This is a genomic window from Streptosporangium jomthongense, from assembly GCF_042650425.1.
Classification (GTDB): domain Bacteria; phylum Actinomycetota; class Actinomycetes; order Streptosporangiales; family Streptosporangiaceae; genus Streptosporangium.
Map to the genome: position 1 here is coordinate 1 of NZ_JBHSBC010000031.1, position 54907 is coordinate 54907.

57 protein-coding genes and 2 pseudogenes (1 of these 59 cut by a window edge) are annotated in these 54907 nt (G+C 70.9%); 34 read left to right on the plus strand and 25 right to left on the minus strand.

Annotation, left to right across the window (positions count from 1 at the left end):
• Positions 1 to 205: 205 nt before the first annotated feature.
• Positions 206 to 367, minus strand: a complete 162-nt coding sequence (locus ACFOYY_RS25205; RefSeq protein WP_386192633.1) for a hypothetical protein — start codon at positions 365 to 367, stop codon at positions 206 to 208.
• A gap of 90 nt (positions 368 to 457) precedes the next feature.
• Here ACFOYY_RS25205 and ACFOYY_RS25210 point away from each other — a divergent pair, with 90 nt between their 5' ends.
• From ACFOYY_RS25210 to ACFOYY_RS25260, 11 genes and pseudogenes are all read left to right on the plus strand, one after another.
• Positions 458 to 1018, plus strand: a complete 561-nt coding sequence (locus tag ACFOYY_RS25210; protein WP_386192636.1) for an RICIN domain-containing protein — start codon at positions 458 to 460, stop codon at positions 1016 to 1018.
• Between the two features lie 197 nt (positions 1019 to 1215).
• Positions 1216 to 2004, plus strand: a complete 789-nt coding sequence (locus ACFOYY_RS25215; protein ID WP_386192639.1) for a lipase family alpha/beta hydrolase — start codon at positions 1216 to 1218, stop codon at positions 2002 to 2004.
• A 55-nt stretch (positions 2005 to 2059) separates the two neighbouring features.
• A pseudogene (locus ACFOYY_RS25220) lies at positions 2060 to 2362 on the plus strand (IS5/IS1182 family transposase); the annotation flags it as partial.
• A gap of 160 nt (positions 2363 to 2522) precedes the next feature.
• Entirely contained in the window at positions 2523 to 2720 is a 198-nt protein-coding gene (locus tag ACFOYY_RS25225) for a hypothetical protein (protein WP_352012395.1), read from the plus strand.
• Positions 2721 to 2786: 66 nt separating this feature from the next.
• Entirely contained in the window at positions 2787 to 5732 is a 2946-nt protein-coding gene (locus ACFOYY_RS25230; protein ID WP_386192642.1) for a BTAD domain-containing putative transcriptional regulator, read from the plus strand.
• Positions 5621 to 6025: a hypothetical protein gene (locus ACFOYY_RS25235; RefSeq protein WP_386192645.1), complete on the plus strand. Its 405-nt coding sequence runs from the start codon at positions 5621 to 5623 to the stop codon at positions 6023 to 6025. Before ACFOYY_RS25230 ends, ACFOYY_RS25235 begins: the two co-directional genes overlap by 112 nt.
• 87 nt (positions 6026 to 6112) lie before the next feature.
• Positions 6113 to 6307: a hypothetical protein gene (locus ACFOYY_RS25240; RefSeq protein ID WP_352012393.1), complete on the plus strand. Its 195-nt coding sequence runs from the start codon at positions 6113 to 6115 to the stop codon at positions 6305 to 6307.
• A gap of 151 nt (positions 6308 to 6458) precedes the next feature.
• Positions 6459 to 7460 (plus strand): MvdC/MvdD family ATP grasp protein, encoded by a 1002-nt coding sequence (locus tag ACFOYY_RS25245; protein ID WP_386192648.1) that lies wholly within the window; start codon positions 6459 to 6461, stop codon positions 7458 to 7460.
• Positions 7450 to 8472, plus strand: a complete 1023-nt coding sequence (locus ACFOYY_RS25250) for a TIGR04500 family putative peptide maturation system protein (protein ID WP_352012391.1) — start codon at positions 7450 to 7452, stop codon at positions 8470 to 8472. The genes ACFOYY_RS25245 and ACFOYY_RS25250 overlap by 11 nt, the downstream gene beginning before the upstream one ends.
• Entirely contained in the window at positions 8469 to 10622 is a 2154-nt protein-coding gene (locus ACFOYY_RS25255; RefSeq protein ID WP_386192651.1) for a peptidase domain-containing ABC transporter, read from the plus strand. The genes ACFOYY_RS25250 and ACFOYY_RS25255 overlap by 4 nt, the downstream gene beginning before the upstream one ends.
• Positions 10623 to 10690: 68 nt before the next feature.
• Positions 10691 to 12805, plus strand: a complete 2115-nt coding sequence (locus tag ACFOYY_RS25260) for a BTAD domain-containing putative transcriptional regulator (protein ID WP_386192654.1) — start codon at positions 10691 to 10693, stop codon at positions 12803 to 12805.
• Here the strand turns inward: ACFOYY_RS25260 and ACFOYY_RS25265 are convergent.
• The gene (locus ACFOYY_RS25265; protein WP_386192658.1) at positions 12777 to 13310 is read right to left on the minus strand and encodes a tyrosine-type recombinase/integrase; all 534 of its coding nucleotides are present in this window, start codon (positions 13308 to 13310) and stop codon (positions 12777 to 12779) included. The genes ACFOYY_RS25260 and ACFOYY_RS25265 overlap by 29 nt on opposite strands.
• Positions 13311 to 13495: 185 nt before the next feature.
• Between ACFOYY_RS25265 and ACFOYY_RS25270 the strand changes: the two are divergent.
• Positions 13496 to 13871: pseudogene (locus ACFOYY_RS25270) on the plus strand (transposase); the annotation flags it as partial.
• Here the strand turns inward: ACFOYY_RS25270 and ACFOYY_RS25275 are convergent.
• Positions 13843 to 14178 (minus strand): aldehyde dehydrogenase family protein, encoded by a 336-nt coding sequence (locus tag ACFOYY_RS25275; protein ID WP_386192661.1) that lies wholly within the window; start codon positions 14176 to 14178, stop codon positions 13843 to 13845. The pseudogene ACFOYY_RS25270 and the gene ACFOYY_RS25275 sit on opposite strands and share 29 nt — an antisense overlap.
• 231 nt (positions 14179 to 14409) lie before the next feature.
• Between ACFOYY_RS25275 and ACFOYY_RS25280 the strand changes: the two genes are divergently transcribed.
• A complete protein-coding gene (locus ACFOYY_RS25280; protein ID WP_386192664.1) occupies positions 14410 to 14778 on the plus strand; it encodes a hypothetical protein in 369 nt (122 codons plus the stop codon).
• Positions 14779 to 15243: 465 nt separating this feature from the next.
• Positions 15244 to 15459, plus strand: coding sequence for a hypothetical protein (locus ACFOYY_RS25285; RefSeq protein ID WP_386192667.1), 216 nt, complete (start codon positions 15244 to 15246; stop codon positions 15457 to 15459).
• An 82-nt stretch (positions 15460 to 15541) separates the two neighbouring features.
• Here ACFOYY_RS25285 and ACFOYY_RS25290 read toward each other — a convergent pair whose 3' ends face one another.
• Entirely contained in the window at positions 15542 to 16321 is a 780-nt protein-coding gene (locus tag ACFOYY_RS25290) for an NAD(P)H-dependent oxidoreductase (RefSeq protein ID WP_352012427.1), read from the minus strand.
• Between the two features lie 144 nt (positions 16322 to 16465).
• Here ACFOYY_RS25290 and ACFOYY_RS25295 point away from each other — a divergent pair, with 144 nt between their 5' ends.
• Together ACFOYY_RS25295 and ACFOYY_RS25300 are read left to right on the plus strand one after the other, a co-directional pair.
• The gene (locus ACFOYY_RS25295; protein ID WP_386192671.1) at positions 16466 to 17314 is read left to right on the plus strand and encodes a helix-turn-helix transcriptional regulator; all 849 of its coding nucleotides are present in this window, start codon (positions 16466 to 16468) and stop codon (positions 17312 to 17314) included.
• A gap of 524 nt (positions 17315 to 17838) precedes the next feature.
• A complete protein-coding gene (locus tag ACFOYY_RS25300) occupies positions 17839 to 18027 on the plus strand; it encodes a hypothetical protein (RefSeq protein WP_386192673.1) in 189 nt (62 codons plus the stop codon).
• Between the two features lie 104 nt (positions 18028 to 18131).
• Here ACFOYY_RS25300 and ACFOYY_RS25305 read toward each other — a convergent pair whose 3' ends face one another.
• The gene (locus ACFOYY_RS25305; RefSeq protein ID WP_386192676.1) at positions 18132 to 19274 is read right to left on the minus strand and encodes a tyrosine-type recombinase/integrase; all 1143 of its coding nucleotides are present in this window, start codon (positions 19272 to 19274) and stop codon (positions 18132 to 18134) included.
• Positions 19275 to 19812: 538 nt separating this feature from the next.
• Positions 19813 to 20517 carry a hypothetical protein gene (locus ACFOYY_RS25310; RefSeq protein ID WP_386192679.1) on the minus strand — a complete coding sequence of 235 codons (705 nt, stop codon included), beginning with the start codon at positions 20515 to 20517 and terminating at the stop codon, positions 19813 to 19815.
• 538 nt (positions 20518 to 21055) lie between these two features.
• Here ACFOYY_RS25310 and ACFOYY_RS25315 point away from each other — a divergent pair.
• Both ACFOYY_RS25315 and ACFOYY_RS25320 read left to right on the plus strand, forming a co-directional pair.
• Positions 21056 to 21736 carry a hypothetical protein gene (locus ACFOYY_RS25315; RefSeq protein WP_386192682.1) on the plus strand — a complete coding sequence of 227 codons (681 nt, stop codon included), beginning with the start codon at positions 21056 to 21058 and terminating at the stop codon, positions 21734 to 21736.
• Positions 21733 to 22044, plus strand: a complete 312-nt coding sequence (locus ACFOYY_RS25320) for a transcriptional regulator (RefSeq protein WP_352012380.1) — start codon at positions 21733 to 21735, stop codon at positions 22042 to 22044. Before ACFOYY_RS25315 ends, ACFOYY_RS25320 begins: the two co-directional genes overlap by 4 nt.
• Positions 22045 to 22565: 521 nt before the next feature.
• Here the strand turns inward: ACFOYY_RS25320 and ACFOYY_RS25325 are convergent.
• Complete coding sequence (locus ACFOYY_RS25325) at positions 22566 to 22832, minus strand: alpha/beta fold hydrolase (protein WP_386192685.1); 267 nt, start codon at positions 22830 to 22832, stop codon at positions 22566 to 22568.
• Positions 22833 to 22988: 156 nt separating this feature from the next.
• Between ACFOYY_RS25325 and ACFOYY_RS25330 the strand changes: the two genes are divergently transcribed.
• The 4 genes from ACFOYY_RS25330 to ACFOYY_RS25345 all read left to right on the plus strand — a co-directional run bounded on the left by ACFOYY_RS25330 (position 22989) and on the right by ACFOYY_RS25345 (position 26461).
• Positions 22989 to 23882, plus strand: coding sequence for an AraC family transcriptional regulator (locus ACFOYY_RS25330; protein ID WP_386192688.1), 894 nt, complete (start codon positions 22989 to 22991; stop codon positions 23880 to 23882).
• Between the two features lie 346 nt (positions 23883 to 24228).
• Positions 24229 to 24849 carry a dihydrofolate reductase family protein gene (locus ACFOYY_RS25335; RefSeq protein WP_386192691.1) on the plus strand — a complete coding sequence of 207 codons (621 nt, stop codon included), beginning with the start codon at positions 24229 to 24231 and terminating at the stop codon, positions 24847 to 24849.
• Between the two features lie 53 nt (positions 24850 to 24902).
• Complete coding sequence (locus tag ACFOYY_RS25340; protein WP_352012376.1) at positions 24903 to 25226, plus strand: YciI family protein; 324 nt, start codon at positions 24903 to 24905, stop codon at positions 25224 to 25226.
• Positions 25223 to 26461, plus strand: a complete 1239-nt coding sequence (locus tag ACFOYY_RS25345) for an RNA polymerase sigma factor (protein WP_386192694.1) — start codon at positions 25223 to 25225, stop codon at positions 26459 to 26461. The genes ACFOYY_RS25340 and ACFOYY_RS25345 overlap by 4 nt, the downstream gene beginning before the upstream one ends.
• A 21-nt stretch (positions 26462 to 26482) precedes the next feature.
• Here the strand turns inward: ACFOYY_RS25345 and ACFOYY_RS25350 are convergent, their stop codons facing one another.
• Positions 26483 to 26896 carry a VOC family protein gene (locus tag ACFOYY_RS25350; RefSeq protein WP_386192697.1) on the minus strand — a complete coding sequence of 138 codons (414 nt, stop codon included), beginning with the start codon at positions 26894 to 26896 and terminating at the stop codon, positions 26483 to 26485.
• A gap of 91 nt (positions 26897 to 26987) precedes the next feature.
• Here ACFOYY_RS25350 and ACFOYY_RS25355 point away from each other — a divergent pair, with 91 nt between their 5' ends.
• Positions 26988 to 27920, plus strand: coding sequence for a helix-turn-helix transcriptional regulator (locus ACFOYY_RS25355; RefSeq protein ID WP_386192700.1), 933 nt, complete (start codon positions 26988 to 26990; stop codon positions 27918 to 27920).
• Between the two features lie 147 nt (positions 27921 to 28067).
• Here ACFOYY_RS25355 and ACFOYY_RS25360 read toward each other — a convergent pair whose 3' ends face one another.
• A complete protein-coding gene (locus ACFOYY_RS25360; RefSeq protein ID WP_386192703.1) occupies positions 28068 to 28520 on the minus strand; it encodes a hypothetical protein in 453 nt (150 codons plus the stop codon).
• A 102-nt stretch (positions 28521 to 28622) separates the two neighbouring features.
• Between ACFOYY_RS25360 and ACFOYY_RS25365 the strand changes: the two genes are divergently transcribed.
• The 3 genes from ACFOYY_RS25365 to ACFOYY_RS25375 all read left to right on the plus strand — a co-directional run bounded on the left by ACFOYY_RS25365 (position 28623) and on the right by ACFOYY_RS25375 (position 31065).
• A complete protein-coding gene (locus ACFOYY_RS25365; protein WP_352012366.1) occupies positions 28623 to 29309 on the plus strand; it encodes a response regulator transcription factor in 687 nt (228 codons plus the stop codon).
• The gene (locus ACFOYY_RS25370; protein ID WP_386192706.1) at positions 29306 to 30583 is read left to right on the plus strand and encodes a sensor histidine kinase; all 1278 of its coding nucleotides are present in this window, start codon (positions 29306 to 29308) and stop codon (positions 30581 to 30583) included. The genes ACFOYY_RS25365 and ACFOYY_RS25370 overlap by 4 nt, the downstream gene beginning before the upstream one ends.
• Before the next feature lie 92 nt (positions 30584 to 30675).
• A complete protein-coding gene (locus tag ACFOYY_RS25375) occupies positions 30676 to 31065 on the plus strand; it encodes a PepSY domain-containing protein (protein ID WP_386192709.1) in 390 nt (129 codons plus the stop codon).
• A gap of 127 nt (positions 31066 to 31192) precedes the next feature.
• Here the strand turns inward: ACFOYY_RS25375 and ACFOYY_RS25380 are convergent, their stop codons facing one another.
• Genes ACFOYY_RS25380 through ACFOYY_RS25410 form a run of 7 tightly spaced genes read right to left on the minus strand, consistent with a single transcriptional unit; the run spans position 31193 to position 38143 of the window.
• Positions 31193 to 32560: a pyridoxal phosphate-dependent decarboxylase family protein gene (locus ACFOYY_RS25380; RefSeq protein ID WP_386192712.1), complete on the minus strand. Its 1368-nt coding sequence runs from the start codon at positions 32558 to 32560 to the stop codon at positions 31193 to 31195.
• A 34-nt stretch (positions 32561 to 32594) separates the two neighbouring features.
• Entirely contained in the window at positions 32595 to 33143 is a 549-nt protein-coding gene (locus ACFOYY_RS25385) for a YciI family protein (protein WP_386192715.1), read from the minus strand.
• Between the two features lie 32 nt (positions 33144 to 33175).
• Positions 33176 to 34747: an ABC transporter permease gene (locus ACFOYY_RS25390; protein WP_386192718.1), complete on the minus strand. Its 1572-nt coding sequence runs from the start codon at positions 34745 to 34747 to the stop codon at positions 33176 to 33178.
• Positions 34744 to 35634 carry an ABC transporter ATP-binding protein gene (locus ACFOYY_RS25395; protein ID WP_352012360.1) on the minus strand — a complete coding sequence of 297 codons (891 nt, stop codon included), beginning with the start codon at positions 35632 to 35634 and terminating at the stop codon, positions 34744 to 34746. The genes ACFOYY_RS25390 and ACFOYY_RS25395 overlap by 4 nt, the downstream gene beginning before the upstream one ends.
• Positions 35631 to 36257 (minus strand): TetR/AcrR family transcriptional regulator, encoded by a 627-nt coding sequence (locus tag ACFOYY_RS25400; protein WP_352012359.1) that lies wholly within the window; start codon positions 36255 to 36257, stop codon positions 35631 to 35633. Before ACFOYY_RS25400 ends, ACFOYY_RS25395 begins: the two co-directional genes overlap by 4 nt.
• A 42-nt stretch (positions 36258 to 36299) precedes the next feature.
• On the minus strand, positions 36300 to 37586 hold the full coding sequence (locus tag ACFOYY_RS25405; RefSeq protein WP_386192722.1) for an MFS transporter: 1287 nt from the start codon (positions 37584 to 37586) through the stop codon (positions 36300 to 36302).
• The gene (locus ACFOYY_RS25410; RefSeq protein ID WP_386192725.1) at positions 37583 to 38143 is read right to left on the minus strand and encodes a MarR family winged helix-turn-helix transcriptional regulator; all 561 of its coding nucleotides are present in this window, start codon (positions 38141 to 38143) and stop codon (positions 37583 to 37585) included. The genes ACFOYY_RS25405 and ACFOYY_RS25410 overlap by 4 nt, the downstream gene beginning before the upstream one ends.
• Before the next feature lie 62 nt (positions 38144 to 38205).
• Here ACFOYY_RS25410 and ACFOYY_RS25415 point away from each other — a divergent pair, with 62 nt between their 5' ends.
• The 3 genes from ACFOYY_RS25415 to ACFOYY_RS25425 all read left to right on the plus strand — a co-directional run bounded on the left by ACFOYY_RS25415 (position 38206) and on the right by ACFOYY_RS25425 (position 40416).
• Positions 38206 to 38778 carry a Chromate resistance protein ChrB gene (locus tag ACFOYY_RS25415; RefSeq protein ID WP_362913168.1) on the plus strand — a complete coding sequence of 191 codons (573 nt, stop codon included), beginning with the start codon at positions 38206 to 38208 and terminating at the stop codon, positions 38776 to 38778.
• Positions 38775 to 39962, plus strand: a complete 1188-nt coding sequence (locus ACFOYY_RS25420) for an MFS transporter (protein ID WP_386192729.1) — start codon at positions 38775 to 38777, stop codon at positions 39960 to 39962. Before ACFOYY_RS25415 ends, ACFOYY_RS25420 begins: the two co-directional genes overlap by 4 nt.
• Before the next feature lie 145 nt (positions 39963 to 40107).
• Complete coding sequence (locus ACFOYY_RS25425) at positions 40108 to 40416, plus strand: hypothetical protein (RefSeq protein ID WP_352012354.1); 309 nt, start codon at positions 40108 to 40110, stop codon at positions 40414 to 40416.
• A gap of 68 nt (positions 40417 to 40484) precedes the next feature.
• Here ACFOYY_RS25425 and ACFOYY_RS25430 read toward each other — a convergent pair whose 3' ends face one another.
• Entirely contained in the window at positions 40485 to 41456 is a 972-nt protein-coding gene (locus ACFOYY_RS25430; RefSeq protein WP_386192733.1) for an arsenic resistance protein, read from the minus strand.
• A 306-nt stretch (positions 41457 to 41762) separates the two neighbouring features.
• Here ACFOYY_RS25430 and ACFOYY_RS25435 point away from each other — a divergent pair, with 306 nt between their 5' ends.
• Complete coding sequence (locus tag ACFOYY_RS25435) at positions 41763 to 42731, plus strand: pirin family protein (RefSeq protein ID WP_386192736.1); 969 nt, start codon at positions 41763 to 41765, stop codon at positions 42729 to 42731.
• Positions 42732 to 42798: 67 nt separating this feature from the next.
• Here ACFOYY_RS25435 and ACFOYY_RS25440 read toward each other — a convergent pair whose 3' ends face one another.
• Positions 42799 to 43050 (minus strand): hypothetical protein, encoded by a 252-nt coding sequence (locus tag ACFOYY_RS25440; protein WP_386192739.1) that lies wholly within the window; start codon positions 43048 to 43050, stop codon positions 42799 to 42801.
• A 57-nt stretch (positions 43051 to 43107) separates the two neighbouring features.
• Between ACFOYY_RS25440 and ACFOYY_RS25445 the strand changes: the two genes are divergently transcribed.
• Both ACFOYY_RS25445 and ACFOYY_RS25450 read left to right on the plus strand, forming a co-directional pair.
• Positions 43108 to 44436: an SWIM zinc finger family protein gene (locus tag ACFOYY_RS25445; protein ID WP_362782610.1), complete on the plus strand. Its 1329-nt coding sequence runs from the start codon at positions 43108 to 43110 to the stop codon at positions 44434 to 44436.
• Entirely contained in the window at positions 44433 to 47657 is a 3225-nt protein-coding gene (locus ACFOYY_RS25450; RefSeq protein WP_386192742.1) for a DUF7824 domain-containing protein, read from the plus strand. Before ACFOYY_RS25445 ends, ACFOYY_RS25450 begins: the two co-directional genes overlap by 4 nt.
• Before the next feature lie 230 nt (positions 47658 to 47887).
• On the opposite strand, the gene ACFOYY_RS25455 is transcribed toward ACFOYY_RS25450, so the two are convergent.
• The gene (locus ACFOYY_RS25455; protein ID WP_352012348.1) at positions 47888 to 48142 is read right to left on the minus strand and encodes a hypothetical protein; all 255 of its coding nucleotides are present in this window, start codon (positions 48140 to 48142) and stop codon (positions 47888 to 47890) included.
• Between the two features lie 418 nt (positions 48143 to 48560).
• On the opposite strand from ACFOYY_RS25455, the gene ACFOYY_RS25460 reads away from it, so the two are divergent.
• Positions 48561 to 49733: an AraC-like ligand-binding domain-containing protein gene (locus tag ACFOYY_RS25460; RefSeq protein ID WP_386192745.1), complete on the plus strand. Its 1173-nt coding sequence runs from the start codon at positions 48561 to 48563 to the stop codon at positions 49731 to 49733.
• 284 nt (positions 49734 to 50017) lie between these two features.
• Here ACFOYY_RS25460 and ACFOYY_RS25465 read toward each other — a convergent pair whose 3' ends face one another.
• Positions 50018 to 50869, minus strand: a complete 852-nt coding sequence (locus tag ACFOYY_RS25465) for an alpha/beta fold hydrolase (protein ID WP_362913154.1) — start codon at positions 50867 to 50869, stop codon at positions 50018 to 50020.
• 98 nt (positions 50870 to 50967) lie between these two features.
• On the opposite strand from ACFOYY_RS25465, the gene ACFOYY_RS25470 reads away from it, so the two are divergent.
• Positions 50968 to 51564 (plus strand): TetR/AcrR family transcriptional regulator, encoded by a 597-nt coding sequence (locus tag ACFOYY_RS25470; protein WP_386192749.1) that lies wholly within the window; start codon positions 50968 to 50970, stop codon positions 51562 to 51564.
• Positions 51565 to 51649: 85 nt separating this feature from the next.
• Here the strand turns inward: ACFOYY_RS25470 and ACFOYY_RS25475 are convergent, their stop codons facing one another.
• The 5 genes from ACFOYY_RS25475 to ACFOYY_RS25495 all read right to left on the minus strand — a co-directional run.
• Positions 51650 to 52336: a flavin reductase family protein gene (locus tag ACFOYY_RS25475; RefSeq protein ID WP_352012344.1), complete on the minus strand. Its 687-nt coding sequence runs from the start codon at positions 52334 to 52336 to the stop codon at positions 51650 to 51652.
• Positions 52337 to 52543: 207 nt separating this feature from the next.
• A complete protein-coding gene (locus ACFOYY_RS25480) occupies positions 52544 to 52924 on the minus strand; it encodes a hypothetical protein (RefSeq protein WP_386192752.1) in 381 nt (126 codons plus the stop codon).
• Entirely contained in the window at positions 52921 to 53478 is a 558-nt protein-coding gene (locus ACFOYY_RS25485) for a MarR family winged helix-turn-helix transcriptional regulator (RefSeq protein WP_362782629.1), read from the minus strand. Before ACFOYY_RS25485 ends, ACFOYY_RS25480 begins: the two co-directional genes overlap by 4 nt.
• A gap of 49 nt (positions 53479 to 53527) precedes the next feature.
• The gene (locus ACFOYY_RS25490; RefSeq protein WP_362782632.1) at positions 53528 to 54235 is read right to left on the minus strand and encodes a DUF998 domain-containing protein; all 708 of its coding nucleotides are present in this window, start codon (positions 54233 to 54235) and stop codon (positions 53528 to 53530) included.
• Positions 54236 to 54542: 307 nt separating this feature from the next.
• Positions 54543 to 54907: the 3' portion of an aminotransferase class I/II-fold pyridoxal phosphate-dependent enzyme gene (locus ACFOYY_RS25495; protein ID WP_386192757.1), read on the minus strand. 1006 nt of this gene lie beyond the right edge of the window; only the last 365 of its 1371 coding nucleotides appear in the window; the start codon falls outside the window, past its right edge — the gene reads right to left on this strand; it ends in the stop codon at positions 54543 to 54545.

The window sequence follows — 54907 nt, forward strand, 5'->3', positions numbered from 1 at the left end:
CGTCGGCGAACCACTTCGTCATGGCGACCTCGTGCACGATGCCCGAGGACCGGACCCGGAGGTTGGAGCCGTCGGCGTAGGCAGCTCGCGCCGCCGCGGCGATCGTCGCCAGCGCGGCGTACACCTCCGAAATGCTCTCCATCCCTCCCACCAGGTCGCCGGTCACTGATCACTGTCTTCCCGACGCCCCGGCGGGGACGAGCGCTTACGGCTCGAAGGTCTGGTAGGCGACGGCGGCCTGCTCGGCCGCCCCGGCGCGGGCGCTGGCCTCGGCTGTCCGGTGCGGGCGGTCAGGGTGACCTCGGCAGTCTCCAGCCGGGCGCTCCTCGACGCGCTCCTGACCAGCGAAGAAAGGCAGACGTACCACCCACACACATAGGTTACACAGTGCTTTCGTGTTACTACTTTAAGTAACGACACTGTGATGGGTCCCCCTCAGCAAAGAGAAAGGACACCCATGAACCACCCCACCCACAGGCTCTCGGCACGACGGCTGGCGGCGGCGACCGTACTCGCAGCCGCCCTCACCGGCACTGCGATGGTCGCTCCCCAAGCCGCGGTAGCCCTCGACGCCCACACCCAGGCCGCCATGAGCGACGTACAGAGCCACACGATCAGGACGTTCTCGGACAAGTGCTTCACCGTCGCTAACACCGACCCCGGCAACAGCGTCCCCATCCGGACCTACACCTGCCGCAGTAACGACCCCTCTCAACAGTTCACCCTCATCCCCGTTGGAAACAACGAGTACGAGATCAGGACGTTCTCGGACAAGTGCTTCACCATCGCCAACAGCGACCCCGGCAACAGCGTCCCCATCCGGACCTACACCTGCCGCGGTGACTTCTCCCAGCGGTTCCGTCTCGTTCCCGCCGGAAACAACGAGTACGAGATCAAGGCGTTCTCGGACAAGTGCTTCACCATCGCCAACGGCGACCCCGGCAACAGCGCCCCCATCCGGACCTACACCTGCAGCGGCGACTTCTCCCAGCGGTTCCGCTTCGACCCGGGCCTCTAAGAGGTAGTTGAACGGCCACCGGCGGCCCAGGAAAACGCCTGCGCCGCTGGAGTGCCCGCCAATGGCACGCGCACGGGATCGACCCAAGGGGGGACCCCTGCGCGCCCGGCCGGGGCCCAGACCGTGATCCCGGCCGTTCCTGTTGCGCTCCGCCGCACCTACCCGAGCGGCGATGAGCTGCTCGATGGAGGTTCCCCATGGTGTTTCGGATGCGGGCGGCCGCCGTGGCCGCCGCGGTCGGTGTCGGTGTGGCGGTCAGCGGGGCGGCCTCAGTCGTCGCCGACGAGACCCGGGCAGGGGATACCCGCCCGGTGGTGTTCGTGCACGGGCTCCATGCGGGCCCGGGCGTCTGGTCGTCGATGAAGGAGAGGTTCGAGAAGGGCACCGCGGGCGACTTCCCGCCGGGAAGACTGCATGCCTTCGACTACAGCGAAACCACCGAGGACCACATCGCCGACAACGCGAAACGGCTCTCCGACTGGCTCTCCTCCGAGCAGCTGGGCGAGGTCGACGTGGTCTCTCACTCCATGGGAGGGCTGGTGGCCAGGAAAGCCCAGGAGGACGGCGCCACGATCCGCCGGATCATCACCCTGGCGACCCCCAACCACGGAACCGGATGCTGCTGGTCTCCTACCCGCCACCCCTGGCAGGCGTGCCAGGACATGTGGCGCGACACCCTGTTCGGCACGGAGAGCGACTTCCTGAAGGACCTGAACGCCCATGCGCACATCACCCCCGACACCGTCATGACGTATGCGACCGGGACCGATGACGGGCAGGTGGCCGCCGACAGCGTGCACCTGGACGGGGCCGTCAACCTGACGATCGAACCGGAGACCTCGGGCGGCAGCTGCATCGACCCCTCGGTGCACAACTCGATCCTGGACCGGGAAAAGGTGGCCACCGACTCCATGAACTTCCTACGGTACGGGGCCGCCGGAGTCTCACAGCAGTCCGTCCTGTCCAGGCAGAGCAGCGAACCCTGAGCCGCCGCCTCACCCAGTACCGTACGGCAGCCGCGGCCCGTGGCCTCGATCACTCCTGTCCGACAACGCCATCGGCAAGACCCTGCTCACCCAAGCCAGCCGCACCTATCCCACGATCACCAAGGCCTGGGTGGACACCGGCTTCAAGAACGCCGCCGTCGAACACGGTGCCCGCCTGGGCATCGACGTCGAGGTTGTCGCACGGCGCTCCAACCAGCCCGGCTTCCACGTCGCCAAACGCCGCTGGCTCATGCTCCACCGTCGGCTGGCCCGCGACTACGAGACACGACCAGACCACGCCGCAGCCATGATCCGCCTAGCCTCCATCGACAACCTCACCCGACGCATAACCGGCTAAACCACCCACTGGCGATACGCGTAACTGGCAATCAACCACAAACTTCGCTCTTCAGACGCCCTCTTAGAGCGGCGGGGCCGCCACAGCGGACTTCGATACAGGCCCTAGTCCCAGGAACACCAGCGGCCACGAACCGGCCGCGTGATCAAGGAGACCCAGCATGACAATCCAGCGGATGGACAACGTCCTCATCGTTGTCGACGACCTTGACGCCGCCATCGCGTTCTTCGGGGTCCCTGACAGCGCCGACGACCCCGAACGGGTGACGCCCCGCCCCGACACCGATCACCGGAGCGACCCGCTCCGGATCGTGCTGCCGCCCGTCTCCTGGAACGTGATCAGGTTGTCGAGGGCCTGACCGGCGTTCGCCCTACACTCGTTGGCTGTCGTTCGGCACGGTCTACGGCCAGAGGTGGGAGCAGAGGTGGAGTTCCGGGTTCTCGGCCCCATCGAGGTGCGCGGCGACGACGGACACGCCGTCGACGTGGGCGGGCAGCGCCCCCGCGCGGTCCTGGCCCGGCTCCTGGCCGCGCGAGGGGCCGTCGTCCCCACCGAGACGCTGATCGACGACCTGTACGGCGACACGCCTCCCCCGGGGGCGCGTGCCACGCTGCACGCCTACATCTCCAACCTCCGCCGTGTCATCGAGCCGGAGCGAGGGCCGCGCACTCCCGCCCGGCTTCTCCTGTCCAGGCCGCCCGGTTACCTCCTCGACACGAGGGACGTCGACGCGATCCGCTTCGCCGAACTGGTGCGGGCTTCGGAGTCGGGCCCGCCCGGGGAGGTGCTGGTCCGCCTCGACAAGGCGCTCGCGCTGTGGCGTGGCTCGCCGTACGCGGAGACGGCCGACGAGCCCTGGGCGGTCGGCGAGGCGAACCGGCTGGGAGAACTGCGCCTCATCGCGGTCGAACGGCGCGCCCGGGCGCTGCTGGATCTCGGCCGTCCGCACACGGCGATCGACGCGCTCACGACGGAGACCGCGCGGCATCCGCTGAGGGAGAGCCTGTGGTGTCTGCTCGCGGCCGCGCTCTCGCGCGTCGGCCGTCACGCCGACGCCCTGTCCGCGGCGGCCCAGGCGAAGGAGGCACTGGAGCAACTCGGCCTGGACCCGGGACCCGAGTTGCGGGCGCTGGAGCACGACATCCTCCGGCAGGCCGGTCCGTCCCGGCCGGCGGCCCCCGCCCCCACCGGCAGGCAGCGGGAACTGGCCGAGCTGAAGACGCTGCTGGGCCGGGCGGACCACCGAGGGGTGGCCATCGCCGCGGTTACCGGTGAACCGGGGATCGGGAAGACCTTCCTGCTCGACGCACTGCGCCGGCACTGTGACGATCTCGGATACCTCATCCTCAGCGGGGGCTGCCACGAGGCCCAGGGGGCGCCGCCGCTGTGGCCGTGGCTCCAGGTGCTGAACGCGCTGGCCCTCGTCTGCCCCCCGCCCGACCTGCCGGCGCTGGCCGGGCTCCTGGACGAGGAGGTGCCCGCCGGTTCCACCGACGCCGCCCGGCTGCGGCGCAACAAGGCCATCGCCGAATGGCTCGCGTCGGCCGCCCGCGCCCGGCCGACGCTGATCGTCCTGGACGACCTGCACTGGGCCGACCCCGCGTCGCTCGAACTGCTCAGGGACGTGGTCATGTGCACCGAGGGCGCGGCCGAACCGGCGCCCGTCACCCTGGTGACGGCCTTCCGCGACGCGGCGTTCGCCGGCGCGCCCTCCACAAGCACGAACGGCCTCACGGTGGACGAACTGCTCGGGCGCATCACCCGATACGAGCTGCTGCGGATCCGGCTCACCGGCCTGGAGGCCGACGCCGTACGGGCGATCGCGGCGGAGATGGGCACGGACCTCGACGAGCCGACGGTCGGCCGGCTGACCGAGCGCACCGGAGGCAACCCGTTCTTCGTCCGCGAGAGCGTGCGGCTGCTCGCCCAGGGCCGGGAACTGGACACGCTCCCCGACGGGGTGGCGGACGTGGTCCGTCGGCGGATCGCCGTACTGCCGCCGGAGACCGGCGAGGCATTGAAGATCGCCGCAGTGATCGGGCGGGCCTTCGACCCCGCGGTGGTCGCGGAGGTGGGCCGCCCGGAGGTGTACGACCTGCTGGATCGCGCGGCACAGGCCGGTCTGGTCGTCGAGCGGGGCAAACGGATGGCCTTCGTCCACGACCTGGTTCAGGAGACCCTCCTCACGGACATCCCGCCGCTGCGGAAGGCGGCGCTTCACCGCGACGTGATGGCCGCGCTGGCCGCCCGCCCCGGCAGCGACGTGGCCGCGATCGCGCATCACGCGGTCGAGGCCGGGCCGGCGGCCTACCGCGACGCGGTCCGCTGGGCCCGGGCCGCGGCCGAGCAGGCGGGCCTGCGCATGGCCTTCGAGGAGGCGGCCCAGTGGTTGGGCCGCGCGATCGACGCGCACGGCGCCTGCTCCGGAAATCCGCTCGACCACGTCGAGCTGCTGCTCCGTCAGGTCCGGGCTCTTCTGGACGCCGGAGACCTGGTCGGGGCCCGGAGGGCGAGAGCCGAGGCCGTGCGCGCCGCCGACCGGGCCGGGGCGGGGCCGGAGCTGACCGCCCGGGCGCTGACCGCGCTCGACGCGCCCGCGAAATGGACGCTTCGCGACCCCTACGAGGCGGTGGAGCTGCGCCTCGTCCACCGGTTCGAAACCTGCCTGCGGATGCTGCCGCCCACGGACAGCCCCGAACGCGCCCGGCTGCTCGGCGGCCTCGCCCAGGAACTGTACGACGGGACCGGAAACCCGCTCTGCGACTCCCTGTCCGCCGAGGCCGTACGGATGGCGCGCCGCCTGGGCGACCCGCTCCTGCTGATGGGGATGCTCAACGCGCGCCACCTGGCCCTGCCCCAGCCGCTGCATGTCTCCGAGCTGCGGGACATCACCGATGAGCTGCACGCGCTGGCGCTGCGCGCGGAGTCGCCCGGGTTCGAGCTGCTCGCGCAACTGCTGTACACGAATGTCAGGCTGGAGACCTTCGACGTCGGCGGCGCGGATGCCGCCGCCGCCCGGTGCGACGCCGTCCTGGAGCGGCTGCCGCTGCCGTGGCCCCGTTTCCAGCACACCATGTGGCGAGCCGTACGGCTCACGCTGGACGGCCGGTTCGGCGACGCGGACGCCAGGCGGACCGGATCGGCATGTGGCACGCCGACGGCCTCGTCGCCATGGGGCGCGTCATGCTGCACTACCACCGGGATGCCATCGCGGACGCGGGGCCGTACATCGACCGCACGGCCGTCTTCCACCCCTCCATGGGCAGGGCCGCCCGGATCCTTCAGCTGTGCGCGCAGGGCCGGGCCGCGGAGGCGGGTGACCTCGCCCGGGACGGCTGGCGCACGCCGCCCGAGGACTGGTCGTGGCTGAACGCGAGCTGCCTCCAGGCGGCGGCGCAGGCGGCCCTCGGTCACGTCTCCGCCTGCCGGCTGACCTACTCGGCGCTGCTGCCCTACAGCGGGCGCGTCTCCGCCTGGTCGGGAGTGATGTGCACAGGCCCGGTCGACTGGTATCTGGCCCTGCTCGCCGGCGCCATGGGCGACGCGGACGCCGCACGGCGGCACCTCGCACTGGTGGCCCGGCTGTCGGACGAGAACGGGCTGACCTGGTGGCGGGACCGGGCGGTCGTGAAGAGGGACCAAGAGGGACCAAGCCAGGCCTAGAGTGGCCAAGAGAACCCCAAACGCCGGCCCCCAGGATGGGTGCCGGGCCGCAGAGCGCGGCCCGGCACAACCAGATGGGGGATTGTCATGCGCGACATTCTCAAGATCGAAGACTTGCCTGCGGGCGTCTCCGAGCTCGCGGGCGCGGACCTGGACGCCGTCGCCGGTATCGACATCGTGCTCGACGACGGCACCGTGATCTCGGCGAGCATGAGCCCCGGGACGGCCTACGTCTCCACCGCGAATTACGGCCGGCCCACCGACACCATCAAGTACAACTGACCGGCGGCATGAGCCGACCGTGACGACCGCGGCCTGCTCCTGGCGCTGACCGCCTGACCAGGTGCGGCCGGTCTCACGCCTCACACCGGGGAGCCGACGTCCGTGGACGGCGGCTCCCCCCCCCACGTATGACGGCGAAGGAATCCCGACCGTGTTATTGATCATCAGTAGCGCCCGCGACGACTCGGTGCACGCCGTGCTGCCTAAGCTGAAGGAGCGCGGCGTGCCGCTGCTGTGGTGGGACGAGGCCGACTATCCCGGGTCCTCCACCCTCACCACCAGCTTCATCAGCGGTCGCTGGCGCCAGCGGCTGACCTATCGAGGAGAGACGCACGACCTGTCGGCGGTGACCGCGGTCTGGTATCGCCGCCCCGACAAGCCGTCCGCTCCGGACGTGCGGGAGCCGTCACAGCGAGAGTTCGCCGAGCACGGGGCCAAGCACGCGCTCGCCGGCGCGTACGACCTCATGGTGGGGGCGAGGTGGATGCCGGCGCAGCCGCAGCGGGCCCGGGCGATCGACAACAAGCTGCTGCACCTGCATCGCGCCACCGAACTCGGATTCACCGTGGCCGACACCGTCGTGACGAACGACCCTGACGAACTCGCCCCGGCATGGAACCGGGCCGAGGGCCGTCTCGTCACCAAGATGCTCGACTACAGCCCGTTCAAACTGGGCGGTGAGGAGGGCCACCTCTACACGGCGGTCGTGCCGCGGCGCCGGCTGTCGGGCCGGCACCGGCTCCGGTACGGCCCCGCGATGCTACAGCCCCAGGTGCCGAAGGCGTACGAGCTGCGAGTGACCGTCGTGGGCGAGCGGGTGTTCGCGGCCCGCATCGATTCCCAGGCGTCACGGCTGACCGCCGTCGACTGGCGGCACTACGACGATCCCAACGTGGGCTACTCCGCCTACGATCTGCCGCGGGACGTCGCCGACCGGTGCGTCCGGCTCGTGGCGGAACTCGGCCTGACCTTCGGCGCCCTGGACTTCATCGTGACGCCGGACAGCCGGTACGTCTTCCTGGAGCTCAACGTCAACGGGCAGTGGGCCTTCGTCGAGCTGCTCAGCGGCCTGCCCATCAGCGACGCGATCGCCGGCTGGCTCGCTGACGCGACCGCCCGTCCCCCTGTCAAGGAGCCCGCCGATGCCCATTGACCAGAACACCTTCGCCACGGACCTCGCCGACGCGGTCGCGCTCCTGCGCCGCCTGCCGCCCGCCCGGGACGCAGTGCGCGACGCGCACCGGCGTGTGCGGGACTGGGCCGCAGAGCGGCCGTGGCTGCGCGCCGACCTCGTGGTCGACGAGCCGCCGGGAACGACCAGGGTCGGGTACGACCTGCTCCTCGAGCACCCCGAGGGCGGCACGGTCGCGCTGTCGGCCGAGGTGGACGACGGTGTTCCGTGGCTGGTCGACCACTCCACCCACTGGGCGGCGGGGCAGGTCGTCAACGTCGACGGGCACGGGCTGTCGATCTTCACGGCGCTTTCCACCATCCGGGCGCTCGGCGCACGCGATCGGCAACTGCACGAACGGCTCGTGGACCACTGCATCCTCCTCGGCGAGGTGGAGGACGACACATTGACCGTCGCGGAAACCCAGCAGGCCGCCGACGAGTTCCGCCGGCGGCGCGGGCTCACCACGCGCGCCCGGACGCTGGAGTGGCTCGCCGACAGCGGCCTGTCCGAGGACGCCTTCCGGGAGCACGTCAAGACGCAGGCGCGCATCGCCCGGGTCCGCGAGCGCTTCGCCGGTGACCCGGCCCGGCGCTACCTCGCCGGGCATCCGGAGCGGTTCACCGTACGGCGGGCGGCGTGGGTGACCGGGCCGCGCCCCGAGCCGCTGCGGGCCCTGCTCGACGGGCCGGTGACCGAGTTCGCGAACCGGGTCACGGCCACTCTGCTGGCACCTGGCGAAGCCGCCGGGCTACGGCTGGAGGCCGCCGCGACGCTCACCCCTCGTCTGCCCGAACCCCTGCGCGACGTCCCGGCGGGAACGGCGGCCGGGCCGGTCCCGTACGACGGCGGCCATCTGGCCGGGGTGGTGTACGAGGTCGTCCCGCCGGACCCCGAGTCGCCCGAGGTGCTCGACGCGGCCCGGGACGCGGCGTTCCAGGCATGGCTCGACGAGCGGCGGTGCGCATCCGAGATCAAATGGTTCTGGCTATGAGACGGCGGGTGCCGCTGCGGATGCAACTCACCCGCAGCGAGTGCGGCGCCGCCTGCCTGGCCATGGTGCTCGGCGCGCTGGGGCGCCGCACCGGCCTCGCGGAGGTGCGCGAGCACCTCGCCGAGGGCGTCGACGGGGTGAGCCTGCGCGAGATGATCCGCGCCGGGGCCCGCTTCGGGCTGCGGCTGCGCGCCTGCCGCGCCCCGCTGGACACCATCGCGGAGCTGGCCGCGCCGTTCATCGCCCTGTGGGAGAACAACCACTTCGTGGTGGTCGAGCGGGTGACGTCGCGCGGCGTCGCCGTCCTCGACCCGGCCCGAGGGCGCAGGCGGCTGTCGCAGCGCCAGTTCAGGGCCGGCTACTCCGGCACGGTGCTGCTCGCCGACGCCCCCGCCGGGCTCACGCCCGCCGTCAGATCCCGGCCGTGGCGAGTGCTGCGTCCGCTGGTCGCCCCCGCGCTGGCGAACCGCAGGCTGGTGGCCGCCGTGCTGCTGGCCTCGCTCGCCACGCAGGTCCTCGGCCTGGCCGTACCGCTGTTCACCAAGATCGTGGTGGACCGGCCGGTGCAGATCGACGTGACGGCGCTCGCGGCGGCCGCCTGCTGCGTCGTCGTCGTGCACGCGCTGATCGCGTGGACCCGCGCCTGGACGCTGATCAGGCTGCAGACCTCGGTCGCGGCCGAGGTCATGCGCACGCTCGTCGGCCACACGCTGGCCCTGCCGTACCGCTTCTTCCAGCAGCGGTCGAGAGGCGATCTGCTGAGCAGGCTCAGCGGGGTCGCGATGCTCCGCGACCTTCTCACCGAGCAGTCGCTGACCTTCCTGTTCGACCTGTTCACCGCGGTGACGTACCTGACGCTGCTCTTCGTGGCCTCCCCCGGGCTCGCGTCGCTGACGCTCGCGGTCGCCGCCGCCCAAGGCGTCGTCGTGCTGGCCACGGCCCGTAGCGGACGCCATCTGGCCCTCGCCGCGGTGCACAGCAACGCGGCCACCCAGTCCGCCCTGGTGGACAGCCTCGGCGGAATCGAGGCGATCAAAGCCACCGGCGGCGAGGCGGCCGCCGTCGCCCGCTGGCGCGGGCACCACGACGAAGAACTGACCACCGGGGCGGCGCGCAACCGGCACGTGGCCGGAGTGCAGGCAGCCAGCAACGCCCTCGGCATGGCGCTCGACCTGGGACTGCTCGTCGCCGTGTTCGCCACCGCCGACGGGCGGACACTGGGTGACCAGCTCGCCCTGGTGTCGCTGGCGGCCGCGGCGACGGCGCCGCTCGCGTCGCTGCTCGGCATCGTCTACCAGCTGCAACTCGCCGCCGCGCACATCGGCCGGATCGCCGACCTGATCAGCGCGGAGCAGGAACGCGCCGGAGGCGTCCGGCTGGACGGAGGGCTGCGCGGCGGCATCACCCTGACCGGCATCAGCACCGGATACGACGCTCGCACACCGGTGCTGCGGGACGTCTCCCTGCGCGTCCCGCCCGGCGCGCGGGTGGCGATCGTCGGCGCCTCCGGGTCCGGCAAGACCACCCTCGGCCGGGTGCTGGTCGGGCTGGTGGAGCCGGCCGCGGGGCAGGTGCGTTTCGACGGGATCCCGCTGGAGGAGCTCGACCTGCGGTGGCTGCGCGGGCAGGTGGGGGTGGTCACCCAGCAGCCGCACCTGTTCGCGGGCACGATCAGGGACAACATCGCCGGCTTCGCCCCCGTGAGCCGGCAGATGGTCGAGTACGCCGCCCGGCTGGCCGAGATCCACGACGAGATCGTGCGGCTTCCCCAGGGGTACGACACCAACATCGGGGAGGGCGGGGGACGCCTGTCCGGCGGGCAGCGGCAGCGGGTCGCGCTGGCCCGCGCGCTCGCCCGCCGCCCCCGGGTCCTGCTGCTCGACGAGCCGACCGCCAGCCTGGACGCGGTCATGGAGGAACGCATCCGCCGCAACCTGCTGCGGCTCGGGCAGACGCAGATCATCATCGCCCACCGGCTGTCGACCATCCGGGACGCCGACCTGATCGTCGTACTCGATCGGGGCCGGCTGGTCGAGGCCGGCACCCACGACGAGTTGATGGCGTACGGCGGTCACTACGCCGACCTGGTCCGCTACCAGCACCAGGCGCCCGGCTTCGCCGGAGCCGCTCCCAGCAGCCGCCAAGTGTGATCCCAGTGGTCAGCAAGTCCGTCCTTGTTGGGTGAGATCGATAGCCGGATCTCACCTGGAGGACGTACATGTCCAACGGCCTGGCCGCCGCGGGAGCGGTGCGGTTCCGCGTTCTCGGACCGGTGGAGGTCCGCGACAGCGACGGCACGCCGATCGGCCTCGGCGGGCGTCGCCAGCGGACGTTGCTAGCCAGGCTGCTCGCGGCGTACGGCGCGCCCGTGCCGGTAGGGGAACTGATCGACGACGTGTTCGGCGGCGCGCCTCCGCCGCGTGCGCGGGCGACCCTACAGGCGTATGTGTCGAACGTGCGCCGCGCCGTCGAGCCTGGTCGTGCTCCGCGAACGCCGCCGCGGCTGCTGGTGAGGCGACCCATGGGATACGCGCTGGCCGCGACGGACGTGGACGCCGTGCGCTTCGGCGAGCTGCTGGACCGCGCGGACAGCCGCCCGCCCCATGAGGCGCTGCCCCTGCTCGACGAGGCGGTGGGACTCTGGCGGGGTTTCCCATACGGCGAGTTCTGCGACGAGCCGTGGGCTGCCGCCGAGGTACAGCGGCTGTGGGACAGGCGTGCGGTGGCGGTGGAGCGGCGTGCCCAGGCGTTGCTGGAGGTGGGCCGGCCGCAGGCGGTCATCCTCGATCTGGAGGGGGAGACGGAGGCGCACCCGCTTCGGGAACGGCTGTGGTGCCTGCTGACGCTCGCCCTGTATCGCACCGGCCGGCAGGCCGAGGCGCTGGCCGTGCTGCGCCGTGCCCGAAGGTTCGTGGACGGCCGGCACGGGACGCGTCACGGTGCGGAGTTGCGCGCGCTGGAGGCCGACATCCTCCGGCAGGCCGACTCGCTCGGGCACGTCCCCGCCGCCGCGGTCCCCCTGGCCCTGGACCCTTCCGCCACGGGCTCCCCGCGGCGGCGGCAGGCGCTGCACGGACGAGAGACGCAGCTGGCGGAGCTGATGAGGCTGACGGCGAGTGACGGCCCGGCCGCCGGAGTGGTCAGCGGGGAGCCGGGCATCGGGAAGACGTCCCTGCTGACGGCCTTCCGCGACCGCTGCGCCCGGCACGGCCGTCTGGTGCTGTGGGGTGCCTTCGACGGCGGCGGTACGACGTGGCCGTCGCAGCCCTGGACTCAGGTGCTGGAGGAACTGCGGCGGCTCTGCCCGACGCCCGACCCCTCCGCGTTGGAGGGCCCCTTGGACGATCAGGCGTATTCGGGTGCCGTGCACCCGTTGCCGCCGCGCCGAGCCCGGGAGGTCGCCCGGTGGCTGGTCACCGCCGCGCGTGAGCAACCCCTCGTGATCGTGCTGGACGACCTGCACCGCGCCGACCCGGAATCGATGAGGACGCTCAGAGAGGTCTTCGTACACGCCCGTGCCGTGCCCGGCAGCCCCCCGCCCATCACCGTCGTCACCGCGTTGCGCGGCTGTTCTCCGCACCGCGACGCCGTGCACGACCTCCTGGGCGGCCTGGCCGCGTACGACCTGGTCCGCATCCGTCTCGGCGGTCTGGGAACCGAGGCGGTGCGGGCGCTCGCGGCCGATCTGGGGACGCCGGTGGACGAGCGGGCCGCGCGCCTGCTGATCGAGCGCACCGGGGGGAACCCTCTCTTCCTGCGCGAGGTCCTGAGCCGGCCGGACATGGTGCCCGACGTGGTCTCGAAGCTGGTCCATCAGTGGCTCGCCGCGCTGGGTCCGCAGGTCAGGGATGTGCTGCGTATCGCCGCCCTGATCGGACGGGACTTCGACCCCGCGCTGGTCGCCGAGATCGCGGGGGAACCGGGCTGCGACGCGCTGGACCGGGCGGCCCGGGCCGGGCTGGTCGTCTTCCGGGCCGGTCGCATGACCTTCGCCTGCGGCCTGGCCAGGGAGACGATCATCGGTGACATCCCGCCCTCGCGTGCGGCCGAGATCCACCACGCTGTAATGATCTCCCTGTCCTCCTATCCCGGCGCCGACGTGGCGGTCATCGCCCGGCACGCGGTCAAGGCGGGACGCCGCGCTCATCGCGAGGCCGTGCGCTGGGCGCGGGCGGCAGCCGAGCAGGCGAGCCTGCGCCTCGATCACGCGGAGGCCGCCGTCTGGCGGGGCCGGGCCGCCGCCGCCCACGCCGCCTTCGGAGGCTATGAGTCGCGCCGTTGGATGGCCGAGCACCAGGAGTTCCTCACCAAGAACTGGCCACTCCCGCATTGAGGAACAGGCACTTACGGCTTGAAGTCTGGTCGACGACGGCGGCCTGCTCGGCCGCCCCGACGCGGAAGTAGCGGGCGCTGGTCTCGATGGAGGAGTGCCCGAGCAGGGCCTGGATCTGGGCAGGGTCGGCGCCGCTCTCGCGCAGCCGGGTGGCGTAGGTGTGACGGATCCGGTGCGGGCGCAGGCCTGGGAGTCCGGCGTCGTCGCCGATGGCCGGGACGACCTGGGTGATGCCGGAGGCGCTGAGCGGTCCGCGCTGGCCCGGCCACAGCGGACCGGCCTGCAGGCCGCGCTCGGTCAGCCAGGCGGCCAGTTGCTCGCGGGCGGCCGACGGCAGTGGGACGGTGCGGACCTCGTCGCCCTTGCCGTGCAGGCGTATGTGCCCGGTGCGGGCGGTCAGGGTGACGTCGATCGTCTCCAGCCGGGCGCATTCCTCGACGCGTGCGCCGTCATACAGCGCTCTGGCGCCGGACAGTCCACGGAACCGAATCGGCGAGGGAGCCACCATAGAAGCGTTGACCTGCGATGACGCCGGTTGCGTCCACGGACGTGGTGTATGAGTTTCCCCAGCTAGATGGCATGGCGCCGTGAATGAGGACGGCCATTTCGTGGTCCTTCGTGACTGCGACATCAAGATCGAAGGAGAAGAAAGCGATGGCTGTGAACAACAGTGTGGACCCCGCCACGTGACTGGCGGAGCAGATCCAGCAGGGCCCGGATCTGTTGCGATCCATGGCGGGAGACCATGGCCGAGACGTTGATGCCGGCCGAGGCCGACACCCTGTGCGGCGCCGAGTACGGCACCCGCAGCGACGAGCGCACCAACCGACGCAACGGCTACCGCGCCCGCGAGTGGGACACCCGCGCCGGCACCGTCGAACTCGCCGTTTCGAAGCTCCGCTCGGGCTCCTACTTGCCCGAGTGGCTGCTGGAGCGTCGGCGGCGGGCCGAGCAGGCGCTGATCAGCGTGGTGGCCACCAGCTACCTGCTCGGGGTCTCCACCCGCAGGGTCGACAAGCTGGTGGAACAGCTCGGCATCAAAACCATCTCCAAAAGCTCTGCCACACGCCGGCGGGCAGACCGGCTTCGGTCATCAGATCGAGCGCCCACAGCGCGGTGAGCGCCGTCTGGGTGTCGGGCTTCTGGACGACGGTGTTGCCGGCCATGAGGGCTGGGACGGCGTCACCGGCGGCCATGCTCAGCGGGTAGTTCCACGGCGAGATGATCGTGACGACGCCCTTGGGGCGGCACAGTTCGGTGGTGTGGGTGAGCACGGGGATCGCACCACGGCGGCGGGGCGCGAGGAGTTTGGCGGCGCGGGCGCTCGTCCGGTGGGCGTCGATGTCGACGTCCAGCCCGGTGACCCATTCCATCCGCCTTCATCAACTCCCTCAGAGCCTATGACCTCGGCTCTCAGCCGGGACGAGCCGCGCCGATGTTCCGCTTCGTCCGCAAGCCTGCACCCCACGGCGGTGCCCTCTCGGAGAAGGTCCTCTACGCCCGGATGACCGTCGTCACGAACGCCTTGACATGATCGGGCTCGCCGCCGCTTCCATGATGGCCACGCTGGGCCTGCGCAGAGCGGGTCGATAGGCTGGCCGGTCATGCGTGCCATCCTGCGTGACGGGCCGGTCATCCGTGTCACCGACGACCCCGATGGAGTCATCGGGGAATTTCTCGAGTACGCGCTGTCGGCGCATGCGTTGTCCGGGCGCGAGCGGGCCAGGCTGGCCGACGATCTCGCGGAGCGGTTCGCCCCGGACGGAGGAGGATTGACCGTGCCGGATCTGTTCGTCGCCTACCAGGCCGCCGAACCGGACGACCTGCCTCCGAACCTGGTGGAGGAGGCCCGGGGGGAGCTCGGGCGCGCGGAACTGTGGGTGCTCACGCGGCTCCGGTTCCGCGGGCGGCCGGAGGCGTCGGCGGTCGTCGAGGGGGACGAGGTGCGGCGGTTGCTGGGCGAGATGCTCTAGCAGTCGCCGGCCCGCTAAGCGGTGCCGGGGCGGGAGTACTCCAGGGCCAGCGCGCCCACCAGCTCGGTCGGGCATTCTCGAAGACGGGTTCCAGGTCGGTATAGGTGAAACGGACACACCGAAGCTGACGGCTCAACCAGAATGGGAACGACGATTACGAAGGTGGCGAATCGGGCCTGACCAAGACAAGCTCGACCTCCTTCGTCAAGCAGGTCAGAACCGCCGGAAACCTGCCGGGCACTGCGAGAACAGACCCGTCAGCACCTCCCTGGTCCTCGGGGCCGCCACCGGCCATTGGCCTCCTACGAGAAGCGATGACCCGAGGTCCGCGCTCACGGTCTTCCGTGCCTTCGTCGCCCCACGGAAGACTGCTACTTCGAGATCATCTCGGGCATCGTCGACGCTCTCGCCCCGGACGAGGCGACTCGGCAGGCCGACCGAGCCCTGTGGTACGGCTGGACGAGGATGACGCAGGGCGGTTTCCAGCTCAACCAGCAGATCATCAGCTGCCGTGAAACCTTCGGGCCGGTCGCCTACGGCGGCCATCTCCACCACGACGCCGAAAAGATCCAGGCGCTGGAGAATCTCGGGGATCTGCGCCCGGTGGTGGAGTGGCTCGCGGCCCTGACGCTCGTGGAGGGCCTGCGGATCCTTCAGCTCCAACGGACACTAATCGGCTGACGTTAGCGAGCCGTCGGGGCTCGGGTTATCGTCACCGGCCGTTCTGATGCGGGTGGTCGCTCGTCCTGTCCCTCGCCGGCGGCTAATCCCGCACGTGCAGGCCGAAACCCTTGCGGCCCGGCACTTCCAGGCCCTCCTTCAACCGCAGTGACGGGATCTCGTAGTCACCGAAGTTCTGGCGCCGGAACGCGATCGGCTCGGTTGTCTCCAGCGACAGCAGCCGCTCCTTCCACGCCTTCGCGGCGTCCTCGAAGTCACCGCGCGTCATCTTGTCGGTGCCGTACAGCACGAACGGCGGCAGCACTTCCACGCCCGGGTAGTACAGGATCCCGTGGTGGATCGGGAACAGCAGATCCTCGATCGGGCCGTTGATTCCGCGATCGGTGTAGTGGGACTCCGGGCCCCCGACGGTCACCGACAGGATCGCCCGCCGCCCCTGCAGCGTCCCCTCACCGAAACGCTCGCCGTACCGGGTCTCGTCGTGCGCTCCGACGCCGTACGCGAAGTGGAAGGAGAACACCCGGTCCACCCAGCCTTTGAGGATCGCCGGCATCGTGTACCACCACATCGGGAACTGGAAGACCACCGTGTCGGCCCACAGCAACTTCTCCTGCTCGGCCGCCACGTCGGGCGTGAGCGCGCCGGCGTCGTACGCCCCGGCCGAACTCGGTATCACCCGCAGCGGGCTCGTGGCGTGCTCGCCGAAGTCCGCCGCGTCCACCACGGCCTTCCAGTTCATCGCGTACAGGTCGCTCACCCGCACCTCGTGCCCGGCGGCTTCGAGAGTGGACACGGCGAGGTCCTTCAGAGAGCCGTTCAGCGAACGCGGCTCGGGGTGGGCGTGGACAATGAGCGTCTTCATGGCTGTTCCCTTCAACAAGGTATGTCGCCATAGATGCTCGGCCGCCGAGGCCTCGTCGTTCAGGGACGCTTCTTCCATCGGACGGGACTTCCTGGTAACAGCAGGACCACCTTCACGCGCGTCACCGGAGCCATACTGGGGGGCATGGACGATCTCGCGGGCTTTCTGCGCACCCGGCGTTCCCGGGTCGCCCCTTCCGCCGTCGGCATCCCCACCGACAGCCGCCGCCGCGTCGAAGGGCTGCGCCGCGAAGAGGTCGCGCACCTGTCCGGAGTCAGCGTCGACTACTACGTACGCCTGGAGCAGGGCCGCGCCACCCAGCCCTCCGAACAGGTCCTCGACGCGCTCGCCCGCGCCCTCGGCCTCGACGAGACCGAACGCGGGCACCTGTACCGGCTGGCCCGGCAGCGCCGCCGCCGCGCGAAGTCGCCCAGCGGGCGCCTGCGGCCGGAGCTGCTGCGCGTACTCGACCTGGTCACCGACGCGCCCGCCCTGCTCATGGACCACCGGCTGGACGTGGTCGCAGGGAACCGCCTCGCCGGGCTCCTCTACGGCCGGGAGATGCCGGGCTTGAACACCGCCCGGCACATCTTCCTTGAGGAGACCGAGCGCGGCCTGTACGCCGACTGGGAGAAATGCACCCTAGACGTGGTCGGGCACCTGCGTCTGGCGGCCGGGAAGTACCCCGACGACCCGCGCCTGGCCTCACTTATCGGCGAGCTGGCGATGGGGAGCAAGCGCTTCCGCCGCCTCTGGGCCCGCGCGGACGTGCGCTCCCGCACACATGGACGCAAGGCGTACCGGCACCCGCTGGTCGGACTGCTGGAACTGCATCAGGAGAACTTTGCGCTGCCGGATGAATCGGGCATGGAGCTGCTGGTGCTGTCCGCGGCACCCGGGAGCCCCACCGAGGACGGGCTGCGCCTGCTGGGCGCGCTCAGTGGGGATGGACATCCCACGGTAAAAGGCCTGCCGGTAACGAATGTGTCATGAGCCGCAAGAATCCGTTGCGTTCGTCGGCGTCTGCGCCGAGGCCGTCGTGGCGGCCGAGGGTGGGAGGCAGGCGTGCCCGGGATCTAGCTGGAGTTCGGGCGCGGAGTGAGTCCGGGCATCGGGAAGAGAGCCCTCCTCTCCTTGTCAGTCAGCTCCTCCCAGGTCGGGCGAGCGCCCTGTCGCGGGCAGGCGCTGGCGAGCCCTGGCCAGGGCCAGGACATGCGGGTCGTCGAGCGGGATCGGCCCTTGAGGAGTCTGAGTGCAGAAATTGGCGGTAGCGATGATCACGGGTCGCTATCGCAGCTGCCGTTCTCGGGTTAGCCGTTGACACCCCTACCGCTAGCCCAAGCGAGCGGCCTTCTTCGAGGTCAAGCCCTCCGTATGAGAGCTGACTGCACAGGGTGTCGCCCGGACGGACGCACACTGGCCAGCACCGACAGCCTGGGAGCGATACGCCTTTGGGACGTGCGGACCGGACGGCAACTCGGAGAGCCGCTCGTCAACCTGTCCGGCGACGCCTGCAGGTGGCGTTCAGCCCGGACGGCCGCACGCTGGCCAGCGCCGCGTTCGACACCATCGTCCGGTTGTGGGACGTGAGCGTGCCGGACAACCTGCCGACGGCCATCTGCGCCATCGCCCTACGGCCCTTCACCCCTGAGGAGCGCAAACGCTACCTGCCCGGCATCGACTACCGATGGACGTGCCCCGCCTGAATCTGCCCGGCACGCTCCCGATCCGCCCGGGCGGCGGACGGAGCACGATGCCCCTACGGTCACGGTCAGTGTCGTGCACACCTGCGGTGGCTCCGGTTCCGGGGTCACAGGCCGACGCCGCGCATGGGGTTGTCGCGCCATTTGTCGGCGGTGCGAATGTAGCCGTGTACCACCGGGGACTTCTCCGACCAGCGGCCGTGCCGGGCGATCGCCGAGACCGGCGCCCCGGCCTTGGCCGCGGCGGTGGCGCCGCCGGCGCGCAGCGAGTGCGCGCTGAACGTCTCGGCGTTGGGCAGCCCGGCCCGGACGGCGGCGCGGCGCACCAGCAGGTTCAGGCCGTGCCCGCTCATCCGCTTCACGGCCTTGCCCGCCGCGCCGACGGTGCCGGTGAGGTGGCCGTGCCGGTCGACGCCGCGCAGCAGCGGCCCGCTCGTGACCTCTTGTTCGGCCAGCGCGGCGATCCAGGCCTGCACCACCCGGACCGGGCAGGTCTCGGTGTGTGAGCCGTAGGGCAGCGGCACGGTCTCGCCGATGGCGTCCTGGTCGGTCTTGGACCGGCCGATGAACACCTCCAGCCCGTCGCCGGTGAGGGTGATGTCGGCGATGTTCAGCGCGGTCAGCTCCGAGCGGCGGCCCATCAGCGCGAACCCGAGCACCAGAGCGGCCCGGTCGCGCAGCCCGGCCAGGGTGTCTGGGGCGGTGGCGTCCAGCATCCGGCGCAGGATGTCGAGTTCGGCCGGGGGTGCCTTGCGGGTGCGCTGCCCGGCGTCGGCGCGCTGGCGGCGGTAGGAGCGCAGGGCCAGCCGGGCCGGGCGGGCGTCGGCGGCCAGCCCGGCGAGCTTGTGCCGGGACTGGACGCACGCCAGCGCCCGTTCCACGGTCGACGGCGCGGGCAGCGTCCCTGTGCGGGTGGGGGTGGCGGCCAGGTGGGTGACGTACTCCGCCAGCGTCTCGGCGGTGGCCGGCAGCGGGGTGCGCCCGTGCGTCGTGCACCAAGTGGTGAACGCGGTCCAGTCGCGGGCGTAGGCGCGGCCGGTGGTGGCCGCGAACCCGTCGGCGACCCGGACCCGCGCCGCCGGAGACAGCGCCCGCTCAACGTCGGTCCCGGAAGGGCTCGCCGGGACGTCGGCCGCGAAGGGCGTCTCACGGCTCCGGGCGGGCAACACGGTTCCGGCGAGTGGTTCGGGACCGGCATCGGGACCGTGGTCCGGTTCGAGGGCGGAGAGGGCGTCGGAGGGGTCGGGCACCGGGTTCTCCGCGGGGTCGGGTCGATCATGTTTCTGGGTTGCGATAAGGCATGTTATCGCAACCCAGGGCCTCGCGATCGAGAACTTCTTGGAAACGTTTCTAGAAGCTCATCCTTGGTCGTTCTTCTAAAGGATCTGCCTTGAAGGTAGGCCTAAGAGCGAACCTCGCCTGATCCCGACAGGTACGTGTTGGTGTGGATGCGGAACCGAGGTCGGCCTCGGCTCCTTCTTCTCCCAGGGGCACGACAAGATCGCAGAAGCCGCCCTCCTTGCGGCCCGGTACGACAACTCCGTCGCCCGACTCATCGCTCACCACGGCTTCGGTCCCGAAAACGGTGTCCGCGAGGCGGCTGTGGAGAGCGGTTACTGGGAGGCCTGCCCCGAAGCGAGCTGCGACTACCTCGGCGCCCCGTGGGCTTCACGCCTGCTGCTCAATGTGGTGCCGATCCGAGCGGAGAGCCGACCACGGAGCGACCTGCGTGCGGAGCGGAGCTCTTGCGGAACGGAAAAGCTCGCTGAACGTCGGCCGGGCTGCTGCTCACCGGTTCCGCAGGCCGGGCCGGCAGCAGGACGAGCACTTGAGCCGGTTCCCGAGGCTCCCCATGAGGCGGATCCGGCCTGCCGACGTGGCAGACGGCGGGTGGTCGTCGACGGCCATGGAGTTGTAGAGGCGTGCGCTTTTAGTGGTGAGGCGCAGGAGGGCTCGGCGGGGTCCCGCGGGCAGGGCGGAGATCAGGCGGGCGCCCTGGGCCAGTCCCAGCGCGCCGAGGCGGGATGCGGGGACCAGGGTCTTCGCCGCGCTCAGCGCGGCCGCGCGACTGCCGCGCACGTGCTCGGCCATCGCCCGCTCGTAGGCGGGAAAGGCGCGTTCGTGGTCGCCGCCGGCCCGCGCCAGCTCCCCGGCGAGGACGTACGCGCCGACGACGGCCAGGCTGGTACTGCCGCCTACGGCCGGGCCGGGGCTGTAACCCGCGTCGCCGACGAGCGTCACCCTCCCCCGCGTCCAGGTGTCCATGCGGAGCTGCGTGACCGAGTCGAAGTAGAACGCCGGGGTGTGGTCAAGCTCCTCCAGCCAGCGGTCCACGTCGGCGTGCATGCCCTTGAACGCGTCGCGCAGCAGCTCCTTCTGCCGTGGCACGTCACGGTGGTGGTGGTCGAGTTCACGCTCGCTCCGGAACAGGAACAACGCCCGCGCGCCACCGAGGCGCCGCGAGCCGTACATGCCGGCGGTGCGGGCGGCCATTCCCGTGTCCGGTCGCGGTGCATCCTTTTTCGGTGACCATGCATCGCGACCGGCGACGATGGGCGGTAAGTCGGACTTATGTCCGAACCTACTCCGAGATGATCATGAACTGTTCCAGGGACCCATCAGCGGCATGTCTTCCCGCATGCGCGTTGTCCGGTCTCAGCGAAGGTGGCACCTGTCTCGGTGAAATTGGCGCGTCCTGGCGTTCCGTCTCACACAGTTGGCACGAGAAGGACGATCGAGACCCGGCCTCTCACTGAAGGTGGCATGTGGCGGGTGTTGAGCACCCGATCGTTGGCAGCGGTAACCATGCGCCCGGTTGGTGTCGGGCGCCAAGCTGGTTTGACAGAGGCCGGACCCTCTCCGGGCCATTGGGCTCCTGGACGTGCCACGTCGAAGTATCGGAAGTCGCGAGGGGTCCGCTTCCGATACCGCAAGTCGTCTGAAGTAAGCACACCGGTTCATCGGTCGGCTTGCGGCAATCATGTCTGCGATGCAAACATGTCTGGGAAGCCGACATAATGGAGGTCAGGTCATGAGGCAAAACGCGGCCAATGAGGCCGGCAACCTGCTCGACGAAGTAAACGTCCTGCGCGCCCGAGCCCGCACGGACCGGCACGCCTTCCGCTTTCCCTTGCTGTTCTTCGGAGGCTTCACCTTGGCCACCGCCCCGCTCTATGTCATCGACTTCGAGTTGCGGGAAAGTCCGGAAGGAACCTTCACCTGGCCTTTCGGAGAGTGGATCGATATGGTCTGGCTCGCCGGACTAGTCGCCGGGGCGGGGCTCACCGTGTGGTGGTATCGCCGCCACGGCCATCGGGCGGGCATTCAGACCTCACCGCGAAACCCAACGATCATCTGGAGCACCGCTGGGGCGGCCCCGCTGGTCTGGACGCTCCTGCCGCTGGTTGGCTTCCTCCTCTGGCCGTTCTTCATTCGCGACACCTTCGGCCTCCTGGCTTCGGCCCTCGGCCTGATCGCCCTGGCCCGGGCCGAACGCAGCCGCCATCTCTGGATCGTCACCGCCCTCTACACGGCGACAGCCGTCCCGGCCGTCGTCTATGACGTGCAAAACCAGTACCACCACCTGTTCCACCTGTTCGGCGTCTCCCCGCAGGAGATGCCCTACGGTCTTCTCCAGGGCAGTCCCGTTCTGCTCCCGGCCATGATCCTCCTCGTGGGCGGACTGACCGTCCGGCGAAAGACACACCCATGACTTACCCGACCGGAAATCTCGATGACACCGTCCACCAGCGCCATCGCCTCGGCATCCTTACCATCGCCAGCGAGGCGTCTCGGGTCGAGTTCACCTACCTGTGCGAGGTGCTCCAACTGACCAGGGGAAACCTCAACCGTCACCTCGCCGTCCTGGAGGAGGCCAGACTGATCACCCTGGAGAAGGGGTACGACGGACGGCGCCCGAAGACATGGATCGTCATTACCAAGGAAGGCCGCGTAGCACTCTCAAAGGAGATCACCGCGCTGGAGGAACTGGTCCACCGCCACCGCGCCAACGAAAGCTGACCCTCATGCCGACGGTCGCCGGGCTTGTGCCGTGCCGGTAGTCGGCTGAGGATCAGCCGAGAATCCGCTGACAACCACCGGGCAGGAGGCGCTGTGGTGGGAGCAGTACGTTCTGGAAGTGCTCACAGGCGTCCGGGCCGACGCGCCTGCCGGTGCGAGACCACACCCGCACTTCGACCCGGCCACCACGACGCTCACCCAGCGCGAGCAGGCCAAGGCCGCCGAACCGGCCGCCGAGGGACGCCCAAGGTCAGCACGCGCACGCTCAAACGCAAGCGGCTGCGTTACCAGACCCAAGGCCTGGCCGGACTGATCGACGGCCGTCATGACCGCCTCCAGCCGGTCACCGGACGAACTGGGCCACGCGTGGTCGAGACGCTGCGGCAGGCGATTGAGGAGGCCACCGGCGCATCGACGCGCACCGCGAGCTATTTCCACTGACGGGTCGGGATGCTCGCCGGCCAAGACGGCGTGGTGGTGCCGTCGCGGACGACGTTCTACCGGTTGTTCGAGCGAATGTCTCACGGACGACACACCAACGGGTCGGCGCGCATGCGCCGGTCACTGGTCGACCGGTCCAGTGCCGCGCCTGCCCGGCGTGCCTGTTCCGGGATCGCGTAGTCGCGGTCGGCCGGTTTGGCCGACCGGCCGTGCCCGAGCAGGTCGATCCGGATGACGCGGTGGGACCCTGTCAGCAGCGCAACCATCGGGTCCCACGAGCGGGTGGAGGACGCGGACCCGTGGATGAGCAGGAGCGCGGGGGCGTCGCGGGGGCCGTCCTGGCACATGGATGTCGCAGCCGTCCAGCGACAGGGTCGAACTCTCGGCGCCGTCGTTCGCGTACGGCCGGCCGTCGGAAACAGTCATGGGCCCACTGTCTCCGCCGGCGTGGGCCGGTGGATTGGACGAATGTTCCCCTCAACCGGCTCTCGTAGCATGGGACGGTGCGTACGTTCGTGCATGGCGCGGCTGTCTGGGACGTCGCGTGCCCGCGACAGCCCAGCCGGGTGGCCGGTGTCACCATGGCCGGGTTCCGTGTCCGTGACCTGGACACGCTCCGGATGGTCCCGCACCCGGCCGTGACGCTGCTCCTGGAGTTCGGCGCCGGCTCGCCCGTCCTCGACGGCGCCGCGGGGCAACAGCAACGGGGAAGCGTCGTCGCCGGGCCCGGGCTGGGGTCCGGAGGCGCGGTCCTGGCGCGGGGAGAGAACGTCGAGTGCGTGCAGGTGCGTCTGTCCCCGGTGATCGCAGGCGCCGTTCTGGGCGTCTCCCCCGCCGACCTCGACGGCGCCGTCGTGTCCCTGGGCGACCTGTGGGGCCGGGAGGCGTCACGGATCCGCGAGCGACTGTGCGATGCCCCGTCGTGGCAGGATCGCTTCGCGTTGACGGACGCACTGCTCGTCCGCCGGTATGAGGCGGGGCCGCCGGTGGATCCGGAGGTGGCCTGGGCCTGGCACCGGATCGTCGGCAGCCGTGGTCTGACCCGGGTCGACGGGCTCGCGGCCGAGGTCGGGTGGAGCCGCAAGCGGCTGTGGTCCCGGTTCCGGTCGCAACTCGGCCTGCCGCCCAAGCGTGCCGTGAAGCTGGTCCGCTTCGACCATGCCGCCCACCGCCTGGTCGCGGGTGAGGGCGCGGCCCAGGTCGCAGCCGACGCCGGCTACGCCGACCAGTCCCATCTGCATCGTGATGTCATGGCGTTCACCGGAACGACCCCCGCGGCCGTGGCCGGCGAGCCGTTCCTCGCCGTTGACGACATCGCATGGCCCGGCCGCGAAGCGCCCGCCAGGCCGCACCTCTCCAGGGACCTCCGGCTCGGTCACCGTCCGCAGGACGCCTGACGGCGGTGGATCGGCGACCGCCGTGAACCGGTGATCGGCTCGGTCGTCCTCCACACCTCCATCGGTGACACAAGCGTCTTCGTCGCCGAGGCCGTCGTGCGGGCCGCCTTGCGCGACGCGGGCTCGGCCTCAGCCGGCGGATCCAGCGCGTCGCCGGCTTCCGCGCCCAGACTCCCCGCATGCCTGGGGAAGCCGTGTTGTCGGATCACGGGCGACCGGCGTTCCGGAAAGTTCTTCGAAGAAATCCCGGAGGCGGTGTCGGATCGGGGCGGTGGTGTTCGTAGCAGGGGTAAGGCCGTTCATACGGGACGGTGCCAAGGCAAGTCAGGGCAGGGGAACCGCGATCATGAAGCTGACGACCATGACTCAGGTCACCATCGACGGAGTGATGCAGGGAAACGGCGGCGCGTCGGACGAGGACCGCAGGAACGGGTTCGAGCGCGGCGGATGGGCCCTGGGCAAGGGTGACGACGAGACCCGCGCGTTCATCAACCAGACCTACCAGTGCGCCGACGCGTTCCTGTTCGGGCGGCGGACCTACGAGCTGTTCGCCGGCTCGTGGGGGACCATGACGGTTCAGGACGCCCCTGCCTGGGAGTCTGTCATGCGGGCGTTGAACACACGGCCCAAGTACGTGGCGTCGACCACGCTCACCGATCCGGCGTGGCCGGGCACCACCGTCCTGTCCGACGACCTCGCGAGCGCCGTCGCGGACCTGAAGGCCGAACCGGGAGGTGAGCTGCAGGTGCACGGCAGCGGCGTCCTGATCCGCTGGCTGCTGGAGAACGACCTGGTCGACGAGATGACCCTGATCGTCGTTCCCGTGGTTCTCGGGCAGGGCGCGCGGTTGTTCCCGGAGGTCGGCCCGGATCTCGCGCTCGACCTGGTCGAGTCGCGGGTCGACTCCAAGGGCGTGGCGATCCAGGTCTACCGGCCCGCCGGACGCCCGCGGTACGCGACGCCTTGAAGTTCCCGACCGGTACACCGCACAGCCCCGACACCACAGGAGATGATCTTCAGATGCGATACCTGGTTTCCGTGATCCACGACCGGGCCGGCCTCGCCACCCCGGACGAGGACGCCGCGATCGACGTGTTCAACGACCGGCTCCAGGCCGACGGCCACTGGGTTTTCGCAGGGGGCCTCGCCTCGCCCGGCACGGCCACCGTCATCGACAACCGGGGTGGCGAGGAGATGGTCACCGACGGGCCTTTTCTGGAGTCCAAGGAGTATCTCGCCGGTTTCTGGATCATCGAGGCGGCCGACCTCGACGTGGCGCTCAAGCTGGCGGCCGAGGGATCGAAGGCCTGCAACCGGAAGGTCGAGGTGCGGCCGTTCCTGTGAACGGGATCGACGTCCGTGAGGCGATCACCCGGGCCCACCGTGAGGAATGGGCGCGGGTGGTCGCCTCCCTGACCAGGCGCTTCGGTGACCTCGACATCGCCGAGGAGGCGACCGCCGAGGCGTTCGCCACCGCCGTCCAGCGGTGGCCGGCCGACGGCGTGCCTCCCAGTCCGGGGGCCTGGCTGACCACCACCGCCAACCGCCAGGCCATCGACCGGATCCGGCGCGAGAACAAGCGCGACGACAAGCACAGGAAGGCTCAGATGGCCTACGGCGACCCGCCCGAGCCTCTCGGCGTCATCGACGACGACCGGCTCCGGCTGATCTTCACCTGCTGCCACCCGGCGCTGTCGATGGAGACCCGCGTGGCGCTGACGCTGCGTATGGTCGCCGGGCTGACCATGTCCGAGATCGCCCGCGCCTTCCTGGTGACGGAGAGCGCCATGGGGCAGCGGATCACCCGTGCGAAGGCCAAGATCAAGGCGGCCCGCGTCCCCTATCGCGTGCCGTCCGCCGAGGATCTCCCGGCCCGTGTCTCCGGTGTGCTCGCCGTCCTCTACCTCGTCTTCAACGAGGGTTACCTGGCCACCGGTCCCGACACCGATCCCCTGCGTCACGATCTGACCGCCGAGGCGATCCGGCTCACCCGCCTGATCCGTGCCCTCCTGCCGGACGACGGTGAGGTGGCCGGGCTGCTGGCGCTGATGCTCCTCATCGAGGCCCGCCGGCCCGCCCGGGTCTCGGCCGACGGCGAACTGGTCGCTCTCGACGAGCAGGACCGTGAGGCGTGGGACACGGCGCTGATCGCCGAAGGGCACCGGCTGGTGCGCGAGCGTCTCGCCGCCGCGGCCACGGGAGCGGCACCGGGTCGTTACCAGATCCTCGCGGCGATCAACGCTGTGCACACCTCCGCCCGCGACATGCGCGACACCGACTGGTCGCAGGTCCTGGCCCTCTACGACCAGCTCGTCCGCCTCGACCCCTCACCGGTCGTCTCCCTCAACCGGGCCATCGCGGTCGCCGAGCTCGACGGCCCGGAGGTGGCGCTGGCGATTGTCGACCGTCTTGAGCACAGGCTGGCCGGCTATCACGCCTACCACGCCACCCGTGCCGACCTGCTGCGCCGGCTGGGCCGCGGCCGGGAGTCCCGCGCGGCCTACGACAGGGCCATCGACCTGGCGGGTAACGCCGCCGAGACCGCCTACCTGACCCGCCGCCGCGACCAGCTGCGGTAGCGCCCGCAGGAGGGGGCGGCGTCAGCCCTTCCGGCTCGCGAGGACGTTCATGTAGTGGTTGTTGATCATGATGCCGAGGATGTTGCCGAACGGGTCGCGGACCGAGGCGGTGACGAAGCCGGGGCCGCGCTCGGTCGGCTTGTCGAACGGGACGGCCCCCATCTCCAGCAGCCGCTCCCAGGTCGCCTCCAGATCGTCCACCGCCCAGTAGACGATCGCCCCGCCGCTCTCGGCGCTCCAGCCCGACGGGGCGAAACGCGCGTCGATGATTCCCAGCTCGTGCTGGTAGTCGCCCACCCGGAACTCCACATAGACCGGCTCGCCCTGCTCGGGCCGCTGGAAGTAGGCCTCCATCCCGAGGAACTCGGCGTACCAGTCACGGGCGGCGGCCACGTCGTGCGCGTAGAAGCTGATGGTGGTGAGTCCGCGAAGCATGTCCTGCTGCCTTCCGCTCGGTGGCTTGTGAGATCGATCCTGCCAGGCAAAGTACTCACCGAATGAGCACTTTTATTGGCAGGATCGAAGCATGAGAGCAGATCGTCTGGTGGCCGTCCTGTTGCTGATGCAGTCACGTGGCCGGGTGACCGCGGCGGAGATCGCCGCCGAGATGGAGGTTTCGGTCGCCACGGCCCGCCGTGACCTGGAGTCCCTGTCGGCCGCGGGCATCCCCGTGTACCCGCAGTCCGGACGCGGCGGCGGCTGGGCACTGCTCGGCGGTGCCCGCACCGACCTGTCCGGGCTCAAGGCCTCAGAGGCCAGGGCGCTGTTCCTGCTGCTCGGCCCGGCCGCCGCGATCGCGCCGGAGGCCAAGGCGGCGCTGCGCAAACTCGTGCGCGCCCTGCCGACGACGTTCCGGCAGGAGGCCGAGGCGGCGGCGGACGCGGTCGTGGTCGACTCCGCCCGCTGGGGCGAGCACCGCCGTACGCGGCCCGTGCTCGTCGACCTGCTGGAGGACGCGGTGGTCCGGCGCAGGAAGACCCGCCTCACCTACTCCGGACGCGAGCGCGTCGTCGAGCCGCTCGGCCTCGTCGACAAGGACGACACCTGGTATCTGATCGCCGGAACCCCCGACGGGCAGCGGACCTTCCGCGTCGACCGGATCGCCGACGCCGAGATCACCGAGGAACCGGCCGAACGCCCGGAGCGCTTCGACCTCGCGGCGGCCTGGGACGAGGTCGTCACCGCGATGGAGGCACGACGCTCGACGACCACCGCCACCGCGACCGTCGAGGCCCGCTACCTACGCGTCCTGCGCGACCGCTTCGGCCGCCACTGCGAGGTGATCTCCCACGGTGAGAGGGTCCGGGTCACGCTCACCGCCCCGACCGCGCTGGACATCGCCCGCCAGCTCGCGGGCTGGGGCGACCTCGTCGTCGTGGAGGAACCACGGTCCGTCCAGGACGAGCTGACGAAACTGGCCGCCCAGCTCACCACGCTGTACGGCCGGCAGGACCGTTAACCCTCGCCTCTCACGGCCGGGCACACGGCGGGGCCGACGGTGGTGCTTGCGGTAGCGCGGAAACACCCACGCGTGGGATCGATCACGGGCCGGCCCCGCCGACATCCTTGGTGACGTCACGACCACGTTGCCAAGATCGACGGGGACCTAGTCGCGGTCCCCGTCCTCCTTGAGGGTCATCGTGGGGGTGCCCCGGACGCAGGTGATCCTGACGGTGATCTTGTCGTTCTCGGATTCGAACTCCAGCGAGGCGTAGGGCCCCGGCCCCTCGCTCACATCGTCGGTGGCGTACCCCTGCGCCGGACTCCACGCGAGAAGGGACGCCTGGCCGGTCACGCAGGTGCCGACGACGGACCCTCCGGGGGTGGTGAAGGCCCGGCTGACTCCCCCGGCTCCCTCGGAGGGAGAGGGCGGGCCGCCCGTCTCCCCGGCCGCCGTGGCCGCGGCGAGCGCCTGGGTGATCTCGGCGTGGCTCATCGGGGAGACGACCTGCCGGCTCAGCCCCTGTCCCAGCAGGGCGATCGCCCAGGTGGTGGTCGCCGTCGTGGCGCAGGCGACCGCCACCCAGCCGAGCACCGCGGCAAGCGAGCGACGTTTCACCCGGCCAGCCTGCCATGCCGAGTCCTAACGCTTGCCTAACGCCGGTTCAACGCCAAGGAGGAACCGGCCGCGACGCCCTCCGATGCTCATACGGTGGAGGTGATGGCACAGTTACTCCTCGTCGAAGACGACGCCGCCGTACGCTCCGCGCTGATGCGGGCTCTGACCGAACGCGGCCACGCGGTCACCTCGGCCGTCACCGGCATGTCCGGGCTGCACAGGGCCGTCGAGGATCGTCCGGATCTGGTGATCCTCGATCTCGGCCTGCCCGACATCGACGGCCACGAGGTCGTTCGCATGCTGCGAGCGGTCAGCCCGGTGCCGATCATCGTCGCCACCGCCCGTGACGACGAGCAGGAGATCGCCCGCGTTCTGGACGCCGGGGCCGACGACTACCTGGTCAAACCGTTCGGAGCGGTCCAGCTCGACGCCCGTATCCGCGCCGTGCTCCGCCGCCTGCAGGGGGAGGACGACGCCTCGCAGCCCCTGGTGGTGGGCGAACTGCGCATCGACCCGCGCAGCCGCCACGTCACGCTGGCGGGCCGCCCCCTGGACCTGCGGCCGAAGGAGTTCGACCTGCTGTGTTACCTGGCGGCCCGGCCGGACCAGGTGGTCAGCAAACGCGAACTGATGACGCAGGTGTGGCAGCTGCCCTACGGCGGCGCCGACAAGACCGTCGACGTCCACCTGTCCTGGCTGCGTAACAAACTGGGCGAGTCGGCGCAGCAGCCGCGCTACATCCGCGCCGTCCGCGGCGTCGGCGTGAAGCTGGTGGACCCGGCGACATGAGGCGGCGTCTGCTCGTCCTGGTCGCCTCCATGGTGTCCCTGGCGTTGGTGGCCTTCCTGGTGCCGCTGGCGCTGTTGGCGCTCATGCTGGCCGCCGACCGCGCCACCGCCGACGCGCTCGTACGCGCGCAGTCGCTGGTCCCCGTGGCCTCGGTCGGTACGGGCCCCGCCCTGGAGCTGGCCGTGGAACAGGCCAACGGCACCAACGGCCACCCGTTGACCGTCTTCCTGCCCACCGGTGCGGTCCTGGGTGAGCCCGCCCCCCGCTCCGAGGCCGTACGGCTGGCCTTCACCGGGCGCAGCCTGACCGCCCAGGCGCGGGGCGGCAGGGAGATCCTCGTCGCCGTCGCGGGCCGTTCCGCGGGCACGACCGTCATCCGCGCCTTCGTCTCCGACGCCGACCTCACCAGAGGGGTCAGGCGCGCCTGGCTGATCCTCGCGCTGGTGGGAGCCGGTGTGCTGGCCGTCAGTCTGCTCGTCGCCGACCGGCTCGCCCGCTCACAGATACGTCTCATCACCGGCATCGCGCGGGTCTCCCACCGGCTCGCGGCCGGAGACCTCACCGCCAGAGCGCCCGGAGAGGGCCCCGAAGAACTACGGCAGGTGGCCGGAGCGCTCAACCACCTCGCCGAGCGCATCCGTGTCCTGCTGGCCCAGGAACGGGAGGCGGTCGCCGATCTGTCCCACCAGCTGCGAACGCCGCTCACCGTGCTGCGGCTGGAGGCCGAAGGGCTGCCGGAAAGCGAGCAGGCCGCCCGCGTGGGCGCCGCCGTGGAGTCGATGGAACGCATGGTCACGCGGGTGATCAAGGAGGCGCGGCGTGCCCGCCATGACGCACCGGGGGAATGCGACGCCGCCCGGGTCGTGGCCGAACGTCTGGAGCACTGGTCGATGCTGGCCCATGACCAGGACCGCCTGGTCAGCCAGGAGCTGGCCGATCCTCCCCTGCCGGTGGGCGTCGGAGAGGAGGCCCTGACGACCTGCGTCGACGCCCTGCTGGAGAACGTCTTCGCCCACACACCCGAGGGCACGGACTTCGAGGTACGGCTGTCGGCCCGTGACGGCGGCGGAGCCGTACTCCTCGTCACCGACCGGGGGCCGGGGTTCCGGCACCCAGGCGCCGCCACGCGCGGAGTCAGCGGCGCGTCCTCGACCGGCCTCGGGCTGGACATCGTCCGCCGTACCGCCGAACGTTCCGGAGGCTCCATGACGCTGGCCGACGGCCCCGCAGGCGGCGCCCGCGTCACCGTGGAGTTCGGGCCCGGTCCGCGTTAACCCGCGTTTAGGACTGTCACAGGCCCGCGCTATCACCCGGCACGGCAGGTTTGGAGACGTCAGCAAGGACGTCTACCGCACCGGAGGTTCGGATGCGCAAGCCCATGATCATCGCTGGTATCGCCACGGCGGCCGTACTCGTGGCGGGCGGCGGAGCCGCCGTGACGGCCGCCAACGCCGAGCCCACCCCTTCGGCCACGACGTCGGACGCCCCCGGGGACCACGGCGCCGCCAAGGCCCCCAAGGTCCTCAGCTCGCAGGCGGAGAAGACGGCCCTGGAGCAGTTCCCCTCGGGCTGGGTGACCTCCGCCGAGCTTGAGACCGAACACGGCCGCCGGACCTGGCAGATCGAGATGAAGGGCGGCGACGGCGGCGAGCGGGAGTTCGCCGTCGACGCCGAGACCGGCTCCCTGGTCACCGGCAATGCCGACGACGACCGCCGCGACGACGCGAGCAGGCACGACGCCGAGGACGACGACTGAGGACCTCCGCCCGTTTGCCGATCGGCCCACTCCGTCACGGGCGGGCCCTCGGTGAGCAGGTCGAATCCGGCCGGGCGGACGGTCATCGCCGTCGCCGCACGCCGGGTCAGGGCCGTACGGTGATCGGTCAGGCGGCGAGGCGGGTGATCGCGGCGACCGACAGGTCCACGTCCGCCTCCGTCGTGGTGGCGTTCGACACCGAGATCCGCATCAGCCGCCGTCCCCGCCAGGTCGTGCCGCCCGCCCAGCACGTGCCGTCCGCCTGAACCGCGGCGATCACCCGTTCGGTGCGCGCGTCGTCCCCGAACCCCACCAGCACCTGGTTGAGGACCACCTCGTTCACCACCTCGAACCCGGCCGAGGCCAGTCCCTGGGCGAACCGGCGGGCCAGCGCGCAACAGCGCTCGACCAGCGCCGCGACCCCGTCCCTGCCCAGCTCCCGCAGTCCGGCCCACACCGCGAATCCCCGGGCCCGGCGCGACGACTCAGCGGTGAGGTCGGCTCCCACGGGCGCGCCGCCGGAACCTGTCAGATAGGCGGCCGCGTAGGACATCGCCGCCGCGTGCACGTCGGGCCGGGCGCAGAACGCGAAGGCCGAGTCGTAGGGAAGGTTCAGCCATTTGTGGCCGTCGCAGGCCCAGGAGTCGGCGAGTTCCACTCCGTCGACCAGATGCCGGGTCGCCGGGCTCGCCGCGGCCCACAGCCCGAACGCCCCGTCCACGTGCGCCCACCCACCGTGCCTGTGGACCAGTTCGCACGCCTCCCCGAGCCGGTCGCAGGCACCGGTGTTCACGTTGCCCGCCTGGAGACACACGATGGCCGGCCCGGAGGCGGCTCGCAGCGACATCCGCAACGCCTCGATGTCGATGGCACCGTTCGGTCCGGCGGGTACCGGTTCGATCACGTCCGTCCCGAAACCGAGCAACCGCAGCGAGCGGTCGATCGTCCCGTGCCGCTCCTCCCCCGCGATCACCCGGATCGGTGGTGCTCCGAGCAGCCCGCGCCGTTCCACATCCCACCCGGCCTCCGCCAGCACCCGGTGCCGGGCGGCGGCGAGTCCGGCGGTGTTGGCCGCCTGGCAGCCCGTGACGAATCCGGTGGACGCCGACGCGGGGATCCCCAGCAGGTCCTTCAGCCAGGCGCCCGCCGCGGCCTCGGCGGCGATGGCCGCGGGTGAGGTGACGGCGTTGGTCGCGAGCTGGTCCCAACCGGCGGTCAGCATGTCGGCCGCGGTCGCGGCGGGCAGCGCGCCGCCGACGACGAATCCGAAGTATCTCGGGCCCGCGCTCGCGACCAGGCCCGGTTCGGCCGCGGCGAGCAGCTCGGCCAGCACCCGCTCCGGTGGGGAGGGGTCCCGGGACAGCGGGCCGGAGAACGCCCTGGTCAACGCCTCCTGGTCGACCGGCACTCCCACCGGCCTGCCGGGCAAGGACCGGCGGTAACCGGTGGCGTGGTCGGCGGCCGTGCGAAACAGCCGGTTCGGTTCCTCTGCCAACGCTTCTCGTCTCCTCGAAACCGGCTTCATGCGCTCAGGACCGGCGTCCGCCGAAGCACCAGTTGTGCACCTCGATGCCGGCGTATCCGTCCGGGGTCAGTACGGCGCGCGCCGTGTCCGCGTCCGGAGCTCGGACCAGTGCCGCCGTCCCCAGCCAGCTCTCGCCGTCGTCGGACAGCAGCGGCCCGTACGCGATCAGCCCGTCCCGGGCGGCGGGGACGGCGAGGTCGGCGGGCTGCCCGGAGCCGAGGCCGAGCACCAGGTATCGGTCGCCGCCGGTCCGGCCGCCGGGGAAGTCCCACATGGTGCGTCCCAGCGTGTTGCGCCACCGGCGCAGCAGGACGTCGCGGTACGCCCCGGCCTGGTAGCCGGGTTCGTCGAAGGCGAACGCGCGGGCGGCGGCGGGATCGGGCAGGTCGACGATGTGCACACTCCCGGTCGGGGTGTCGTCGTCGTCGAAGGTCGGGCCACGGGCGATCATCTCGGCGGCGTACCGGTCCATGTAGGACCAGTGCTCCTCCAGCAGCTCGTGACGCAACACCACCGAACCGGGCCGGTCACGGTGGTAGCAGAAGAACTCCATGCCTCATTATCGCGATATATCCGAAAAGTCCGTCAGGTTGAAGGGACCAGGTCGCGGCGGCGCAGGAGCGCCAGCCCCGCGACGACCAGGGCGCCCGCGACCGCGGTCAGCCCGAGCAACGGCGCGACCGTGGAGGAGGCGTCTCCGAGCAGTGCCGGCGGCACGTGCACGAACGGTGAGAGGTCCTGAACGCCCCCACCGACCAGCCTGAACTCCGCCAGCAGGTCCACGAGCAGGATGAGGCCGAGCACGCTCCAGCTCGCGGCCGCCGCCTGCCGGGGCAGCACGCCGAACAACAGCGTCGCGAACCCGACCACGGTCCAGACGGCGGGCAGATAGGCCAGCGTCGCCCCGGCGACGCGGAGCGCGTCGCCCTCGTAGGCGAGCCCCGCACCCGCCCCCAGGACGGCCAGCGGCAACGCCGGGCCCGCGACGGCGAACACCAGGTGGCTCAGCGCCCAGCGCAACCTGCCGACCGGGGCGGCCAGCAGCAGCTCGGCCCTGCCCGCGGCCTCCTCGCTCCGGGCACGCAGCGCCGAGACCAGCGCGAACGCCGTGACGATCTGGCTGAGCACGTACATCACGAACGTGAAGAACACCTCGGAGACGCGCGCTCCCGGACCTCCGATCGTCGCCGCGAGCTCCCGGAACTGCGGCGTGTCCACCTGGCTGTCCAGCCCGCGCGCCGCCATGCCGAGCAACACGCCCAGCAGGCAGAACCCGATCCCGGAACCCACGATCGTGCCCCGGTGCAGCCGCCAGGCCAGGCCGATCCCGCCCCGCAGCGTCCCGGCGGCGGGTCCCCGCCGGGCGGCCAGCAGGCCACCGGCCACGTCACGCCGCGTGGACAGCGCGAACGCGGCGGCCGTCAGCGTGGCGACGGACACCACGGCGACTCCCAGCACCCACCACCGGTCACCCGCGTAGGGCCTGGTCAGCCTGGCCCAGCCGAACGGCGAAAGCCACGCGAGCCAGGAGACGCCACCGGCGTCGGCCAGTGAACGCACCGCGAACAGCAGACCGCCCGCGGCGACCGCGACGCCGCGCGCCGTACCCGAAGCCGCGGTCAGCTGCGCGGTGAGCGCGGCCACCGCCGCGAAGGCCCAGCCCGCGGAGGCCGTCGACAGCCCGAACAGCACCGATGAGCTGGCGGGCAGGCCCTCGCGGACCAGGCCGGGGACCGACAGCAGGCCGAGCAGCAGGTTGGCGGCCAGCACGACCGTGAGCGCGGCGGCCAGCGGGGCGTGACGGCCGACGACGCCCGAGGACAGCAGTTCGCGCCTGCCGGCCTCCTCCTCGGCCCTGGTGTGCCTGATCACCAGCAGGATGCTGACCAGGCCGCCGATCAACGCCCCGGACGAGCCGAGCGTCCAGGCGGTCAGGCCGCCGAGGCTCGCCTCGTGGACGGGGCCGCGCATGGCCAGCTGGGCGGGGTTGCTCATCGAGGCCGCGGTGAAGGCGTCGCGGGCGGCCTGGTCGGTGTACAGGGAGGCGGTCGCGGAGGCGACACCGGCCGGGAGCAGCGCGCTGATCATGATCCACACCGGCAGCAGCACGCGGTCCCTGCGCAGGATGAGCCGGATCAACGTCCAGGTACCGGTCACGCCGCGGCTCCCTCGTAGTGGCGCAGGAACAGCTCCTCAAGCGTCGGCGGCCGCGTGGTCAGCGTGCGCACGCCCACCCTGGACAGCTCGCCGAGCACGGCCGTGAGCGCGTCTCCGTCCACCTGGCAGCGCAGCAGGGCGCCGTCCACGGTGAGGTCGTGCACGCCGGGCAGCGAGGCCAGGCCGGGCACGGGTCCGGCGAGCTGGGCCGTGACCGAGGTCCGGGTGAAGTGCCGAAGATCGGCCAGGCTGCCGGACTCGACGGTACGGCCCGCGCGGATGATGCTCACGCGGTCGCACAGTGTCTCGACCTCGGACAGGATGTGGCTGGACAGCAGCACCGTACGGCCGTCGCGCTTCTCCCGCAGGACGCACTCGTTGAAGACCGCCTCCATCAGCGGGTCGAGGCCCGAGGTCGGCTCGTCGAGGATCAGCAGTTCGACGTCGGAGGCGAAGGCGGCAACCAGCGCCACCTTCTGCCGGTTCCCCTTGGAGTAGGCGCGGCATCTCTTGCGCGGGTCGAGTTCGAAGCGTTCGAGCAGTTCGGCGCGTCGCCGGGGGTCCAGGCCTCCGCGCACCCTGCCCAGCAGGTCGATGACCTCACCGCCGGTGAGCGAGGGCCACAGGGTGACGTCGCCGGGCACGTAGGCGAGCCGCCGGTGCAGCTCGGTGGCGTCCCGCCAGGGATCGCCGCCGAGGAGTTCGGCCCTGCCCGAGTCGGCGCGCATCTGGCCGAGCAGGACGCGTGTCGTGGTGGTCTTCCCCGAACCGTTCGGTCCGAGGAAGCCGTGCACCTCCCCTGTCCTGACGGTCAGGTCGAGCCCGTCCAGGGCCCTGGCCTGCCCGAAGCTCTTGACCAGGGCCTCGACCCGCACCGCCGCGCTCATCGTCGCTCCTCTAACTTGTCCAGCCCGGTCCGTGCCTGTTCGAACAGTTCCCGGCCGAGGAACTCCGGCCGGATCAGGTCGAGCTGGGCCTTGCCGACGCGTACGGTGCCCGGGGCGGAGTAGACGTCGGTGCCGAGCGCGCGGGAGACGTGCTCGTGCAGCACCGTGATGCCGAGTTTCATGGCGGTCAGCACGGTCGCGCGGGCGCGGTGGTCCGCCTCCGCGTGCCCCTCGCGGGCCAGGTGTTCCTCCGTTATGGCGACGAGCTCGTCGAACATGGCGGCCGCGCCGGGCGAGCCGTCCACGAGCGCGCGGCCGAGGTACTTCATCAGCGGGGGCGCGGTGCGGTGGACGTTCTCGATGAACTCCGGCCTCTCCAGGTTGCGGCCGGTGATGCCCACGTCGACCTGTTCACGCATGTAGCCGAGGACGTAGTCGTCGCACGCCTGCCTCAGCTCCTCCTTGGTGCCGAAATGATGCTGCACCAGGCCGGGTGAGACGCCGCTCGCGGCGGCGATCCCCCGGATCGTGGTCGCCCTGACGCCCTGCTCGGCGAACAGCCCGAGTGCGGCGTCACGGATGCGGGCCCGTGTCGTCAGGTCCTCTTCGGATATTGGTCGCACGTCCAAGAGTCTATACACACGTATTGGAACCAATTCAAGTGTTCAACTCACTTCGGCCTGCCGTACGGCCTCATGCTCGGCCGGGACGCGGTAGGCGCGCAGGGGGCGGTTGACGAGGCCGACGGAGACGACGGCGAGCGCGGCCGTCAGCCCGCCCACCAGAAGGGCCACCGGAGCCGACGTGAGGGAGGCGAGCACCCCTCCCCTGAAGTTGCCGATCTCGGGACCGGCGATGCCGATGACGTGCTCGACCGAGGACACCCGCCCCCGGTACCGGTCGGGGGTCTCAAGCTGTACCAGCGCGCCCCGGGTGACCACGGAGACGGTGTCGGCCGCACCGGCGACCGCCAGGCAGAGCAGGGAGAGCCAGATCGGCCCGGCCACGCCGAACCCGGCCAGGGCCAGCCCCCAGACCGTGGCCGCGACGAGCTGGACGAGGCCGCCACGGCGCAGGCGGGTGACGGTCCCGGAGAACAGGCCCGCGCCGAGGCCGCCGAGCGCGAGCGCGGTCAGGAAGAACCCCAGCGTGCGCGGGTCGCCCGCGAAGCGGATCTCGTTGACCAGGGGGAAGAGCGCGACCGGCATGGCCAGGACGGTCGCGGCGAGGTCAACGGACAGGGAACCCCACAGGGTGGGGCGCTGGAGGCTGATCCGCCAGCCTCCCCTGACCGGCCCGCGCCTGCTCCGCGATCCGCCGTCGGTCTCCGGCCCGTCCTCCGCCGTGAGGGCGGGCATCGGGGGCAGCCTGACCACGGCGGCCAGTGACGCGAGCCCGGCCAGGAACTGGATCGTGTACGCGGCGGGATAGTGCCACCGTGCGAGCACGAAACCGGCGAGGGCGGGCCCGACGAGCATGGACGCCTGGAAGGCGATGTTCTGCAGGGCGAGCCCCGCGGCGACCTGGTCGGCGGGCAGCAACCGGACCGGGAAGGTACGGCGGGCGGGCGCTCCGAGCGCCGAGCAGCCGGACTGGGCGGCGACCAGGGCGAGCAGCAGCGCAACCGACCGGTTCCCCGCGGCGGCCTGCGCCACGAGCCCCGCGGCCGTCAGGGCCTGGCCGACGGTGGTGAGGCGGACGAGGCTCCTGCGGTCGACGGTGTCGGCCAGCGACCCGCCGACCAGGCCGAGGGCCAGCAGCGGCAGACCCGTGGCGAGACCGATGATCCCGGTCCAGAACGAGCTGTGGGTCAGGTCCCAGACCTGTAGCAGTACGGCGACGACGGCGATCTGCCGGCCGATCGAGGCGAGGGAGGAACCGATCCACAGGTCGCGAAAGTGCCGGCTGTCACGGAGGGGCCGGACGTCCATCAGCCTTTCGCGCCAGCTCACGGCCGGGTCTCCCCCTCCGCGGAAGCCTCCGCGGAAGCCACTGTGGAAGCCTCCGCGGAAGTGGTCTCGGCGGCCGGGAACTCACCGAGATGGGAGAGGATCCGCTCTTTCATGGACCGCCGGGCCAGCGCGCTCTCCAGCTCGGCGACGACCGCGCTGAGCCGGTGGGGGATCTCGTCGTCGAGCTCGGCGACGGCGGCCTCGGTCGCGCGCCACTCGGCTTCGAGGAAGGGGATGAGGTCGCGGGCGCGGTCGGTGAGGGTGACGCGCCGGGTGCGGGCGTCCGTGCCCGGTTCCGAGTTGACCAGGCCCTCGCGGCGCATCACCGAGATCGTCTGGCTCATCGCCGAGTGCGAGCGGCCCAGGGATTCCGCCAGCTCACGGATCGTCAGCGGGCCGGTGTGCGCGAGGCGGATCAACGGATGGACGAACCGGGAGCGGACGCCTTCGATGCCCCGATCCGTGTACAAGGTCTCGATCTGGTGGTCCAGGTCGCCCAGCAGGGTGTGCAGCGCGTCCCAGCGGCCGGGCGACGCGGTGGGGTCCAAAGATGTCACAGCGCTAATATAACAGCGCTCATACGGTTTGATGGCTTGTAACGGCTGCTACATTCCATGATGTGTCTGACTCTCAGCAGGCGGGCCGGTGGCTCGTCTTCCTGGTCAAGATCCCTGCGGAACCGTCCCGGCACCGGGTGGCCGTATGGCGGGAACTGCGCAAAATGGGCGCCCTGTCGCTCGGGCAAGGAGTGTGGGCCGTACCGGACGTCCCCGTGTTCACCGACGGTGTCACCCGGGCGGGCGAACTCACCGGACAGGCGGGCGGCCAGTTCGTCACGCTTGTCGCGGCAGGGCGCGACAGCGGCGACGCCGAACGACTGCGGGAGATGTTCACCGCGGCGCGCTCGGCGGACTGGACGGAGTTCCTGGCCGACTGCGGCAAGTTCGAGCAGGAACTGGCCAAGGAGATCGGGATCGGCAAGTTCACCCTGGCCGAACTTGAGGAGGAGGAACAGTCGCTGGAGCGGTTGCGGCGCTGGCACCGTGACCTGACGGCGCGGGACGTCTTCGGCGCGCCCGAGGCGGCGCAAGCCGGGCGGCGGCTGCGCGAGTGCGCGGCGGCGTGCGAGGACTACGCCGAACGGGTCTTCGCCGCGCTGCACGAGCTGCCGGAACCGGGACGGACGCGGTGACAGGACAGGCCCAGGCCGCTCCGGCCCGGCAGATGTGGCCGCTGTACGCGGCCGGGTTCACCACCGCATTCGGCGCGCACGGGATCGCCGCCAACCTCGGCGGCTTCTCCGATGACGCCGTCACCTCCCTGCTCGTCCTCGGCGGCCTGCTCGCCCTCTACGACGGGGCCGAGGTGCTGCTCAAGCCGCTCTTCGGCAGCGTCGCCGACCGGATCGGCGCCCGGCCGGTACTGCTGGGCGGCCTGGTGGCGTTCGCACTCGCCTCCGCCGTCTACGTCGTCGCCGACAGCCCCGGATGGCTGTGGGCCGCCCGCCTGGGACAGGGCGCGGCGGCCTCGGCGTTCTCCCCGTCGGCCTCGGCCCTGGTGGCCCGCCTCAACCCGGCGGCGAAGCTCGGGCGGGCCTTCGGCGGATACGGCTTCCACAAGTCGATCGGCTACACCCTCGGCCCGTTGCTGGGCGGGCTGCTGGTGTGGGCGGGTGGACTGCGGTCGCTGTTCGCGGTCCTCGCGGTGCTGGGTGTGGTGGTGGCGGTGTGGGCCGCTCTGGCCGTGCCCGCCGTACCGCCGCTGCCCAAGAGCCGTCAGACGGTCCTCGACCTGGTCAGGCGCCTGGCCGACCCGGCCTTCCTCGCGCCCACCGCGGCGCTGGCCGCCGCCACCGCCGCACTGTCCGTCGGAGTCGGGTTCCTGCCCGTTTCCGGCAGGGCCGCCGACCTGGGCACCGTCGCCACCGGTGCCGCGGTCTCCGTCCTGGCCGCCTGCGCGGCGATCGTGCAGCCCCGCACCGGACGCGCGCTGGACGAGGGGCGCCTGACGACCCGAACCGGCATCGTGGCCGGGCTGCTCATCACCGCCGTTGGCCTGGCGGGCGCGACGCTGTCCGGCCTGGCCGGCGTCCTGGTCGCCGCCGTACTGATCGGCGTCGGGACCGGGCTCATCACCCCGCTCGGCTTCGCCGCTCTCGCCGCCCGCACTTCTCCCGAACGCATGGGCCAGACCATGGGAGCCGCCGAGCTCGGCCGCGAACTCGGCGACGCCGGAGGCCCCCTGCTCGTCGCCGCCGTCGCCACCATGGCCTCCCTCACCCACGGATACGCCGTCCTGGCCATCCTGCTCGCCCTTCCGCCCCTCATCGGCCTCCTCCTGCGCCGCCTCTCCCCCGAACGCCCGGCGAGCCCCTGACCACGTGCCCCGTTCGCCTGCCGTCGGACACCTGTCGGAAAGGTGGGGTGTGTGTGGCGGAAGGGGCAGGGAAGCACCCGTAGACACTTATAGTCATCGGATGAACACTTAGCGCGACAGTTCGTATCTCGCGAGAGGACGCATCATGCCGACTGCGCGTATCGCCTCCGGACACACCGCCCCCGGGCAGGGCTGGCAGGCTTACGGACCCAACGGCATCTACATCGACGTCGACACCACCGCGGCCCACTTCACCGGAGCCCCCGTCTACGTCACCTCCATCGGCAGCACCGGCGGCAACCAGTGGTCGCTGGTCGGCCCCAGCGCCGTCTACGACGCCACGGCGAGCAAGTTCCGCGTCTACGTCCAGTGGAAGGACAGCAGGCCGCTGACGCCCGCCATCGCCCAGCAGTACGGCTGGTACATCAACTGGATCGGTTACGACAACCCCTGATCCGCCCCTGTGAGCGAAGGCGGAACCCCCGGCGCGGGCCGGGGGTTCCGTCGTGCCGGGAGCCTCGCTCAGGCCGGCAGCGGTTCGGGAACCAGTCTGGGGACGAGGCGGACGAGGACGACCATCGCCACCAGTTCGACCAGGGTCTGGGTGACCACCGCCAGCGGCGCGATGTCGAGTACGGCGGGCAGGGCCAGGGCGAGCGGCAGCACGACCAGGGAGTTGCGGGTGGCGGCGGAGAACATCACCGCCCGGGTGGCCGCCACGTCGAGGCTCGCCGTCCGGGCGGTGAGCCTGCCGACGGCGACGGCGAGCACCACGAAGGCGGAGTACAGCGGGACCAGGCGTAGCAGGGCGAGGGCCTGGGAGCCGACCGCGGAGATCTGGGAACCGACGACGACGGCGAGAGTGGCCATCATCAGCGGCACCATGGATCCGGCCATGGCCTCCTCGACGATCCGGCCGGCCCGGTGGCGGCGCGCGAGCGCCTGTACGACCGCCGCGGCCGCCAGAGGCGCGGCGATGAGCACACCGAACGCCTCCAGGAACGGGGTGACCTCGACCACGGCGAGCACGTCCGAACCCGCGAACACCAGCAGGTAGAGGGGCAGCAGAAGCATCTGCGCGAGCATCAGCAGCGGTGCCGCCGCCAGCAGCCGCGCCCGTGCTCCGCCTGCCAGGCCGGTGAAGACGATCACGTAGTCGACACACGGGGTCAGGAGCACCAGAAGCGACCCCAGGAGCAGCCCCCGGTCGTCGGCGACGAACCGGGACAGGCCGTAGACGAGCACCGGTACGGCGCCGAAGTTCGCCACCAGCACCGCGACCAGGAAGCGCACGTCACGAAAGGCCCGTCCGATCTCGGCCATCGGCACGGCGAGAAAGGTCGCGAACAACAGCAACGCCAGCACCGGGTTGATCGCGCGCTCCAGAGCCGGGGCGATCCGGGGAGCGGCGAGCCCTGCGAACGCACCGGCGGCGATCGCGACCAGATAGAGGGGGATCTGGTGCCTGTCCCACCACTCCACGGCTCGGCTCATGTCCACGGCGTCTCTTCGTTCCTCTCGTCCCGAGGGCACACGCGCGCCGCCTGCCCGGGCCGGTCGCGACCTCGGAAAACGCGCACGCCGGCAAGGCTAGGCCTTCGGGCCGGCTCGGCGGGTTCCTGCCCACGGCCGGTGGCCGCACCGTCAAGAGCCGTGCCTCACGGCATGCTTGTGCCCGGAGATCGCCTGGTGCCGAGCCCCGCCACCGGACGATCACTGCGCGCGGCGGTCCACCGCCCCGGAATAGTTGAAACATCAACTGAGTTGTGAGTGGCGAACCACGCTGAAGGGAGCGCAGACATGCCCGCCGTAACCGTCGACAACGTCCTGGCCCTGCCCCGCATCCCGCAGGACCTGGGGATCGGCCGGAAGGTGCTCGCCGTCGAGACCGCGCCCAGCGGCTTCGAGGGCGAGGGCTTCCCCGTCCGCAAGGCCCTGGCGGCGATCAAGCTCGAATACCTCGACCCGTTCATCATGATGGACCAGATGGGCGAGGTGGACTACGCGCCGGGTGAGCCCAAGGGCACGCCGTGGCACCCGCACCGCGGCTTCGAGACCGTCACCTACATCATCGACGGCACCTTCGTCCACCAGGACTCCCACGGCGGCGGCGGTGTCATCGCCGACGGCGACACCCAATGGATGACCGCCGGATCCGGTCTGCTGCACATCGAGGCTCCGCCGGAGTGGCTCGTCCAGCAGGGCGGCCTCTTCCACGGCATCCAGCTCTGGGTGAACCTGCCCTCCAAGGACAAGATGCTCACCCCGAAGTACCAGGACATCGGACGCGCCAACGTCGCCCTGCTCAGCAGTCACGACGGCGGTGCCCTGGTCCGGTTGATCGCCGGTGACGTGGCCGGGTACGCCGGGCCCGGTGCGACCCACACCCCGATCACCCTGTTGCACGCCAGCATCAGCCCCGGGGCGCAGCTCACGATGCCCTGGCGCAAGGACTTCAACGCCCTGGCCTACGCGCTGTCCGGCAAGGGCAGCGTCGGCGCGGAGAAGGCGTCCATCACCGGCGGGCAGCTCGCCGTCTTCGAGGGCTTCGGCAACCGGCCCGGCCTGGCCACCGACGCCGAGACCATCACGATCGCCGCCTCGCCCACCTCGGGCCTGGAGGTCATCGTCCTCGGCGGCGAGCCCATCGGCGAACCGGTCGCGCACTACGGACCGTTCGTCATGAACACCCACGAGGAGCTGGTCAAGGCCTTCGACGACTACAAGGCAGGCCGCCTGGGCTCGATCCCCGCGGGGGACCACGCCTGACGCACCCGTCTCCACCGTCTGGGCGGGTCTGACCCGCCCAGACGAACATCGGAATCTCCGGGGCCGGTCATGTTCCGGTTGACCCCCCGGCGCCGGGCATCAGGTGTGGGGCGTGCTCCCTGACCGCCTCGAACAGCCGGCTCCTGGAGGGGTTCACCATCGCCTCCCCGGCCACGGCCACGGTCACGGTCGGCACGGTCTCGTTCCCGTCCGCGACCGAGCGGACGAACACCGCCGCGTCAGGGTCCTTCCAGATGTTGACCTCGCTGTGGCGCAGCCTTGTGAGCGGGGCGGCGGCTCCTTCGCAAACGGGGCTCAAGCCTGGCCGGGTTCGCCGTCCCTGGGGTTGTCGGTGGGGTGATCTAGTGTCCCGGCCATGACTTCAGCGACGCAGGCGTACACGTACGCCGCGCCTTCCTCCCTTGTCGACGGCCGTCTCGGATTGGCGACCTCCGGCGGGCGGGCCCTGTCCGGCCCGGCCGTGGCCCCCCGGTTCTTCAGCGGAGTGGTGACCCAGGCGGCCCCCGCCGCGGCTGCCCTGCTCGGCGTCGCCGATGTGGCGCTGGCCCGCTACCACCAGCCGCAGGCGCGGCCCGGCTGGGTGCGTGACCCGGTGGTGACGTGCAACGGAGACCGGTTGCGGTTCGAGTCGTTCTCGGCCTGTGGCGGCGTGTACGCCCGGCTTGACCTGCTGGGCGGCGCGCTCGACGGTGAGGTGTTCGACCGGGGCACCACCAACGTCGATGTGAACGCGCCGCTCCGGGAGGCGTTGGCGCGTATCGGCGCGCGTGACCCGTTGCACCTGGGGGTCGGGCTCGACGAACTGGTCGTGACCACGATGGACGGCGCGGTGGTGGAGAAGAAGGTGCCGCTGCCCGAGCGTTGGCTACGCGGCTTCGCCGAGGTGCAGGTCATCGCCTCGGGCATGGACCAGCGCGGTGAGCTGACCGGCATGGCGGCGGTGCGGTTCCTGCGTGGGCTGCCCAAGAAGGGCACGGTGTGGGTGGCGCAGGTGGGACGGGAGCTGAAGGTCTCCGACCGCAGGGGTCCCGGCTCGGTCCAGCTCGCCGGCCCCAACCGGCTCGGCACCCTCCTGCCGCTGCTGCGCTTCGCGAAGTCCCTGCGGGTGTACGGCCCGGCCGACGCCGCCTGCAGCGCCTGGGAACTGGAGCTCCCCGGTATGCGCTACACGCTCACTCTCTCGCCTGAGCGCTGGCGCGGCTTCTCCGGTGAGGGCGCGGTGCTCGACGACCTGGCCACCGACGAGGCCGAGAACGACGCCGACGTGGTGGGCATGCTGCTCAACTTCGAGCCCGAGATCGAGATCGGCCTGCTGGCCGACCGCGCGGGCATCCCCGCCGGCCGGGTGCGGGCCGCGCTGACGCAGCTCGGTGTCGCCGGCCGGGTCGGCTACGACCTGTCGGAGGCCGCCCACTTCCACCGTGAGCTGCCCTACGACAAGGACAACGTGATCCTGCTCAACCCACGGCTGGCCAAGGCGCGCAAGCTCGTCGACGCGGGAGCCGTACACCTCGAAGGCGAGCTGGCCACCGTCCGGACCTCGGGCGGAGCGCGCCGGGTCTCGCTGACCGACGGGTCCTGCACCTGTGAGTGGTGGTGGGACCATCGCGGCTCCCGTGGGCCGTGCAAACACGTGCTGGCCGCCAGGATCGTCGCCCGTGCCGCCGTGGAGGTCTCCCGATGACTCTCTGGGCGGAGATCTGTGACCTGGTCGCCCGTGACCAGGTCACCCGCCTGGCCGCCCGGCTGGTCACGCTCACCGAGGAGGAGCGCGCCGAACTGGGCGGGCGGTTGCCCGGCCTCGTCAAGGAGCTGCGCCGTACCCTCACCGAGCGGGTGCGCGCCGATCACCCCGACGACTTCGAGGAGACGGCCTTCTGGGAGATCAGTGAACTGCTCGACAGACTGGCGGGCGGGCTGCTGCTGACCGGGGTCGGCGTCATCACCGGCCCTGCGGCGGCGGTGACGTGGATGACCGGCCGCGACGTCAACCGCCGCTGGGCCGAGGCTGTTGACGTCGCCCAGGTGTGCCGGGTGGCGGCCACCCGCCCCCAAGAGTGGCGTCGTGATGTCGCGGTCCGGCTGGTCCAGCGGGTGCGCCGTCCCGGCGACCGCATCGCGCCGCTGGCCGTGGCGCTGCTGCGTGAGTCCGGCGCGGTGCCGCCCGACCACGACCCGCTGGTGGCCGCCTGGCTGGCCGCGCCGAGCGTGGCCGGTGACCCGCTGACCCCCGTGCTGCTGCCTCGTGTCTTCGACGCCGACGGCGCGGGTCGCGTCCTCCGTGACGAGCGGTTGGAGCCCCGGCCAACCCGCTGGCTGGCCGCCGCCGCCCGCGAACTGCCCAGGAAACAGGCGCTCGACGGTTGTGTGAGCCGTTTCCTGCGCGGCGGCGAGGCGCAGGACCTGCGGTTCTTCGTCCGGCTGCACACGCTCCTCGCCCCCACTCCCGAGGAGTCCGCGCCCCGGCTGCGTGACTACCTGCGGTTGTTGCCGTCGGCTCCGGGAACGGTCGCCGAACTGGCCGCCGAGCAGGTACGTGGGGCGATGCCGCTCGACCATGCCGACCTGGTCGAGGCCGTCGAGGCGCTCACCTTCCGGGATGAGGCCAAGCTCGCCGCCACGGGCCTGCGCTGGCTCGACCAGGCGATCCGGGCCACGCCCGAGACGGCCGCCGATTTCGTGACCGCGCTGACCACGGCGTACGCGCACAAGTCCTTCGACGTGCGCAACCGCGCGGTTGAGCTGACCCTGAAGCACGCAGGCCTGTTCGCCGGCCACCCTGAGGCGATCCTCGACGGCGTCCACCACCTGCCCGTCGATCTGGGGGTGAAGCTGGCCGAGCGGTTCGGCGGGGAGGTTCCGGTCGAGGAACCGCTGGAGCGCAAGGAGTTCCCGCCGCTGCCCGCGCCTCCGGAGGCGCGGAGGTTCCCCGAGCCGTCGATCTCCCCCGGCCACGATGAGCGTTGGGTCGGCCAGGAGCGCTGGCTTGCCGCCTTCGTCACCGGCATCGCCGACGACCGGGCGGAACTGTGCCGCAGGCTCAAGCCTCGTGTCGAGCAGAACCAGGGGTACTGGCGCTCCAGGGAGGCGCGTCTCGACCCCGACGACTGGCAGTCGGCGCTGTCCGCCGAGCTCGTCACCCCCGGGAGCGTGCCGGAGCTGCCACCGATCGAACCGGAGAAGTTCTGGGACGACGCGAACCACTCCGTGGGGGTGCGCACGCTCACCCGTGGCGAGGAGCCCGACCCGGAGCCGAGGCCCCGGCGGTTCGTCATAGGCGGCGCCTACCGGCCCGGCCGCTACCTCGACGACGACACCCCGCTGCGCGCCTTCTTCATCACCTGGAACAGCGACGACGGCCCGGACGGGGCGACTGCCCGCGAGGGCGATGAGCGGGTCCCCTTCAGCGGGGGCCGGATCCACCTGTACGACTCCCCCGCCGACGACGAGCTGCCCCGTCCCTCCGACGCCTTCAACGACGAGGAGAACGACGACGAACTGCCGGATCACCTCCATCCGGCGCGGATGAGACCCGGTGTCCTGTACGACGACTCCGACGAGGCCATGCCGTCCTTCATCCTCGACCACGCCTACGAGCGCATGGCCGAACTCGGTCTGGACCCCGCCAGGATCGCGGCGATGCGGGCGGGTGAGCGGGTACCCCCGCCAGGCCCGGACGAGCCGCTCGTGGAGGTGACCGTCGTCTTCGTCCCGTCCCGGCTGCGTTCCTTCATGCCCAAGGAGTTGCCCGAGCACGACGAGTGGCGGCGGCGCAACCACCTGCCCCACCCCAATCGTGTCTCCCCGCCCCATGATTTCCTGCTGCACCGCTACGCGGAACTCGCTGGAGCCCTCCGAAACGACACCCTGCCGCCCGTGCTGCTGGCCACGCCGACCTGGATGAGCGGCCACCTCGATCCCGACGTGCTGGTCGACCGGCTGGAGACCTGCGCCGCCGCCGGGGTCGAGCCGCCTCCGGCCGACCTGGCGCAGGCGTTGTTGCGGTTGCCCCGGGGCAGCCATCAGGCCGCGGCAGAGCGGGCCGCCAAGGTCGACTCGGAGGCGGCGCGTTCGGCCGCCCGCTGGCTCGCCGGTGACGGCATGGCCGATCCCGAGTGCGGCCACGTGTGGCGCCACATGGTGAACGCGTCCATGGTCGAGTTCGGCGACGGCGAACCGGAGCACTTCACCGATGTCAGGCTGCAGCCGGTGTTGCGGGTGACGGCCCCGACCGGTCATCGGCTGATCGACGAGGTGCTGCTGCGTCAGCCGTTCGACTGGACGGTCGAAGGGGCCGGCAGCACGCTCCGGGCGTGGCCCGCCATGCTGCCCTCACACCGCGAGGTCGCGGCTGTCAACTACCTGCCCTACCTGCTGGGCGGCTACTGGAGCACGCAGGTGACCCCCTCGGAGATCACCGGCCTGGAGATCGCCCAGGGCCCGATGGGCGAGTCCACGGCGGTGATCCTCGCTTACCTCCTGGCCGGCGGCGTGCCCGGTGTGATCCCGCTGGTCCTGAGCATGGCCGCCAGGGGCGAACTGCCCGCCGAGGCGATCGGCCGTCAGCTCGCGCTGGTGCTGCGCCGTACCTGGCTGGAGACCCGTTCCGCCATCGCGGCCCTGACCGGGCTGGCCGACGCCGGTGGCCACCAGGAGGTGTGGAACATCCTGTGCGCTCTGCTGCCCGGGATGTTGCCGGGCGAGGGACAGCGCATCACCGTGACCCACGCAGAACTCGTCGCCTTCGCCACCGACGTGGCGCGCTGGACCGGTGCGAGCGGAGAGATTCCGGTCGTCGCCGGTTTCGCGCGCAGCCGCCGGAGGATCCGCTTCGTCCACGAGTGCAAGCGTCTTCACTCCCAGCTCACCGAGGGCACCGCGTTCTCTCCTGCCGGCCAAGGCTGAGACTTTTCGCCGTGCGTGGTGATCGCCGTCTCCGAGGGGAGGTGAGAGGGCCTCGGCTGTATCGACCCGGGTTCGTCTGTCGGGGATGACTTCCCGGCCGCCGCCCGTCCGATGAGACCGGTTCGACGTTCCGGCCGCCACGAACACATCGGGCCGCGCGGATTCCGCGCGGCCCGATGGAGGAGCGATGTGACACCGGCCGGTCGCCGATGCCCGTCCGTGCCGGAGGATCAGGCGATCTGCCCTCGGTACCCGACCGGCCCCTCACCGGGGAAACGGGCGGTCCCCTCGAACTTGGTGCCGTCGTCGAAGAAGGTCACCGAGCCGTTGCCGGCGTTGTCGCTGCTCCAGGTGACCGTGGTGCCGGTGGCCGGACGGCCGTCGCCGGGGACGACCTGGCCACGACTGGCGATGGACAGGATGAGAGGAGTGTCCTGCTGCCATCCGCCGCCACCCGTGTGGATCTCGGTGTTGTACCTGGCCACTGTTGTCTCCTTCGCTCGGTTGAAGATGGAGACGCGGTCGGGTCCGTTCGGGAACCCTCGCGCGCCTTTTCATCCTGCCACCACAGACGGTGATTAATAAGTCACTTATAGTTGTCTCAGGGCGATGAAGATGTGACGCCAGAGACAGTTGGGGCAGTTCTGGCCACGCACCGTATGGCTTCGCGAAGAATGGGGCGGTTTCGGGTGTGTCCGGCGGTGGCCTCCGCCGGCGCGTATCGCGCCTTTCTCATATCCGGTGCCGGTTCTCCAAACAATTCACCGGTCACCCGTGTCTAAACAGTCGCAGGAGACCCGCGCAATCTGGGACGCGAAAGGATCGTTTCGTGTGCGTCAGTGAATACGGGAGACCGATAACAATTTTTTTGACAGTGGCGAATTCTGTCATGGAAAACCAGCGATGAACGGGGCCGTGTCCCACAGCGGGGACCTGCCCGCCTCCGACCGGTTCGGCCGGTGGCATGAGACGGCGGACCGGTCCCTGATGCCCACCGTGGTGCACAGCGACCACGAGGCCGACTTCCGTGCCACCATGCGTGTGCTCGACCTCGGCTCGACGCAGGTGTACGCGGTGACCTGTCCGTCCCTGCGGTCGCGCCGTACCTCGGCGCAGGTTCGCGGGTCCGATCCCGAGACGTACTGCCTGTCACTCTCTCGGCGCGGCACCACGCAGATCACCCAGTTCGGCAGGCAGGCGACCGCGGGGCCCGGGGACATGGTGTTCTACGACAACTCACATCCCTGTCACGGTGAGATCGTCGCCGACGAAACCGGCAGTTTCGAGGGGCTGGTCCTGCAGGTCCCCAAGGCCGCGCTGTCGCTGCCCGCCGACGCGCTCACCTCTCTGGCCTCGGTCAGCCTGCCCTCCCGGGACGGCGTCGGCGCCCTGCTGAACCGCTATCTGGAGGAGTTGATGCGCAATGCCTCCGGCTACACCATGGCAGACGCCTCCCGCCTGTCGGCCGTCACCGTCGCCCTGTTCACCGCGATGTGCGCCCACCACCTTGAGGCCACCGAGGCCCTGCCGCCCGAGACCCACCGGCAGGTGCTGAAGACGCGCATCCACGCCTTCATCCAGCGCAGCCTCAGCGACCCGGCGCTGTGCGCCGAGACCGTCGCCGCCGCCCACCAGATCTCCGTCCGCCACCTGTACCACCTCTTCGAGGAGCAGGGCCTGACCGTGGCGGCCTGGATACGCCGGTGCCGCCTGGAACGCTGCCGTCACGACCTGGCCGACCCGGCCCAGCGCTCCCTGCCGATCCACGCCATCGCCGCCCGGTGGGGGTTCGCCAGCAACGCCCACTTCAGCCGCACCTTCCGCGCCGCCTACGGTCTGTCCCCCGCCGGCTATCGCTCGTCGCGCGAATGGGTGTGGCACGGCCGTGACCGGCGGGGAGGTGGGCGACCACTGCCGCCGCCGGAGAGCGTGTTCTCCCGTGAGGCCGTGCGGGAAATATCAGTAACCGGTGCGGCAGCCGTCAATGACATACCGGCTATAAGCCGACAAACTAATCACAAGCTGTTTCCGAGTGAGGGGCAGGGCACCCAGGAGGCCGGTCCCATCGGTTCATGAACGGCCCCACCGCGAGACCTTTCGCGTACGGCGGCGCGTGAGGCACCAACCCTCTCTCAAGCCCGGATCGGCGGGCGAGCCACGTACGCCCGCCGATCCGTTTACCCGTCGTCGTTCTTCGCTCCGAGGGTGATTCGCCGCATGCTCCCGCTGCGTGAACCGACCGGTCCCCGCACATGGAACCCGCCCTCAGAACGCCCGGAACCCCCGAGGCGTCCTGAAGCACCGTAGGACGACCGCCGCCCCGGCCTCGGAAACGGAGGACGGGGTGGCGCGGTCTCCGATCAGGGCGTGACCAGACGTTCGCGAAGGAAGGCACGGATCTGCCCGGCGACCGCCTGGGGCGCGTTCAGGTCGGGGGCGTTGTGGTCCAGCCCGCGCGAGATCACGTACCGGGCGTCGGGCATCACCTCCGCCAGGCGGGGCAGCACGCCGGTCAGATAGCCGGGCGTCTTCTCCCCGCCCAGCAGCAACGCCGGGGAGGCGATGCCCGCGTATCTCGTGCCGTCGGAGTCGAGGCGGCCGATCTCGCCGATCTCCGCCGGAGTGGTCGCCATCATCGCCCGCATGTCGCGTCCCTCGGCCCCGCTCAGCATCATGAACGCCAGCGCGCGGAACACCGGCGTCGGCGCGTTTCCGATCGGAGTCAGGCGAGTGCCCCTGAGGAAGGCCGCCATCGCCGCGACCTGCCTGCCCTCCCCCAGCAGACGGGTGAAGTCCGGCAGCCAGCGAGTGTCGAACGACCCCTCGACACTCACGCCCGGCTCGTACGCCATCAACGCGGCCACCCTTCTGCGCAGCCCGAGATGCAGGGCCGTCAGACCTCCGTAGCTGTGCCCGAAGACCAGGTCCGAGCCCGTGCGCTCCATGACGGCGACCGCGTCGTCGACCTCGGTCTCGACACCGTAACCCGGGCCCTGCGGTCCGCTCAGGCCACGCCCCCGTCGCTCGATCACGTGCACCGCGTAGGTGTCCGAAAGCTCCCGGGCCAGGACGCCGTAGTGGTGGGCGCGCCGGTTGTTCCCGGGGATCACCACCAGCCCCGGCCCGTTTCCCTGGCTGAGAAACGCGATCGTCGTCCCGTCCGCGGAGGTCACCACGTCGTCATGCCACTCGATCTCCGCCCTGCCGCTCATTCGCCCCGTCCTCGGTGGAAACAGACGTCGTTGCCGCACGTGAACCGGTACGGCTAGGATATGAAGTGTACGGTACCGTCTCGTTCGGTTAGGTGGGCATGGTCAGAGGAATTGCGCGCGAACAGGCGATTTTGACGGCGACGATCGAGTTGCTCGGCGAGATCGGTTACCAGGCGCTGACGATGGACGCGGTGGCCCAGCGGGCACGCGCCAGCAAGCAGACCATCTACCGCCGGTGGCGGGGAAAACCGGAGCTGGTCAAGGCCGCGCTGGACGCGCGCGACGCCGTACAGGTGGCCGAGATCCCCTCGACCGGCACCCTGCGCGGTGACCTGCTATCGGCGCTTGACACATTGTGCGCCCAGGCCGACGACCGGTACCTGACCATGATGACCGGGCTGGTCCACGCGATGCGGACCGACGCCGAACTGGCCGAGACCCTGCGCTCGCACGTGGCCGACGAGGACCAGGGGCCCTTCCGGGTGATCGTGGAACGCGCCGTGGCCCGTGGCGAGGTGCCCGCGAGCACATCGACCGAGCTGGCGCATCAGGTGGCGGAGGGGCAGATCATGCGCCGGATGATCCTCAACGGCCCGCTCGACCACGAATTCCTGACCGGCCTGGTGGACGACCTGCTCATGCCCCTGCTGACCAGGAGCTTCCCCGTCGAGGCGAACGACCTGCCGGGCCGCTGAAGGCCGTCCTGGCCGTTGGGAGCCCGGCGCGCGGTGGTGTCAGGAAGCGGGGCCGGTCGCCTCGATGGAGGACCCGCTGCCCGCCTCAGCTGGGCACCGTGTCGGTGAGCGCGGCAGGTCCCTCGAAGGTGCGGGGTGTCTGGGTGCGGTAGGAGTGGCCGAGCTCCGGGCCGAGCCCGAAGTAGTGGCGGAAGTTGTAGATGAGAGGGCTCCAGGCGGCGGGGTCGATGTGGTCGGTGCCCGGAACGACGATGCGGGAGTCGGCGTGCACCTTGCACACGACGGCCTCGACGATGAGGAAGTCCTCGAAGAGATCCGGCCGTACCCGCTCGGCGCGGGCCTCCAGTTGGATCGGGCATCCGGCGACGCGAGGCGGCCGGACCAGATGGGAGGGTTCGCCGGTCACGCCTGCGGCGGCGAACTTGTCCGGCTCGAAGCGGCAGCCCTTGGGTTTGCCGGAGGGGACCGGATTCCGGCCGGTCAGCGGCGCCAGCCGCTCCACGGCCGGCCACTGGGCGGGGGCCGGCAGGCTGATGACCAGGTCGGGGCGGCTGCCGAGGTTGGACGCGGTCTGCCCGTCAAGCCCCAGTCCCATCACCACCGTCTGCCCAAGGGCCCATGCGGACGATATAGGGGCGAGGTTAAACGAGCCGTCCGGATTCTCCGTCGTCAGGAGCACCACCGGCGTCCCGAAGTACAGGATGCTCGGCTCGATCTCCAGGTGGGTCACGACCGTCTGTTCGGGCAGGGTGTGGGGAGATGCCGCGTTCATGGTGGCAGCCTAGGATCCGGTCGTTTCGGCCAGGGCCGAAACGTCGAAGGAGCCGACGGGCCGCACGGACACGCGGTGCGCACGCGGCCGGTCCCGGCCCGGCCATCGTGGCGAAGCCGCCGGCCGATGGTGTGTGAACAGGCTTTGCCCGGCTCTGCCCGGCGGCCGGACTTGGTCGGCATGCCCTTGCCCGTGGCCGCCGATCTGTCACGGTTCGATGTGGGCCTTCATCGACTGCCAGGGGGAGGCGTCGAACAGCAGCATGATCGAGACGATCCTGCCGTCCTCCAGGCGGAAGTGCTCGGCGGTGCGCTGCGTGCCCACCGGTGTGGCGGTGTGCACGTCGTAGACGAGGGTCGCCTCCGCCTCGCCGTACAGCTCGCTGATCAGTTCCACACCGGTCACGATCGACACGAAACCCGGCAGTGTGGCCAGGTGGCCCGTCCGGTCGTCGGAGCTGATGAACGGGCTCTGGAAGTGGAACGGCTCCCCCAGATGCTCGGCGGCGGAGGTCACGTCGCCGCGGAAGCGCGCGTCGTGGTAGCCGCGTACGGCGTGGCGGGTTCGTTCCGGAGAGGAGGTGGTCATGAGCGGGGTCCCGTCTGGCGGAGGTGGCCGGTGAGGCGGTGCTGGTTGGCGGCGAGCCGCAGGCACAGGTCGCGGAAGGTGACGAGGTCATCGGGGGTGAACCCCTGGAACATGGCCCGCATCGCCATCCGCGCGGGCTGGCGGAACGCCTCGATCCACGCCTGTCCCTCGGCGGTGATCTCGGCCAGGACCGAGCGCCTGTCCTCTGGGTCGGGGACGCGGCGGACAAGCCCGTCGCGTTCCAGGGTGTCCACCAGGCCGGTGACGTTGCGGGAGCTGACCCCGGCGGCGCGGGCGAGGTCACCGATGCTGATGCCCTGGCCGGCCGCGCCGAGCCGGATCAGCAGGTCGAGGGCGCCCGCGCTGACCCCCCTGCCCTCGGAGCCCTGGGCGCGCACGCGTTCCACGGAGTGGTAGGCGGTGCGGACGGCGGCGCCCGCCTCGAAGGCGAGCAGTTGGTCGCCGTCTTCGGCGAACCGCGCCATCGCCTCTCTGACGCGGGGGTCGTAGAGGGTCCCGTCCTCGTCGTGCCCGTAGTTGTGTACGTCATTCATAGTGAGAATGGAGATTAGTACCTACTTCTAGATCTCCGCAACGAGGCCGCTACGCCTTTTCGGAGAGCGGGCGAAAGGCCCCGCTCCGGAGCAGCAGGTGAAGGGCCAGCAGGCTCAGCCAGCACCACCCGATGATGATCGCCACACGCTGGAACAGCCCGCTGAGACCGGCCAGTCCTTCGGCCTGCTCGAAACCCAGGCTGGAGAGGGTCATCGCCACCGTGAAGGCGATCCCGGTGAACGCGGAATAGGCCGCCCATCCGCGTTCTCCCCAGCCGGCGAAGCGCCGGGTGAAGACGAAGCAGGCCGCCACCAGGGCCACGAAGGTGGCGAACGAGATGCCGTCGTGCAGGGCGGCGTGCGTACTGCCGTAGTGCGTGAGCCTGGCCGGGGTGCCCGGCGGATAACCGTTGATCGGGTCGGTGACGAAGATCCCGGCGCCGAGCAGTCCCAACGCCCAGACCGCCACCAGTAGCGGCCCCCAGGTCGAGCCCCCGAGTGGCTGGAGCGCGCGCCTTAACCCGACGGCGAAGGCCAGGGTGAGCAGGCCCGCGACGAGGAAGTTGGCCACCTGTACCCACCCGAGATCACCCAGGGCGAGTGAACTGACCGGATGGCGCAACAGGTCGTAGCCGGCTCGGGCGGCGCCCGCGACGAGGAAGGTGAGGACGAACAGCGGGCCTGCGATCACCCCGCAGGCGAGGAGAGGGGCGGTCCGTGCCGCCTCGGCCAATCGGGAACGTGTTCGCGCTGACATGGATGGCACTGCCCCTCTGGGAATGGGTGACGATGCGGCTTCGTGCACCCGGCGGCGAAGAAGCGGGACGCGTCGCCTCCGAGTGTTTGTCAGTTTGGGTTGACAGCCACCCATGTGTCAACCCGGGTTGACACATGAGGGAAGTTCTCGAAGAGGCGCCGATCGTGCGGCAGGCAGCCCCCCTGCGCCCGCTCTGTCATCAAGCGCGAGCCACCTCCCGCGAGCGACCTGACTCCGCCGTGGAACGAGGCAACCGCGCCTCGACGCCATGGCCGTACGCGGTCGCATACGACCGGGAAGGGCAGGGTCACCGCCTCCGGCGGGATCGAGGGCCGGACCCCAGGGCGAAGTCGGCGGCGTCGGCGATCGCGTCCGCGAAGTACTCGGTCGCCTGGGCGGCCGTACCGCCGTTCACATGAATGTGGTCCGGGGCGGCGGGCTGTTTCCTGAACAGGAACCCCGGCAATATGGAGACGCCTTTCCTGGCCAGCCGCGTCGAAACCGAGTGCTCATCGGGAACCGGCACCCAGACGCTTATTCCCGAGTCGCTTCCGATGCCGAATCCGCGTTCCCTCAACGCCTCGACGAAATCGGCGTGCCTTCGCCGGTAGGTGGCGGCCGAGGAGGCGACGGCCGCGACGGAACCGGCGTCGGTGAGATGGAACGCGAGGG

Bases quoted from the DNA above. Each gene is read 5' to 3' on its own strand.
- ACFOYY_RS25310 (WP_386192679.1), bottom strand. From the start codon at position 20,517: ATGGCCGCCCGCACCGCCGGCATGTACGGCTCGCGGCGCCTCGGTGGC.
- ACFOYY_RS25340 (WP_352012376.1), top strand. From the start codon at position 24,903: ATGCGATACCTGGTTTCCGTGATCCACGACCGGGCCGGCCTCGCCACC.
- ACFOYY_RS25395 (WP_352012360.1), bottom strand. From the start codon at position 35,634: ATGAGCGCGGCGGTGCGGGTCGAGGCCCTGGTCAAGAGCTTCGGGCAG.
- ACFOYY_RS25355 (WP_386192700.1), top strand. From the start codon at position 26,988: ATGAGAGCAGATCGTCTGGTGGCCGTCCTGTTGCTGATGCAGTCACGT.
- ACFOYY_RS25480 (WP_386192752.1), bottom strand. From the start codon at position 52,924: ATGACCACCTCCTCTCCGGAACGAACCCGCCACGCCGTACGCGGCTAC.
- ACFOYY_RS25255 (WP_386192651.1), top strand. From the start codon at position 8,469: ATGAGACGGCGGGTGCCGCTGCGGATGCAACTCACCCGCAGCGAGTGC.
- ACFOYY_RS25445 (WP_362782610.1), top strand. From the start codon at position 43,108: ATGACTTCAGCGACGCAGGCGTACACGTACGCCGCGCCTTCCTCCCTT.
- ACFOYY_RS25460 (WP_386192745.1), top strand. From the start codon at position 48,561: ATGAACGGGGCCGTGTCCCACAGCGGGGACCTGCCCGCCTCCGACCGG.
- ACFOYY_RS25475 (WP_352012344.1), bottom strand. From the start codon at position 52,336: ATGAACGCGGCATCTCCCCACACCCTGCCCGAACAGACGGTCGTGACC.
- ACFOYY_RS25240 (WP_352012393.1), top strand. From the start codon at position 6,113: ATGCGCGACATTCTCAAGATCGAAGACTTGCCTGCGGGCGTCTCCGAG.
- ACFOYY_RS25320 (WP_352012380.1), top strand. From the start codon at position 21,733: ATGACTTACCCGACCGGAAATCTCGATGACACCGTCCACCAGCGCCAT.
- ACFOYY_RS25285 (WP_386192667.1), top strand. From the start codon at position 15,244: ATGACGCAGGGCGGTTTCCAGCTCAACCAGCAGATCATCAGCTGCCGT.
- ACFOYY_RS25315 (WP_386192682.1), top strand. From the start codon at position 21,056: ATGAGGCAAAACGCGGCCAATGAGGCCGGCAACCTGCTCGACGAAGTA.
- ACFOYY_RS25470 (WP_386192749.1), top strand. From the start codon at position 50,968: ATGGTCAGAGGAATTGCGCGCGAACAGGCGATTTTGACGGCGACGATC.
- ACFOYY_RS25375 (WP_386192709.1), top strand. From the start codon at position 30,676: ATGCGCAAGCCCATGATCATCGCTGGTATCGCCACGGCGGCCGTACTC.
- ACFOYY_RS25335 (WP_386192691.1), top strand. From the start codon at position 24,229: ATGAAGCTGACGACCATGACTCAGGTCACCATCGACGGAGTGATGCAG.
- ACFOYY_RS25280 (WP_386192664.1), top strand. From the start codon at position 14,410: ATGCGTGCCATCCTGCGTGACGGGCCGGTCATCCGTGTCACCGACGAC.
- ACFOYY_RS25350 (WP_386192697.1), bottom strand. From the start codon at position 26,896: ATGCTTCGCGGACTCACCACCATCAGCTTCTACGCGCACGACGTGGCC.
- ACFOYY_RS25425 (WP_352012354.1), top strand. From the start codon at position 40,108: ATGCCGACTGCGCGTATCGCCTCCGGACACACCGCCCCCGGGCAGGGC.
- ACFOYY_RS25215 (WP_386192639.1), top strand. From the start codon at position 1,216: ATGGTGTTTCGGATGCGGGCGGCCGCCGTGGCCGCCGCGGTCGGTGTC.
- ACFOYY_RS25465 (WP_362913154.1), bottom strand. From the start codon at position 50,869: ATGAGCGGCAGGGCGGAGATCGAGTGGCATGACGACGTGGTGACCTCC.
- ACFOYY_RS25435 (WP_386192736.1), top strand. From the start codon at position 41,763: ATGCCCGCCGTAACCGTCGACAACGTCCTGGCCCTGCCCCGCATCCCG.
- ACFOYY_RS25260 (WP_386192654.1), top strand. From the start codon at position 10,691: ATGTCCAACGGCCTGGCCGCCGCGGGAGCGGTGCGGTTCCGCGTTCTC.
- ACFOYY_RS25235 (WP_386192645.1), top strand. From the start codon at position 5,621: ATGGGCAGGGCCGCCCGGATCCTTCAGCTGTGCGCGCAGGGCCGGGCC.
- ACFOYY_RS25430 (WP_386192733.1), bottom strand. From the start codon at position 41,456: ATGAGCCGAGCCGTGGAGTGGTGGGACAGGCACCAGATCCCCCTCTAT.
- ACFOYY_RS25295 (WP_386192671.1), top strand. From the start codon at position 16,466: ATGGACGATCTCGCGGGCTTTCTGCGCACCCGGCGTTCCCGGGTCGCC.
- ACFOYY_RS25225 (WP_352012395.1), top strand. From the start codon at position 2,523: ATGACAATCCAGCGGATGGACAACGTCCTCATCGTTGTCGACGACCTT.
- ACFOYY_RS25370 (WP_386192706.1), top strand. From the start codon at position 29,306: ATGAGGCGGCGTCTGCTCGTCCTGGTCGCCTCCATGGTGTCCCTGGCG.
- ACFOYY_RS25485 (WP_362782629.1), bottom strand. From the start codon at position 53,478: ATGAATGACGTACACAACTACGGGCACGACGAGGACGGGACCCTCTAC.
- ACFOYY_RS25210 (WP_386192636.1), top strand. From the start codon at position 458: ATGAACCACCCCACCCACAGGCTCTCGGCACGACGGCTGGCGGCGGCG.
- ACFOYY_RS25365 (WP_352012366.1), top strand. From the start codon at position 28,623: ATGGCACAGTTACTCCTCGTCGAAGACGACGCCGCCGTACGCTCCGCG.
- ACFOYY_RS25325 (WP_386192685.1), bottom strand. From the start codon at position 22,832: ATGTGCCAGGACGGCCCCCGCGACGCCCCCGCGCTCCTGCTCATCCAC.
- ACFOYY_RS25450 (WP_386192742.1), top strand. From the start codon at position 44,433: ATGACTCTCTGGGCGGAGATCTGTGACCTGGTCGCCCGTGACCAGGTC.
- ACFOYY_RS25275 (WP_386192661.1), bottom strand. From the start codon at position 14,178: ATGGAATGGGTCACCGGGCTGGACGTCGACATCGACGCCCACCGGACG.
- ACFOYY_RS25490 (WP_362782632.1), bottom strand. From the start codon at position 54,235: ATGTCAGCGCGAACACGTTCCCGATTGGCCGAGGCGGCACGGACCGCC.
- ACFOYY_RS25290 (WP_352012427.1), bottom strand. From the start codon at position 16,321: ATGAAGACGCTCATTGTCCACGCCCACCCCGAGCCGCGTTCGCTGAAC.
- ACFOYY_RS25250 (WP_352012391.1), top strand. From the start codon at position 7,450: ATGCCCATTGACCAGAACACCTTCGCCACGGACCTCGCCGACGCGGTC.
- ACFOYY_RS25385 (WP_386192715.1), bottom strand. From the start codon at position 33,143: ATGGAGTTCTTCTGCTACCACCGTGACCGGCCCGGTTCGGTGGTGTTG.